Origin of the sequence: Streptomyces sp. col6 (assembly GCF_008042035.1) — a bacterium.
GTDB lineage: Bacteria > Actinomycetota > Actinomycetes > Streptomycetales > Streptomycetaceae > Streptomyces.
The window spans coordinates 1,218,399-1,275,602 of sequence record NZ_RDBL01000013.1 but is presented as its reverse complement, the minus strand read 5'-3'; the positions used below and the strand labels follow the sequence as shown (position 1 = coordinate 1,275,602).

The 57,204-nt window shown below is 71.0% G+C and carries 50 protein-coding genes and 1 pseudogene (1 of these 51 cut by a window edge); 15 read left to right on the top strand and 36 right to left on the bottom strand.

All coding sequences use genetic code 11. From position 1 onward, the window contains the following. Positions 1-647 carry the 3' portion of a fasciclin domain-containing protein gene (locus EAO73_RS22450; RefSeq protein ID WP_147973272.1) on the top strand. 1 nt of this gene lie to the left of the window's left edge, so only the last 647 of its 648 coding nucleotides appear in the window; only part of the start codon is in view: it crosses the left edge, with 2 bases visible at positions 1-2; the stop codon is at positions 645-647. Positions 648-827: 180 nt separating this feature from the next. Then, entirely contained in the window at positions 828-1,274 is a 447-nt protein-coding gene (locus EAO73_RS22445) for an SPW repeat protein (RefSeq protein WP_224756393.1), read from the top strand. A gap of 103 nt (positions 1,275-1,377) precedes the next feature. On the opposite strand, the gene EAO73_RS22440 is transcribed toward EAO73_RS22445, so the two are convergent. From EAO73_RS22440 to EAO73_RS22385, 12 genes are all read right to left on the bottom strand, one after another. Then, positions 1,378-4,212, bottom strand: coding sequence for a DEAD/DEAH box helicase (locus EAO73_RS22440; protein ID WP_147973596.1), 2,835 nt, complete (start codon positions 4,210-4,212; stop codon positions 1,378-1,380). Between the two features lie 44 nt (positions 4,213-4,256). Then, positions 4,257-5,177, bottom strand: coding sequence for a diacylglycerol kinase (locus tag EAO73_RS22435; protein ID WP_147973271.1), 921 nt, complete (start codon positions 5,175-5,177; stop codon positions 4,257-4,259). A 17-nt stretch (positions 5,178-5,194) separates the two neighbouring features. Next, positions 5,195-6,157: a twin-arginine translocase subunit TatC gene (gene tatC, locus EAO73_RS22430; RefSeq protein ID WP_147973270.1), complete on the bottom strand. Its 963-nt coding sequence runs from the start codon at positions 6,155-6,157 to the stop codon at positions 5,195-5,197. A 52-nt stretch (positions 6,158-6,209) separates the two neighbouring features. Then, positions 6,210-6,494, bottom strand: a complete 285-nt coding sequence (tatA, locus tag EAO73_RS22425) for a Sec-independent protein translocase subunit TatA (protein WP_147973269.1) — start codon at positions 6,492-6,494, stop codon at positions 6,210-6,212. 222 nt (positions 6,495-6,716) lie between these two features. Then, positions 6,717-6,914, bottom strand: a complete 198-nt coding sequence (locus tag EAO73_RS22420; RefSeq protein WP_147973268.1) for a hypothetical protein — start codon at positions 6,912-6,914, stop codon at positions 6,717-6,719. Between the two features lie 57 nt (positions 6,915-6,971). Beyond that, positions 6,972-7,250, bottom strand: a complete 279-nt coding sequence (locus tag EAO73_RS22415; protein ID WP_147973267.1) for a hypothetical protein — start codon at positions 7,248-7,250, stop codon at positions 6,972-6,974. Between the two features lie 18 nt (positions 7,251-7,268). Further along, positions 7,269-8,225: a helix-turn-helix transcriptional regulator gene (locus tag EAO73_RS22410; RefSeq protein ID WP_147973266.1), complete on the bottom strand. Its 957-nt coding sequence runs from the start codon at positions 8,223-8,225 to the stop codon at positions 7,269-7,271. 13 nt (positions 8,226-8,238) lie between these two features. Next, positions 8,239-9,192 carry a helix-turn-helix transcriptional regulator gene (locus EAO73_RS22405; protein WP_147973265.1) on the bottom strand — a complete coding sequence of 318 codons (954 nt, stop codon included), beginning with the start codon at positions 9,190-9,192 and terminating at the stop codon, positions 8,239-8,241. A 114-nt stretch (positions 9,193-9,306) separates the two neighbouring features. Continuing rightward, positions 9,307-9,681 (bottom strand): FKBP-type peptidyl-prolyl cis-trans isomerase, encoded by a 375-nt coding sequence (locus tag EAO73_RS22400; protein ID WP_147973264.1) that lies wholly within the window; start codon positions 9,679-9,681, stop codon positions 9,307-9,309. Positions 9,682-9,724: 43 nt separating this feature from the next. Beyond that, entirely contained in the window at positions 9,725-10,681 is a 957-nt protein-coding gene (locus EAO73_RS22395) for an FKBP-type peptidyl-prolyl cis-trans isomerase (RefSeq protein WP_147973263.1), read from the bottom strand. A 146-nt stretch (positions 10,682-10,827) separates the two neighbouring features. Then, positions 10,828-12,189 carry a Pup--protein ligase gene (gene pafA / locus EAO73_RS22390; protein WP_147973262.1) on the bottom strand — a complete coding sequence of 454 codons (1,362 nt, stop codon included), beginning with the start codon at positions 12,187-12,189 and terminating at the stop codon, positions 10,828-10,830. A 9-nt stretch (positions 12,190-12,198) separates the two neighbouring features. Further along, a complete protein-coding gene (locus tag EAO73_RS22385; RefSeq protein ID WP_147973261.1) occupies positions 12,199-13,458 on the bottom strand; it encodes an MFS transporter in 1,260 nt (419 codons plus the stop codon). 131 nt (positions 13,459-13,589) lie between these two features. Between EAO73_RS22385 and EAO73_RS22380 the strand changes: the two genes are divergently transcribed. Further along, positions 13,590-14,615, top strand: a complete 1,026-nt coding sequence (locus EAO73_RS22380) for a LacI family DNA-binding transcriptional regulator (protein ID WP_191134166.1) — start codon at positions 13,590-13,592, stop codon at positions 14,613-14,615. A 52-nt stretch (positions 14,616-14,667) separates the two neighbouring features. Here EAO73_RS22380 and prcA read toward each other — a convergent pair whose 3' ends face one another. From prcA to arc, 6 genes are all read right to left on the bottom strand, one after another. Next, the gene (gene prcA / locus EAO73_RS22375) at positions 14,668-15,495 is read right to left on the bottom strand and encodes a proteasome subunit alpha (protein WP_147973260.1); all 828 of its coding nucleotides are present in this window, start codon (positions 15,493-15,495) and stop codon (positions 14,668-14,670) included. 62 nt (positions 15,496-15,557) lie between these two features. Beyond that, positions 15,558-16,406 (bottom strand): proteasome subunit beta, encoded by an 849-nt coding sequence (gene prcB, locus EAO73_RS22370; RefSeq protein WP_147973259.1) that lies wholly within the window; start codon positions 16,404-16,406, stop codon positions 15,558-15,560. Beyond that, a complete protein-coding gene (locus EAO73_RS22365; protein WP_412074939.1) occupies positions 16,358-16,870 on the bottom strand; it encodes an endonuclease VII domain-containing protein in 513 nt (170 codons plus the stop codon). Before EAO73_RS22365 ends, prcB begins: the two co-directional genes overlap by 49 nt. Positions 16,871-16,957: 87 nt before the next feature. Then, entirely contained in the window at positions 16,958-17,176 is a 219-nt protein-coding gene (locus EAO73_RS22360) for a ubiquitin-like protein Pup (protein WP_147973257.1), read from the bottom strand. A gap of 130 nt (positions 17,177-17,306) precedes the next feature. Further along, positions 17,307-18,818 carry a depupylase/deamidase Dop gene (gene dop, locus EAO73_RS22355; protein WP_147973256.1) on the bottom strand — a complete coding sequence of 504 codons (1,512 nt, stop codon included), beginning with the start codon at positions 18,816-18,818 and terminating at the stop codon, positions 17,307-17,309. 238 nt (positions 18,819-19,056) lie between these two features. Beyond that, entirely contained in the window at positions 19,057-20,823 is a 1,767-nt protein-coding gene (arc, locus tag EAO73_RS22350; RefSeq protein WP_147973255.1) for a proteasome ATPase, read from the bottom strand. A 242-nt stretch (positions 20,824-21,065) separates the two neighbouring features. Here arc and EAO73_RS22345 point away from each other — a divergent pair, with 242 nt between their 5' ends. Continuing rightward, positions 21,066-21,377: a ferredoxin gene (locus EAO73_RS22345; RefSeq protein WP_147973254.1), complete on the top strand. Its 312-nt coding sequence runs from the start codon at positions 21,066-21,068 to the stop codon at positions 21,375-21,377. 25 nt (positions 21,378-21,402) lie between these two features. Here EAO73_RS22345 and EAO73_RS22340 read toward each other — a convergent pair whose 3' ends face one another. From EAO73_RS22340 to EAO73_RS22330, 3 genes are all read right to left on the bottom strand, one after another. Continuing rightward, positions 21,403-21,993, bottom strand: coding sequence for a hypothetical protein (locus EAO73_RS22340; protein ID WP_147973253.1), 591 nt, complete (start codon positions 21,991-21,993; stop codon positions 21,403-21,405). A 259-nt stretch (positions 21,994-22,252) separates the two neighbouring features. Next, positions 22,253-23,158 (bottom strand): tRNA (adenine-N1)-methyltransferase, encoded by a 906-nt coding sequence (locus EAO73_RS22335; RefSeq protein ID WP_147973252.1) that lies wholly within the window; start codon positions 23,156-23,158, stop codon positions 22,253-22,255. A gap of 74 nt (positions 23,159-23,232) precedes the next feature. Continuing rightward, positions 23,233-24,483 carry a site-2 protease family protein gene (locus EAO73_RS22330; RefSeq protein ID WP_147973251.1) on the bottom strand — a complete coding sequence of 417 codons (1,251 nt, stop codon included), beginning with the start codon at positions 24,481-24,483 and terminating at the stop codon, positions 23,233-23,235. Positions 24,484-24,667: 184 nt separating this feature from the next. Here EAO73_RS22330 and EAO73_RS22325 point away from each other — a divergent pair, with 184 nt between their 5' ends. Next, entirely contained in the window at positions 24,668-25,513 is an 846-nt protein-coding gene (locus EAO73_RS22325; RefSeq protein ID WP_318153280.1) for a RecB family exonuclease, read from the top strand. 9 nt (positions 25,514-25,522) lie between these two features. Further along, positions 25,523-26,194, top strand: a complete 672-nt coding sequence (locus tag EAO73_RS22320) for a response regulator (RefSeq protein WP_136315837.1) — start codon at positions 25,523-25,525, stop codon at positions 26,192-26,194. A 23-nt stretch (positions 26,195-26,217) separates the two neighbouring features. Here EAO73_RS22320 and EAO73_RS22315 read toward each other — a convergent pair whose 3' ends face one another. The 3 genes from EAO73_RS22315 to metH all read right to left on the bottom strand — a co-directional run bounded on the left by EAO73_RS22315 (position 26,218) and on the right by metH (position 32,297). Continuing rightward, positions 26,218-27,816, bottom strand: coding sequence for an ABC transporter substrate-binding protein (locus EAO73_RS22315; protein ID WP_147973249.1), 1,599 nt, complete (start codon positions 27,814-27,816; stop codon positions 26,218-26,220). A 156-nt stretch (positions 27,817-27,972) separates the two neighbouring features. Further along, complete coding sequence (locus EAO73_RS22310) at positions 27,973-28,665, bottom strand: HAD family hydrolase (protein ID WP_147973248.1); 693 nt, start codon at positions 28,663-28,665, stop codon at positions 27,973-27,975. A gap of 119 nt (positions 28,666-28,784) precedes the next feature. Beyond that, positions 28,785-32,297, bottom strand: coding sequence for a methionine synthase (gene metH / locus EAO73_RS22305; RefSeq protein WP_147973247.1), 3,513 nt, complete (start codon positions 32,295-32,297; stop codon positions 28,785-28,787). 238 nt (positions 32,298-32,535) lie between these two features. Between metH and EAO73_RS22300 the strand changes: the two genes are divergently transcribed. The 5 genes from EAO73_RS22300 to EAO73_RS22280 all read left to right on the top strand — a co-directional run bounded on the left by EAO73_RS22300 (position 32,536) and on the right by EAO73_RS22280 (position 38,342). Further along, positions 32,536-33,300: an IclR family transcriptional regulator gene (locus tag EAO73_RS22300; protein ID WP_191134165.1), complete on the top strand. Its 765-nt coding sequence runs from the start codon at positions 32,536-32,538 to the stop codon at positions 33,298-33,300. Between the two features lie 265 nt (positions 33,301-33,565). Further along, positions 33,566-34,357: an MIP/aquaporin family protein gene (locus EAO73_RS22295; RefSeq protein WP_147973246.1), complete on the top strand. Its 792-nt coding sequence runs from the start codon at positions 33,566-33,568 to the stop codon at positions 34,355-34,357. A 42-nt stretch (positions 34,358-34,399) separates the two neighbouring features. Continuing rightward, positions 34,400-35,941 carry a glycerol kinase GlpK gene (gene glpK, locus EAO73_RS22290; protein ID WP_147973245.1) on the top strand — a complete coding sequence of 514 codons (1,542 nt, stop codon included), beginning with the start codon at positions 34,400-34,402 and terminating at the stop codon, positions 35,939-35,941. 6 nt (positions 35,942-35,947) lie between these two features. Further along, positions 35,948-37,561 (top strand): glycerol-3-phosphate dehydrogenase/oxidase, encoded by a 1,614-nt coding sequence (locus EAO73_RS22285; protein ID WP_147973244.1) that lies wholly within the window; start codon positions 35,948-35,950, stop codon positions 37,559-37,561. 109 nt (positions 37,562-37,670) lie between these two features. After that, positions 37,671-38,342, top strand: a complete 672-nt coding sequence (locus tag EAO73_RS22280) for a FadR/GntR family transcriptional regulator (protein ID WP_147973243.1) — start codon at positions 37,671-37,673, stop codon at positions 38,340-38,342. Positions 38,343-38,427: 85 nt separating this feature from the next. Here the strand turns inward: EAO73_RS22280 and EAO73_RS22275 are convergent, their stop codons facing one another. The 5 genes from EAO73_RS22275 to EAO73_RS22255 form a co-directional block, all read right to left on the bottom strand. Continuing rightward, entirely contained in the window at positions 38,428-39,480 is a 1,053-nt protein-coding gene (locus EAO73_RS22275; RefSeq protein WP_147973242.1) for an ABC transporter permease, read from the bottom strand. After that, complete coding sequence (locus tag EAO73_RS22270; RefSeq protein ID WP_147973241.1) at positions 39,477-40,997, bottom strand: sugar ABC transporter ATP-binding protein; 1,521 nt, start codon at positions 40,995-40,997, stop codon at positions 39,477-39,479. The genes EAO73_RS22275 and EAO73_RS22270 overlap by 4 nt, the downstream gene beginning before the upstream one ends. 2 nt (positions 40,998-40,999) lie before the next feature. Continuing rightward, a complete protein-coding gene (locus EAO73_RS22265) occupies positions 41,000-42,040 on the bottom strand; it encodes a sugar ABC transporter substrate-binding protein (RefSeq protein WP_147973240.1) in 1,041 nt (346 codons plus the stop codon). A 62-nt stretch (positions 42,041-42,102) separates the two neighbouring features. Next, positions 42,103-42,882 (bottom strand): SDR family NAD(P)-dependent oxidoreductase, encoded by a 780-nt coding sequence (locus EAO73_RS22260; RefSeq protein ID WP_147973239.1) that lies wholly within the window; start codon positions 42,880-42,882, stop codon positions 42,103-42,105. Further along, positions 42,879-44,216, bottom strand: a complete 1,338-nt coding sequence (locus EAO73_RS22255) for an L-fuconate dehydratase (RefSeq protein ID WP_147973238.1) — start codon at positions 44,214-44,216, stop codon at positions 42,879-42,881. The genes EAO73_RS22260 and EAO73_RS22255 overlap by 4 nt, the downstream gene beginning before the upstream one ends. A gap of 257 nt (positions 44,217-44,473) precedes the next feature. Between EAO73_RS22255 and EAO73_RS22250 the strand changes: the two genes are divergently transcribed. Beyond that, the gene (locus EAO73_RS22250) at positions 44,474-45,670 is read left to right on the top strand and encodes a PAC2 family protein (RefSeq protein WP_147973237.1); all 1,197 of its coding nucleotides are present in this window, start codon (positions 44,474-44,476) and stop codon (positions 45,668-45,670) included. Positions 45,671-45,730: 60 nt separating this feature from the next. Here the strand turns inward: EAO73_RS22250 and EAO73_RS22245 are convergent, their stop codons facing one another. The 5 genes from EAO73_RS22245 to EAO73_RS22225 form a co-directional block, all read right to left on the bottom strand. Continuing rightward, positions 45,731-48,781 carry an NPCBM/NEW2 domain-containing protein gene (locus EAO73_RS22245; RefSeq protein WP_147973236.1) on the bottom strand — a complete coding sequence of 1,017 codons (3,051 nt, stop codon included), beginning with the start codon at positions 48,779-48,781 and terminating at the stop codon, positions 45,731-45,733. Positions 48,782-48,905: 124 nt separating this feature from the next. Then, positions 48,906-50,135: a cysteine--1-D-myo-inosityl 2-amino-2-deoxy-alpha-D-glucopyranoside ligase gene (gene mshC, locus EAO73_RS22240; protein WP_147973235.1), complete on the bottom strand. Its 1,230-nt coding sequence runs from the start codon at positions 50,133-50,135 to the stop codon at positions 48,906-48,908. A 130-nt stretch (positions 50,136-50,265) separates the two neighbouring features. Next, positions 50,266-51,105 (bottom strand): SCO1664 family protein, encoded by an 840-nt coding sequence (locus EAO73_RS22235; RefSeq protein ID WP_147973234.1) that lies wholly within the window; start codon positions 51,103-51,105, stop codon positions 50,266-50,268. Then, positions 51,069-51,659 carry a DUF3090 domain-containing protein gene (locus EAO73_RS22230; protein WP_019521000.1) on the bottom strand — a complete coding sequence of 197 codons (591 nt, stop codon included), beginning with the start codon at positions 51,657-51,659 and terminating at the stop codon, positions 51,069-51,071. The genes EAO73_RS22235 and EAO73_RS22230 overlap by 37 nt, the downstream gene beginning before the upstream one ends. Before the next feature lie 93 nt (positions 51,660-51,752). Then, positions 51,753-52,451 (bottom strand): histidine phosphatase family protein, encoded by a 699-nt coding sequence (locus EAO73_RS22225; protein ID WP_147973233.1) that lies wholly within the window; start codon positions 52,449-52,451, stop codon positions 51,753-51,755. 88 nt (positions 52,452-52,539) lie between these two features. On the opposite strand from EAO73_RS22225, the gene corA reads away from it, so the two are divergent. Further along, positions 52,540-53,535, top strand: coding sequence for a magnesium/cobalt transporter CorA (corA, locus tag EAO73_RS22220; RefSeq protein WP_147973232.1), 996 nt, complete (start codon positions 52,540-52,542; stop codon positions 53,533-53,535). 21 nt (positions 53,536-53,556) lie between these two features. Here corA and EAO73_RS22215 read toward each other — a convergent pair whose 3' ends face one another. Beyond that, positions 53,557-54,345 (bottom strand): ferritin-like domain-containing protein, encoded by a 789-nt coding sequence (locus tag EAO73_RS22215; protein ID WP_147973593.1) that lies wholly within the window; start codon positions 54,343-54,345, stop codon positions 53,557-53,559. A gap of 268 nt (positions 54,346-54,613) precedes the next feature. Next, entirely contained in the window at positions 54,614-55,663 is a 1,050-nt protein-coding gene (locus EAO73_RS22210; protein ID WP_147973231.1) for an LLM class F420-dependent oxidoreductase, read from the bottom strand. A gap of 141 nt (positions 55,664-55,804) precedes the next feature. On the opposite strand from EAO73_RS22210, the gene EAO73_RS22205 reads away from it, so the two are divergent. Together EAO73_RS22205 and EAO73_RS22200 are read left to right on the top strand one after the other, a co-directional pair. After that, a complete protein-coding gene (locus EAO73_RS22205) occupies positions 55,805-56,788 on the top strand; it encodes an aldo/keto reductase (RefSeq protein WP_147973230.1) in 984 nt (327 codons plus the stop codon). After that, a pseudogene (locus EAO73_RS22200) lies at positions 56,785-57,204 on the top strand (DNA helicase RecD); the annotation flags it as partial. The gene EAO73_RS22205 and the pseudogene EAO73_RS22200, both read left to right, overlap by 4 nt.

The window sequence follows — 57,204 nt, the reverse complement described above, 5'->3', positions numbered from 1 at the left end:
TGAAGGTCACCCACGCCCGCCGCGCCGCCCTCGCGCTGTCCGCCGCGCTCGTCCTGCCGCTGGCCCTGACGGCCTGCTCCAGCGACTCCAAGGACAGCGCGTCCGGATCGAGCGCCAGCTCCGCGAAGGCTCCGGCCTCGCCCTCCGCCGAGAAGTCCATGGACATGGACAAGCCCTTCGGCCCGGCCTGCGCGTCGGTCCCGAAGAGCGGCGCGGGCTCCTTCAGCGGCATGGCACAGGACCCGGTCGCCACGGCGGCCTCGCACAACCCGGCGCTGTCCACCCTGGTCACCGCGGTCAAGAAGGCCGGCCTGGTGGACACCCTGAACAACGCCCAGAACATCACCGTGTTCGCCCCGACCAACGACGCCTTCGCCAAGATCCCGAAGGCCGACCTCGACAAGCTGCTCGCCGACAAGGCCGCGCTCACCAAGGTCCTCACGTACCACGTGGTGGGACAGAAGCTGACGCCGAAGCAGCTGGAGAAGGGCTCCTTCGAGACGCTGGAGAAGGGTGAGCTGACGACGGCCGGTTCGGACATGACGTACACCGTGAACGACTCGTCGAAGGTCGTCTGCGGCAATGTCCCCACCGCCAACGCGACGGTCTACATCGTCGACACGGTGCTGATGCCGCCCGCCGCGTAGCGGTGTTCCTCGCGGTGGGCGCCACGCCCACCGCGAGGACTTCGGCCCGGTGCGCATCCTGCGGAGATCCGCCCGCCTTGAACCTACACATAAGCGACGGATAAGAGCAGAATGGGCATTGCGGGCCACTTCCCGCTGTGGCGGTGACCGGGTCCGCACGACCCGAAGGAGACGAAACTGATGTCAAACGTCTCGCATGCCGGCCACGACATGGCCGGACACCCCGATGTATCGGAAATGAGCGACCGCTACGCGCGCATGATGGGCGGCCGCGATGTGGCGCTCGTCGACGCGCCGGTCTTCCTGGTCGGCCTCTACTGCGCCGTGTCGCCGTGGGTCCTGCACTTCACGACGTCGCAGTCCGCGCTGGTGACGCACAACCTGGTCATGGGCATAGCCATCGCCGTGCTCGGACTCGGGTTCACCGCGATGCCGCAGCGGATGTACGGCCTGAGCTGGGCGATCTGCGCCATGGGTGCCTGGATGATCATCTCGCCCTGGGTGGTGGGGAGCAGTCCGGACACCGGAGTCGTACTGAACAACGTCATCATCGGCGGTCTCGCGGTCCTGCTGGGACTGGTCTGCGCGGGCGCGTCGATGAAGATGAGCCGGGGCGCCAAGTCCTGACCGGCCTCCCCGGGGAAGGGAACCCCGCACGCATGCCGGCCGGACGGCACGTCCGGCCGGCTTCCGTGTGCCGGGCCCCTCCCTGGTCACCGGGAGGCGTGTCTCAGCCGAGGGAGCTGTACGCCACAACTCCCCGCAGCACCTCGTCGACCGCCTTGCGGGCGTTCCGCGCCACCGTGCTGTTCTCGCGCGGCGCGGCGGCGGCCACCTGGCCCAGTACGTCGATGACCTGCTTGCACCACCGCACGAAGTCGCCCGCCGGCATGTCCGCCTCGCGCAGCACCTCGTCCAGCGAGCGGCCGGACGCCCACATGTACACCGCCCAGGCGAAGCCGAGGTCCGGCTCCCGCTGGCCGACGCCCTCCGCCTGGTTGATCTTGAAGTCCTCCTCCAGGGAGTCGAGCCGCCCCCAGATGCGGACCATCTCGCCCAGCGCGGCCTTCGCGGGCCCCGACGGCAGCTTCGGCGCCACCGCGTCGTCGGCCTGCCTCGCCTCGTACACCAGCGCGGAGACGCAGGCCGCCAGCTCGGCCGGGTTCAGCCCCTCCCAGACGCCCGCCCGCAGGCACTCGCTCGCCAGCAGGTCCAGCTCGCCGTAGAGCCGGGCGAGCCGCTTCCCGTGCTCGGTGACCTCGCTGCCGCGCAGGTAGTCCAGCTCGGTGAGCAGGGCCACGATGCGGTCGAAGGTGCGGGCGATCGTGTTGGTGCGCCCCTCGATGCGGCGCTCCAGCTGCCGGGTGTCGCGCTGCAGCCGGTGGAAACGCTCGGCCCAGCGGGCGTGGTCCTCGCGCTCGTCGCACCCGTGGCACGGGTGGGCGCGCAGCTCGGACCGCAGGCGCGCGATCTCGCGGTCGTCGGCGGCGGGGGCACGCCCCCGGCGGTGCCGGTCCGGGACGATGTGCCCGGCCTTGGTCCGCAGCGCGGAGGCCAGGTCCCGGCGCGACTGCGGGGAGCGCGGGTTGAACGACTTCGGCACCCGCATCCGCTCCACGGCCTCCACCGGCACCGGGAAGTCGATCGAGGCGAGCCGCTTCACCTGGCGCTCGGCCGTCAGCACCAGCGGGCGCGGCCCGTCGTGGTACTCCATGCCCCGGTGCCCGTGACCGTTGGTGCGGCCGGCCGGAAGCCCGGGGTCGAGGACGAGCGCGAGGCCGGCGAACTTGCCCGTCGGCACATGGATGACGTCGCCGGCCTTCAGCTTCTCCAGGGACGCGGCCGCGGCTGCCCGGCGCTGGGTCGCGCCCTGCTTGGCCAGCTCCGTCTCGCGGTCCTTGAGGTCGCGGCGCAGCCGCGCGTACTCCTCGAAGTCGCCGAGGTGGCAGGTCATGCCCTCGCGGTAGCCCTCCAGGCCCTCCTCGTTGCGCTGGACCTGGCGGGAGATCCCGACGACCGACCGGTCCGCCTGGAACTGCGCGAAGGAGGTTTCGAGCAGCTCGCGCGAGCGGTGCCGGCCGAACTGCTGCACCAGGTTGACGGCCATGTTGTACGACGGCCGGAAGCTGGAGCGCAGGGGGTAGGTGCGGGTGCCGGCGAGTCCGGCCAGCGCGCCGGGGTCCATGCCGCGCTGCCAGAGCACCACGGCGTGGCCCTCGACGTCGATCCCGCGCCGCCCGGCCCGGCCGGTCAGCTGGGTGTACTCGCCGGGGGTGATGTCGGCGTGCTGCTCGCCGTTCCACTTGACGAGCTTCTCCAGGACCACCGAGCGGGCGGGCATGTTGATGCCGAGCGCGAGCGTCTCCGTCGCGAAGACCGCCTTGACCAGGCCCCGGACGAACAGCTCCTCGACGATCTCCTTGAACCTGGGGAGCATCCCGGCGTGGTGCGCGGCGATGCCCCGCTCCAGGCCCTCCAGCCACTCGTAGTAGCCGAGGACGTGCAGGTCCTCGGTGGGGATGGACGCCGTCCGCTCCTCGACGATCTCCCGCACCAGCCGGCGCTTCTCGTCGTCGTTGAGCCGGAGTCCGGCGTGCAGGCACTGCTGGACGGCGGCCTCGCACGCGGCCCGGCTGAAGATGAACGTGATGGCGGGGAGCAGCCCCTCCGCGTCCAGCCGGTCGATGACCTCGGGACGCGACGGGGTCCAGATCCGGCTGCGCTGGCGCCGCTCGCGCTCGCGGTCCGCCTCGCGCACCATCTTGCCGCGACGGCGCTCGCGGGGGTTGTACCCGCGCTGGTTCTCCATGCGGGCGAGGCGCAGGAGGTCGGGGTTGACCTCACGGCGGCCGACACCCCGGCCGCCGTGGTCGCTCTCCTCCTCGAAGAGGTCGTACATCCGGCGGCCGGCCAGCACGTGCTGCCACAGCGGCACGGGGCGCTGCTCGGAGACGATCACCTCGGTGTCGCCGCGCACGGTGTCCAGCCAGTCGCCGAACTCCTCCGCGTTGGACACGGTCGCCGACAGGGAGACCAGGGTGACGGACTCGGGGAGGTGGATGATCACCTCTTCCCAGACGGCGCCCCGGAAGCGGTCGGAGAGGTAGTGCACCTCGTCCATCACCACGTGACCGAGGCCGTTCAGCGCCTGGGAGCCCGCGTAGAGCATGTTGCGCAGGACCTCGGTGGTCATGACGACGACCGGGGCGTCCGCGTTGACGCTGTTGTCCCCGGTGAGCAGGCCGACCTTGTCCGCGCCGTAGCGCCTGACCAGGTCGGCGAACTTCTGGTTCGACAGCGCCTTGATCGGGGTGGTGTAGAAGCACTTGCGGCCCTGCTCCAGGGCGAGGTGCACGGCGAATTCGCCGACGATCGTCTTGCCCGAGCCGGTCGGGGCGGCGACAAGCACGCCCTTCCCGGCCTCCAGCGCCTTGCACGCCTCGATCTGATACGGGTCGAGATCGAAGTCGTACATCTCGCGGAACGGCCCGAGAGCGGTCGCCTGCTCGGCCGCCCGGAGCCGGGAAGCCTGGTATCGCTCGGCTGGTGAGAGGTCCTCTGTCATCTTGTCCACGAGCCTACCCGCCGCCTCCGACAGTGACGCGATCTTTAATCGCCCATGGTCCGGGCCCGCGAACCGGCCCCCAGCACCCGCACGGCCTTCGGTACGCAGACGGCGGTCAGCGGGAGGGCGCCGAGGGGTTCGCCGTCCGCGTACGCGGTGACGCCGACGGATTCGAGGGTGACCGAGGAGGCCCGATGGACGGTGACGACGGGGTGGCTGAGGTGCGTCCCCTTGTACACCCGGGGGAAGACCTTGAGCAGGGTCGTACGGCTGCACTCGCCGACCACCGTGATGTCGAAGAGGCCGTCGTCCATGACCGCGTCGGCGCACATCCGCATGCCGCCGCCGTACGACGTGCCGTTGCCGACCGCCACGAGCGTCGCCTGTATCTCGCGCGCGGGCCCGTCGTCGAGGGTCATGCGGTACGTGACCGGCTTGAAGGCGGCGAGTTCGGCGAGGATCGCCAGGTCGTACTTGAACCGGCCGCCCACCCAGCGCATCCGGTTGCCCCGGTCGTTGACCCGGGAGTCGAAGCCGGAGGCGAGCACGGAGCCGAACCAGCGCTCCCCGGCCCGGCCGAGGTCGATCTCGCGCACGGGCGCCCGCCCCTTGAGCGCGTCGGCGGCGAGCCGTCCGGCGGCGGCCGGATCGCGTATCGGCAGCTCCAGCGCACGGGCGAAGTCGTTGCCGGTGCCCACCGCGACGACGCCGAGCGGGGTGAGCGTCCCGGCCACCGCCTGGAGCGCCAGGGACATCAGCCCGTCCCCGCCCACGGCGATCAGGGCCCCGGTCCCCTCCGCCACCGCGTCCCGCGCCCTGCGCAGCGCGTCGTCCGCGTCCTCGCCGAGGATCGTGCGTACGGAGAAGCCGGCGTCCCGCAACGCGGAAGCGGCCGGCTGCGCGGCTCGCGCGCCCCGGCCGCGTCCCGCGGTGGGATTGACGAAGAGGGTGATCTCGCTGGTCACCCGGGGACCCTACAAGGTCAGGTGATGTCGTCGTAACCGTCGCGCAGCGACGACCCTCCGCCGTCCCGTCCGCCGTCGGCCTGGCCGGGCACGGTGGGCGAGGCGGAGACGTGCTCCATGTCGCCGATGTCCTCGGGGGTGAGGTCGAGATCCGACGCCTCGTCGTCATCGAGGTCGGCGTCCGGATTGTTCCGCTTCCGGCGCCGGTCGTTGGCCATGCAGACGCCGAGGGCGAGGAAGTACAGCAGCACGATCGGCGCGGCCAGCGTGATCATCGTGAGCGGGTCGCCGGTGGGGGTCGCCACCGCGGCGAAGACCGTGATGCCCATGACCATGGCGCGCCACCAGGAGGCGAGCCGCTTGGCCGTGAGCACCCCGGTGAAGTTCAGCAGGACGAGCAGCAGCGGCAGCTCGAAGGCGAGACCGAACACGACCACCATGCGCGTGATGAAGTCGAGGTACTCGTCGATCGGCAGCAGGGGCTTCGCGTCGTCGGGGGTGAACTCCTGCAGCACGGACGCGGTCTGCGGCATCAGGATGTAGGCGAGGGCTGCGCCCGCCAGGAAGAGCGGCGCACCGACGCCCACGAAGGCGAGCGCGTACCGCTTCTCGTGCTTGTGCAGGCCGGGGGCGAGAAACGCCCACAGCTGGTACAGCCAGACCGGAGCGGAGAGCACCACACCGGCCATGAGGGAGACCTTGAGCGCGATGGAGAACGGGGCGACGATTCCGTTCACCGTCATCTCGGCACACGGCTTGCCGTTGAGCTGCTTCGCCTCGCCATGGGCGCAGCCGACCGACTCCAGGATCGGCTTGATCAGGAAGGTGATCAGGTCCTGGTAGAAGAAGGCCGTGACCGAGGTGATCACGAGGATCGCCACAACCGCGATCAGCAGTCGGTTACGCAACTCTCGCAGGTGATCAGCGAGAGGCATCCGCCCCTCGCTGTCCTTCTCCTGCTTGCGGGCAGACTTGAGCAACCCACTTCCCTCGTCTCGTGCGGCAGCTGACGGAGGAGTCCGTCAGCGCGGGTCAGCTCTGGGTGGTGGGCTTCGCTTCGCTCACCGGGCGGGAGCTCGTGACGTCACCGGGCGCGGCCTGGATCGTACGGGCGGCGGCCTGCTGGGCGGCCGGGTCGGCGGCGGCGTCCGGGGCGGCCGTCGGCTCGTCGTCCTTCTTCATGGCCTTGGCCTCGCTCTTGAGGATGCGGGCCGACTTGCCCAGCGAACGGGCCATGTCGGGAAGCTTCTTGGCGCCGAACAACAGCAGGATGACAGCGATGATCAGAACGATCTCGAGAGGCTTCAGATTGCCCATGGTGTGCTTCCTTCTCGCTGAGGCGGCTGGAGGTGGGCTCGCTGCCCTTGAGTGGTGGATACACATCCGACCAATTCACCGGCAGCGATCGTAACCCGCGGGAGTAAACGCGAGGCAATGCCCGTGCATACTTTCGATTGCGGCCCGCACCTCCCTGCCAGGGCCGTCTGCAGCAGCGTACCTCCCGGGCCCGGGAAACTGGAGGCCGCATGCACGGGGGTGCTACGGGAGGGTCTTCCCGGTGGAGGCGAGGCGGGTGGCCGCGTGCTCCAGGTCCTCGGCGGCCCGGTTGATGCGCTCCGTGGTGCGGGTCACCTGGTGGCCGAGGCGCTGGGCCTCGACGAACACCTTGATGGCCAGCACGCCGAGCACGGCGATCCCGAGGAACCCCAGGGCGATGGCGAGCATGGGCCAGAACATGCGCAGAGCCTCGATGTGTCTAGTGTCCGGAAGGCCCCCGGCGCGTCGCGGGACGCCTCAGGGACCGGTGTGCAGGCGCAGCGTCCGTACGCCGCCGTCGGTGAGCAGTTCCACTATCCGCTCCCCCGCCGGCTTGCGGACGCACGCGGCGCACTCGGGGCAGGTGAACGAGTAGAACGTGGTGCGGCTGGTGGCGCCGACCACAAGCCGGAACTCCGCCGCCGCCAGCTCGAACCGCGCGCGGCAGTCGGGGCAGGCGGCCTTGAAGCGCGCCGACTCCGGCACCGCGACGGTGGGCACGGCAGCCAGGCCCGGCAGCGCGGACAGGTTCCCCATGTCTCCTCCGCCGTCCCCTCAGGCCGCGCCGTCGTACGCGGCGAGCGCCGACCGCGCCGCGTGGCGCGCGCTCTCGGCCAGCTCCGGCGGAGAGACGATGCGCCCCTCCCCGCCGAGCCGCAGCGCGAGCCGGCGCAGCGACGCGGGATCGGGGGTGCGCAGGGTGATCCGCAGGCCGCCGTCGGGCAGTTCCTCGGCGCGGTCGTGCGGGTAGTACTCGGCGACCCAGCGCCCGCCGGGCCCGACCTCGATCACGACCTCCGGGTCCTCGGCGGCCGGCTGGACCAGCCCCTCGGACAGGTCCCGCAGCTCCAGCTCGGGCGGCGCGGCGGGCTCGTCGAGCAGCCGGATCGCGGCGACCCGGTCGAGGCGGAAGGTGCGCCGGTCCTCGGAGGACCGGCACCACGCCTCCATATAGGTGTGCCCGACGGCGAACAGCCGGATCGGGTCCACCTCGCGCTCGGTGAGCTCGTCGCGCGCGGGCGAGTAGTAGCGCAGCCACAGCCGGCGCCGCTCCGAGATCGCCCGGTCCACCTCGGCGAAGACGCCGCCCTCCGACTCGAAGGTGACCGAGAGCCGGGAGCTGGCGGCCCCCACCTCGCCGGCCGCGGCCTCCAGCTTGGCGGTGGCCCGCAGCAGTGCCTGGCGGTCGCTCTCGCGCAGGCCGGGCAGGGTCGCCACGGCGCGGGCGGCGACCAGCAGGGCCGTCGCCTCGTCGGCGGCGAGCCGCAGCGGTTCGGCGACGTCGTCCGCGTTGTGCCACCAGATGCGGTCACCGTCGGTGTCGATGTCGAGCAGGTCGCCGCCCCGGAAGCTGGTCCCGCACATGGGCAGCACGTCGAGGTCGGAGATCAGCTCGTCCTCGGTGATCCCGAAGGCGCGGGCGACGTCCTGGACGTGGGCGCCGGGGCGCTCGCGCAGATACGTCACCAGGGAGAGCATCCGGCGTGTCTGGTCGATGGCGTTCGTGGCCATGAATACGGTCCCCTCAGTCCTTGGCCACGGCGCGCAGCCGGTCCATCACGTCGGCCCGCAGGTCCTCGGGTCCGGTGACGACGACGTCGGGGCCGAACTCGACGAGCCAGGCGTCCAGGCCGTGTCCGTACGGGATCTCCAACTCCTCCCACCCGTCTCCGAGTTCCCGGACCGACAGGGCGCGGGCGCGCAGCGGGTAGCCGGAGTCGGCGCGCAGCCTGATCAGGGCGGTCCGGGTGGCCGTCTCGCCCGCCCAGCTCTCCACGGTCTCGCGGACGGTGACCACGTCGGGCACCTGGGCGGTGAAGGCGCCGGCCCGGGAGCGCACCTTGCCGGTGATCCGGGAGAGCCGGAAGACGCGCTCCGCGCCCCGCTCCCGGTCCCAGCCGGCCAGGTACCAGTGGCCGCGCCAGCACTCCAGGGTCCACGGCTCGACCTGGCGCTGCTCGGGCTGGGCGGCATTGGCCTTGCGGTAGTCGAAGGTCACCGGGCGGCGGTCGCGGCAGGCCAGCATCAGGGGTTCGAAGGCGGCCTCGTGGACGGGGATACGCGGTTCGAGGGCGCTGTGCACCTCGTAGGCGTCCGCGGTCTCGGGCATCCCGGCCGCCCGCAGCTTCTGCAGGGCGCCGCTGGCGGCGCCGGCCAGGCGGGCCTGCTGCCAGACCTTGGCGGCGAGGCCGAGCGCGGCGGCCTCCTCGGCGTCCAGCGTGATGGGGGGCAGCCGGTTGCTGTCGCGGCGGGCGAGGTAGCCGGTGTCGCCGTCCAGGTTCTCGACGGTCTCGATGACCAGGCCGAGTTCGCGCAGGTCGTCCTTGTCCCGTTCGAACATCCGGTTGAAGGCGTCGTCGGATGCCGCTTCGAGGTAGGCCTCGATGGAGCCACGCAGTTCGCGCTTGCTGAGCGGACGCCGGGTGCCCAGCAGACACAGCGCCAGGTTCATCAGCCGCTCGGCCTTGGCAATCGCCATCGACGCCCTTTCCCTCGTGCTCCGTGACGCTCGACCGTACCGCCCCGGGGTGTCGGGACAAAAGCGAGGGCCCGTGCCTGGTGGCACGGGCCCTCGGAGCGCGGGTGGCGCGGATCAGACGGCGACCAGGTCGCAGACGAAGATCAGCGTCTCGCCCGGAGCGATGCGGCCGCCGCCGGCGCCGCGGTCACCGTAGGCGAGGTGCGCGGGGATGGTCAGCTGGCGACGGCCGCCGACCTTCATGCCCTGCACGCCCTTGTCCCAGCCCTGGATGACCTGGCCGGCACCGAGCTGGAACTGCAGCGGGGTGCCGCGGTTCCACGAGGCGTCGAACTCCTCGCCGGTGGAGAAGGCGACCCCCACGTAGTGGACGGAGACGGTCTGGCCTGCCTTGGCCTCGGCGCCGTCGCCCTCCCAGATCTCCTTGATCTCCAGGTCGGCCGGCGGCTCGCCACCCGGGAAGTCGATCTCGGGCTTCTCGATGCTCACTGACTTGCTCCTCTTACTGATGAACTGGGCAACCGGGACAGTCTTACATCTTCGCCAGGATGTCCACGGCGAACACCAGCGTGGAGTTGGCGGGGATGCCCGACGACTCCTTGTCACCGAGGCCCTGGTCCGGCGGCACGACCAGCAGCACCCGGCTGCCGATCTTCTTGCCGATCAGACCGTCCTTCAGACCCTTGAGCGTGACCTGGGCCAGCGGGAAGGTGGCCGTCTTCCCCGTCTTGTAGGTGTTGTCGAACTCCTTGCCGTCCTTCCAGAGCTTGGCCACGTAGTTCACGACGACCGAGTCGGTCTCCTTGATGACGTCGCCCTTGGACTCCAGGACGTAGTTGGAGACCAGCTTCTTCGGCGGGGCGACCTTGCTGGGGACGGTCAGGCTCGGCGCCTTGCCGTCGGTGTTGGTGCCCACCTTCGGCAGGTCGACGTTGTCCTGGGCGACGGCGGTGCCCTTGGCGGAGGCCGGGATCTGCTTGGCCTTCAGGATGTCGACGACGAAGACCAGGGTGGCGTTGGGCTTGATGTCGCCCTGGCCCTGCTCGCCGTAACCGAGGGCCGGCGGGATGACCAGCTGGACCCTGCTGCCGACCTTCTGGCCGATCAGGCCCTTCTCCCAGCCCTGGATGACCATGCCGGCGCCGAGCGTCAGGTCGAACGGCTGCTTGCGGTCGAAGCTGTTGTCGAACGGCTTGGTGGAGTCGTACGCCTGGCCGAGGTAGTTGACCTGGGTCACGTCGCCGTTCTTGAGCTTCGCACCGTCACCCTCGCTGATGACCTTGGTCTTCAGCTCCTTGGGCGGCGTACCCGTGCCCTTGGCCAGGGTGGGCTTCTCGCCGAACTTCGCGCCCGCGGTGATGGCGGGGAAACCGCCCTTGGAGGGGGCGGACGCGGAGGCGGAAGCGGAGTCGGAGCCCTTGTCGTCGCTGCCGCAGGCCGCTGACAACAGCAGCAGGGGGACGACGAGAAGGCCGGCAAGTCGGCGCACTGGTTCCTCAGATCTCAGACGGCATGTGTGGGGGCAACGCCCCGGGGGTCCCGGGACCCCGCCACTCTAGGCCGTACGAAGGGCCCCGCACGAGGAACGTACGGGGCCCGAGTCGCACGGGGTGCCGGGGCGTGTCCTGCGCCCGCTCACATACCCGCGATGAGCTTCTCCACGCGGTCGTCCACGGAACGGAACGGGTCCTTGCACAGGACCGTGCGCTGCGCCTGGTCGTTGAGCTTGAGGTGGACCCAGTCGACGGTGAAGTCCCGCCGCTGCTCCTGGGCCCGCCGGATGAAGTCACCGCGCAGCCGCGCCCTGGTCGTCTGCGGGGGCACCGACTTGCCCTCGAAGATCTTCAGGTCGTTGCAGATGCGGGCGGCCTGTCCCTTGCGCTCCAGCAGGTAGTACAGCCCCCGCCGGCGGTGGATGTCGTGGTAGGCGAGGTCTATCTGGGCGACCCGCGGATTCGACATGGTCATGTTGTGCTTGGCCCGGTACCGCTCGATGAGCCTGTACTTCATGACCCAGTCGATCTCGGTCTCGATCCGGCCGAGGTCCTCCGCCTCGATCGCGTCGAGCGTGCGGCCCCACAGTTCGAGGACGCGCTCGACGTTGCCCGTGCGGATGCCGCGGCGGTCGACGAAGTCCACGGCCTTCTCGTAGTACTCGCGCTGCACCTCTATGGCCGAGGCCTCCCGGCCGCTGGCCAGGCGGACCTTGCGCTGCCCGGTGGTGTCGTGGCTGACCTCGCGGATCGCCCGGATCGGGTTCTCCAGGGTCAGGTCGCGCATCACCGTGCCCGCCTCGATCATGCGGAGCACCAGATCGGTCGCGCCGACCTTGAGCAGCATGGTCGTCTCGGACATGTTGGAGTCGCCGACGATGACGTGGAGGCGGCGGTAGCGCTCCGCGTCCGCGTGCGGTTCGTCGCGGGTGTTGATGATCGGGCGGGAGCGCGTCGTCGCGGAGCTGACGCCCTCCCAGATGTGCTCGGCACGCTGGCTGACGCAGTAGACCGCGCCCCGGGGGGTCTGCAGCACCTTGCCGGCACCGCAGATCAGCTGCCTGGTGACGAGGAAGGGAATGAGGATGTCCGCGAGACGGGAGAATTCTCCGTGCCGGGCCACGAGGTAGTTCTCATGGCATCCGTAGGAGTTTCCCGCAGAGTCGGTGTTGTTCTTGAAGAGATAGACGTCGCCGGCGATTCCCTCCTCGTGCAGGCGGCGTTCGGCGTCGACGAGCAGGCCTTCGAGAATACGCTCGCCGGCCTTGTCGTGGGTGACCAGTTCGGTCAGGTTGTCGCATTCGGGGGTTGCATATTCCGGATGCGATCCCACGTCGAGGTAGAGGCGGGCGCCGTTCCGCAGAAAGACATTGCTGCTGCGGCCCCATGACACAACACGGCGGAAGAGGTAGCGCGCCACTTCATCAGGAGACAGTCGGCGCTGTCCCCTGAACGTGCACGTGACGCCGTACTCGTTCTCCAGCCCGAAAATGCGGCGGTCCATGACTGAACATTACGCCTGATGGCCCGAGCTGAAACCGGGTTCGACGGCACCGTTTCGATCATTTTCCGATCCTCGCACCGCGACGGCGGTACGGGCGGGAGCCGAGAGCACCGGTCCGGTGGCCAGCAGGACCAGCAGCGCCGCCACTCCACCGGCCCCCGCGACGGCGAAGCTCCACGCCGTACCGCCCAGTTCGACGGCCGGACCGGCCACCGCCGTCCCCACGGCAGCGCCCACCCCGAAGGTCGTCACGAGCCACGAGAACGCCTCCGTCACCGTCCCGCGCGGGGCATGCCGGTCCACCACGATGAACGAGCACGCGACGGCCGGGGCGAGGAACACCCCGGAGACCGCCGCCAGCACGGTCATCGCCACCGGACCCGGCGTCAGCATCAGCGGCAGATAGCCCAGCGCGAGCAGCCCCACGATCACCCGCAGCCGCCGCTCCGGCGCCCCGGTCCACTGCCGCGCCCCGTACACCGTCCCGCCGATCAGGGCGCCGAGCCCGAAGGCCGCCATCAGCCAGCCGTAGACGGACTCCCGGCCGTGGTCGTCGGCGTACGCCATGCCCGCCACGGTGATGGACCCCAGCGCGAGCCCCACGAAGAAGAACGAGCCGAGCAGCGCCAGCAGTCCGGGCGAACGCAGGGCGCCCAGCCAGTGCGCCTCGCGGGGCGCGGAGCGCCAGGTGCGCGAGGGCTCGGACAGCACGACCGACAGCGCGCCGAGCACCCCGATCGCGTTGATGACGAGCAGAGCGGCGGCCGGCGACCAGAGGGCGACCAGCAGCGTCACGAGCAGCGGCCCGGCCGTGAACATGACCTCCTGCGCGACCGCGTCCATGGCGTACGCCCGGTGCACCCGGTCCTCGCCGCCCAGCACGCTCGGCCACAGCGCCCGCAGGCCGCCCTCCAGTGGGGGCGTGAACAGCCCGGCCACGGCCACCGCCGCGTAGGCGAGCGGCAGGAAGCCGCAGCCCGCCACGGCGAGCACGGCCATGCCCAGGGCGGAGACGACGGCCGCGGGCAGCTGGACACGCGGCTGCCCGTACAGGTCCACCGCGCGGCCGAGCAGCGGCTGCCCCACGGCCGTGGCCAGCCCGTACACCGCCGCGAGCGCGCCGGCGAGGGTGTAGCTGCCGCCCTCGGCCCGGACGAACAGCACGATCGCGATGTTCGCCGTGCCGTTCGGCAGCCGGCCCACCAGGGTGCCCGTCAGCAGCCGGGCGGCGTGCCGCGCCCGGAGGATGTCCAGATATCCCGCGGCCATGTCCCGCCCCTCTCCCTCGGGTGCCTGTGCGGGCCTGCGAGGTTTTACGTATAACGTCAAGGTTCATACGTACCATGAGCCCGTCCGCAGGTCCACCTCACGGGCCTGCCCCGACCGGCCCGGAGGCCCGCGTGACCAGCCCCGCATCACCCGGCCCGCCCCGGCCCACCAGCCGTGACGTGGCCAGGGCCGCCGGCGTCTCCCAGGCCACGGTCTCGCTCGTCCTGGGCGACAAGTGGCGGGGCCGGGTCTCCGAGTCCACTGCGGACCGGGTGCGCGACGCCGCCCGCGGGCTCGGCTACCGGCCGAATCTCGCCGCCCGCAATCTGCGCCTCGGCCGCACCAGGACGGCCCTGCTGGTCGTCCCCGCCCTCACCAACGAGTTCTTCGCCCGGGTCTACACCGGAGCGGCCGCGGTCGCCGCCGAGCACGGCTTCGGGGTCGTCCTGTACCCCTCCCCCGACGGCACCGGCCCGGCCCGCGATCCGTTTCCGTCGGCCCGTGCCGCGCTGGACGGGGTCATCGCCTCGTCCATGGCCGCCGACGCGCTCGACGCCCTGCACGGCGCGGACGTCCCCCTCGTCATGCTGGACAGCGACCCCTCGGCCCCCGGCCCCGCCGCCCGGGTCAACCTCGACATCGCCGACGGGATGCGCCAGGTGGCCCGCCACCTGCTCGCCCTCGGCCACCGGCGCTTCCTCCACCTCGCCTCGGCCGTCGACACCTGGACCTTCGGCTGCCGCGCGGACGCCCTGCACGAGGAGCTGCGCCGGGTCCCCGGCACCGAGGTGCGCACGGTGCGCGCGGCGCTGGACGTCCGCGCGGGACGGGACGCGGCGGAGCACGCGCTGGGCCTGTCCGGGCCCCGGCCGACCGCGGTCGTCTGCGACGACGACATCCTGGCGGCGGGCGCGTGCAAGGCCGCCCGCCGGTCCGGGCTGCGGGTGCCGGACGACCTCTCGGTCACCGGCTTCGACGACCTGGCCCTGGCGACGGCCGTGGAACCGGAGCTGACCACGGTCCGGCTGCCCGCCGAACAGGTCGGAGAGCGGGGCATGGCCGCACTGCTGGCGGTCCTGGACGGGCGGGCGGCCGAACCGGGCAGCCTGCCGGTGCGGCTGGTCGCGCGCGGCTCCACCGCCCCGCCTCCCGCATGACGAAGCCCCGGCCGCCTGAACAGCGGGCCGGGGCTCGGCATATCGGGGAGTGCTACTCCACGTCCCCGCCGGAGTCCGTCGTGTCGGTCGTGCCCTTCCGGTCCGTGGTGGCCGTGGGGGTCTCCGAGGACTCGCCGTCCTCGGCGTCGGACGGGGCGTCGGTCGGCGTGGAGGCCGCTGCCTCCGCCTCCAGGAGCCGGGCCAGCTGCCTGCCGACGATCCGCTTGAACTTGCGCTGCTGGGGCCGCGTACGGTCCAGGACCGCCACTTCCAGGCGGTCCGCGGGGATCTCCCGCTCGTTGCCGTTGGCCTCGCGGGACAGTGCCTGCACCGCCAGCTTCAGCGCCTCGGCGAGCGACATCCCGTCGCGGTGGCGCTGGTCGAGGAAGGTGCTGATCTGCTCCGCGTTGCCGCCGACCGCGACCGAGCCGTGCTCGTCCACGATCGAGCCGTCGTGCGGCAGCCGGTAGATCTGGTCGCCCTCGGGCTCGGTGCCCACCTCGGCGACCACGAGTTCCACCTCGTACGGCTTCTCGGCCGCACTGGAGAAAATGGTGCCGAGCGTCTGCGCGTAGACGTTCGCCAGTCCACGGGCCGTCACATCGTCGCGGTCATAGGTGTATCCGCGCAGATCCGCATAGCGCACACCGCCGATGCGAAGGTTCTCGTACTCGTTGTACTTGCCGGCGGCGGCGAAACCGATCCGGTCGTAGATCTCGCTGAACTTGTGCAGCGCACGGGACGGGTTCTCGCCGACGAACACAATTCCGTCGGCGTACTGCAGCACAACCAGGCTGCGACCACGGGCGATGCCCTTCCGGGCGTATTCCGCCCGGTCGGCCATGGCCTGCTGAGGTGAGACATAGAACGGCGTCGACACCGGCTATCCGTCCCTTTCTGTCAGTGGCGGGAGCATCGAAGAAGCTGGATACGGACGCGGGCTCAGAGCAGCGCGGCGCGCGGGCCGTCGGGCTGTTCCAGGCGGCGTTCCAGAATCGAGCGGGCGATCTCGGAGGATTCCGCGTCGGTCAGCTTCCGGAAGCCCTCGTCCGTGATGACGGTGACGATCGGATAGATACGGCGGCCCACGTCCGGGCCGCCCGTCGCCGAGTCGTCGTCCGCCGCGTCGTACAGCGCCTGCACGACCAGCGTGAGCGTCTCCGCCTCCGTCAGGTCCTCGCGGTAGAGCTTCTTCATCGAGCCCCGGGCGAAGATCGAGCCGGAACCGGTGGACGCGTAGCCGACGTGCTCCTCGGAACGCCCGCCGGTGACGTCGTAGCTGAAGATGCGTCCGCGCTCGCGGTCGACGTCGTAGCCGGCGAAGAGCGGGACGACGGCGAGGCCCTGCATGGCCATCGCCAGGTTGCTCCGGATCATCGTGGAGAGCCGGTTCGCCTTGCCCTCCAGGGAGAGCTGGGCGCCCTCCACCTTCTCGAAGTGCTCCAGCTCCAGCTGGAAGAGCTTGACCATCTCCACGGCGAGACCCGCCGTCCCGGCGATGCCCACCGCCGAGTACTCGTCGGCCGGGAAGACCTTCTCGATGTCGCGCTGCGCGATCATGTTGCCCATGGTCGCCCGCCGGTCACCGGCCAGGACGACACCGCCGGGGAAGGTCGCCGCCACGATCGTCGTGCCGTGGGGGGCCTCGATGGCCCCCTTCATGGGCGGCATCTGCCGGTTGCCCGGCAGCATCCCGGGCGCCTGGTCGGACAGGAAGTCCATGAAGGAGGACGATCCCGGCGTCAGGAAGGCAGCTGGTAGACGCCCGGTGCTACGAGTGTTGGCTTCCACGCGTTTCCCTCCACGTATGCGGCTGCACGCCTTATGGCATCCGGCCGGTCCTTGAGCTGCCCCAGGGCTGCGTTGCAGCTGAAGCACAGTACGCCCCGGACCCTACCCGTCTGATGACAGTGATCCACATGCTCCGCCGGAGCGGTTAAACAGATGCAGCACACGCCCTGCTGAGCGGCGATCAGTTCATCAACCTCAGCCGGACTCAGACCGTACTTGCGCTGAAAGTAGGCGGCCCGATTGCGCTCCGCGCGGCACGGACGACAGTAGCTCGCCCAGCCATCGGAGGACGACCTGTTCCGTTCCCACTGGTCGTGCGGCTTCACCTCACCGCACTGCGGGCAGCGCTTGTGCCCTCGGGGGACCGGCACCTTGACACGAACGGACTTGCCCCTGGCCTCCTGGCGCTGCCGGTAGTACTCGGCCGAGCACTCCCGGCAGTACGCCTGGAGGCCATCCCGCATCGCCCTGTTACTGGCGAAGGACTCTGTCGGCAGAGTCCTTCGCCAGCGGGAGCATTCTTTCCTCGCAGGAATATCGGACATTAAGTCCTATTCCCCGCCTTTCTGAACAAACGACCTCACGAAATCCTCGGCGTTGGACTCGAGCACGTCGTCGATCTCGTCGAGGACGTCGTCCACGTCGTCGCTGAGCTTCTCCTGGCGCTCCTTGAGGTCGTCGGATGCCTGCGCGTCCTGCGCCTGCTCCTCGACCTCCTCGGTGGAACGCGTCGCCTTCTGCTGTCCGCCGCCGGTGTCCTTGGTCGCCATCTAGCTCACCCCGCTCGGTTCGAAGCACTTGATCAGACCCTACCCATGGGGTCCGACATTGGCCCGGTACTTGTCTCAACGTCCGGAGGTCATCGGAATGATTCCCAGCCGGGAGCCCTTTCAGCCGCCTTCAGCGGCCCGAGAGGACCTCGACCAGCTCCTGCGCCGTGCGGCAGCGGTCCAGGAGCGATTTCACGTGCTCCCGGGTGCCCCGCAGCGGCTCCATGGTGGGCACCCGCTGCAGCGAGTCCTGGCCCGGCAGGTCGAAGATGACCGAGTCCCAGGAGGCCGCGGCGACGTCGTCCGCGTACTGTTCGAGGCAGCGGCCGCGGAAGTACGCCCTGGTGTCCTCCGGCGGCGCCGTACGGGCCCGCGCGACCTCCTGCTCGTCGAGGAGGCGTTTCATCCGGCCCCGGGCCACCAGGCGGTTGTACAGGCCCTTGTCGGGCCGCACGTCCGAGTACTGCAGGTCCACCAGGTGCAGCCGGGCCGCGTCCCAGTCCAGGCCGTCCCGGCGCCGGTAGCCCTCCATGAGCTGCCGCTTCGCCACCCAGTCCAGCTCACCGGCCAGGCTCATCGGATCGTTCTCCAGCCGGTTCAGGGTGTCCTCCCACCGGCTGAGGACGTCCTTGGTCTGTTCGTCGGCGTCCGCCCCGTACCGCTCCTCGACGTACTTGCGGCCCAGCTCGAAGTACTCCATCTGGAGCTGCACCGCGGTGAGTGTCCGGCCGCTGCGCAGCGTGATCAGCTGCTGGAGTCCGGGGTCGTGGGAGACCTGGTGCAGCGTGCGCACCGGCTGGTCGACGGCCAGGTCGACGTTGATGAAGCCGTCCTCGATCATGGACAGGACGAGCGAGGTGGTGCCCAGCTTCAGGTACGTCGAGATCTCGGAGAGGTTCGCGTCGCCGATGATCACATGGAGCCGGCGGTATTTCTCGGCGTCCGAGTGGGGCTCGTCGCGGGTGTTGATGATGGGGCGCTTGAGCGTGGTCTCCAGGCCGACCTCGACCTCGAAGTAGTCGGCGCGCTGGCTGAGCTGGAAACCGTGTTCCTGGCCGTCCTGGCCGATGCCGACCCGTCCGGCACCGGTGACCACCTGCCGCGAGACGAAGAACGGCGTCAGGTGCCGCACGATGTCCGAGAACGGGGTCTCCCGCTTCATCAGGTAGTTCTCGTGCGTCCCGTAGGAGGCGCCCTTGTTGTCGGTGTTGTTCTTGTAGAGGTGGATCGGCTGGGCGCCCGGGAGCTGCGCCGCGCGCTCGGCCGCCTCGGCCATGATGCGTTCGCCGGCCTTGTCCCACAGGACCGCGTCCCTGGGGTTGGTGATCTCCGGGGAGCTGTACTCGGGGTGCGCGTGGTCGACGTAGAGCCGGGCCCCGTTGGTGAGGATGACATTGGCGAGGCCGATGTCCTCGTCCGTGAGCTGGCTGGAGTCGGCGGTCTCGCGGGCGAGGTCGAAGCCTCGCGCGTCCCGCAGCGGGTTCTCCTCCTCGAAGTCCCAGCGGGCGCGGCGCGCCCGGTGCATCGCCGCCGCGTAGGCGTTGACGATCTGGGACGAGGTGAGCATGGCATTGGCGTTGGGGTGTCCGGGGACGGAGATCCCGTACTCCGTCTCGATGCCCATTACTCGCCGTACGGTCATGCGGCCCTCCTTGCCCGGCGGCGCTCCCTTCCGGGGCGGCGCTCAAGTACCGCTGCTTGTTCGGTGCGTGCGCGGTCTGCCCGTCCCGCGCTGCGTGAACGGGCGGTAGGCCAGAGCCTAGAACGCCTCCGTGCCGGTGGGGAGATCAATTGCGTCGTCATTGCCGCGGTGTCGCCGCGGCTGTCCGGAAAGCAACCGGCTGCGGATGCCCGGCGGGCATCCGCAGCCGGTCCGCGTCCTACAGGTACTGCCCGGTGTTGGCGACCGTGTCGATGGAACGGCCGGTGTCCGCGCCCTGCTTTCCGGTGACGAGCGTGCGGATGAAGACGATCCGCTCGCCCTTCTTGCCGGAGATACGGGCCCAGTCGTCCGGGTTGGTGGTGTTCGGAAGGTCCTCGTTCTCCTTGAACTCGTCCACGCAGGCCTGGAGGAGGTGGGAGACGCGAAGGCCCTTCTGGCCGTGGTCGAGGAAGGCCTTGATGGCCATCTTCTTGGCCCGGTCGACGATGTTCTGGATCATCGCGCCGGAGTTGAAGTCCTTGAAGTACAGGACCTCCTTGTCGCCGTTGGCGTACGTGACCTCGAGGAAGCGGTTCTCCTCGGACTCGGTGTACATCCGCTCGACGACCGACTGGATCATGGCGTGCGCGGCGGCTTCCTTCGAGCCGGTGTGCTCGGCCAGGTCGTCCGCGTGCAGCGGCAGCGAAGGCGTGAGGTACTTCGCGAAGATGTCCTTCGCGGCCTCCGCGTCGGGGCGCTCGATCTTGATCTTCACGTCGAGCCGGCCGGGGCGCAGGATGGCCGGGTCGATCATGTCCTCGCGGTTGGAGGCGCCGATGACGATGACGTTCTCCAGACCCTCGACACCGTCGATCTCGGCGAGCAGCTGGGGGACGATGGTGTTCTCCACGTCCGAGCTGACGCCCGATCCACGGGTGCGGAAGAGCGACTCCATCTCGTCGAAGAAGACGATGACGGGGGTGCCCTCGCTCGCCTTCTCGCGGGCACGCTGGAAGACCAGGCGGATGTGGCGCTCGGTCTCGCCGACGTACTTGTTGAGGAGTTCGGGGCCCTTGATATTGAGGAAGTAGCTCTTTCCGGCGGGCTGTCCGGTGACCTCGGCGACCTTCTTGGCGAGGGAGTTGGCGACGGCCTTGGCGATGAGCGTCTTGCCGCAGCCGGGCGGACCGTAGAGCAGGATGCCCTTCGGCGGGCGGAGCTCGTGCTCCTTGAAGAGGTCGGGGTGGAGATAGGGAAGCTCGACCGCGTCGCGGATCAGCTCGATCTGGTCGCCCAGGCCGCCGATCTTGTCGTAGTCGATGTCCGGTACTTCTTCGAGGACGAGTTCCTCGACCTCGCTCTTGGGCACGACTTCGTAGACGTAGCCGGACCTGGGTTCGAGCAGCAGGGCGTCGCCGGGGCGGATGGTGGTGTCCAGCAGCGGCTCGGCGAGCCTCACCACCCTTTCCTCGTCGGTGTGCCCGATGACCAGGGCGCGTTCGCCGTCCTCAAGGATCTCCTTGAGGGTGACGATGTCCCCGGCACGCTCGAATTCCATGGCGTCGACCACGTTGAGCGCTTCGTTGAGCATGACCTCCTGGCCGCGCCGGAGGTCCTCGAGTTCGACGCTGGGGCTGACGTTCACCCGGAGCTTGCGGCCCCCGGTGAAGATGTCGCAGGTGCCGTCCTCGTTGGCCTGCAGGAACACTCCGAAGCCGGCCGGCGGCTGTGCGAGCCGGTCGACCTCCTCCTTGAGGGCCACGATCTGGTCGCGGGCCTCACGCAGTGTTCCGGCGAGCCGCTCGTTCTGGGCGGACACGCCTGCGAGGTTGGTCTGCAACTCGACGATCCGCTCTTCGAGAATCCTCGTATGACGCGGAGAGTCGGCGAGCTTACGTCGCAGGACGGCGATTTCCTGCTCGAGATAGGCGACCTGGCCGGCTGGGTCGTCGGACCCCCGCGCGGGCCGGATGCCGCGGTTGATGTCGTCGTCGTGGGCTGCCACGGTCCTCACCTCCTCCAAGGGGAGCTGGACGCTTCCTGACCCTACCTGCGTGGGTGGTGATTGAAACCCCTAGATCACAAAGACTGTGGGGTGTGTCCGATCTTCACCCTTGCGCTCTCCCCGTACCCGGAGGGATACCCACCGTTCAACATCGGAAAGCGGCCGGTTGTATCGTCGAAGCGTTCAACACCCGTCAGGGCTGGCTCTTTCCCGGTCCGGATACGCAGGAAACGGCAGGCGACATGACCGCGCGGCAGGACGCTCCCACCGATGGCGAGGCGCAGGACCTTGAGGTCTGGATCGACCAGGACCTCTGCACGGGCGACGGCATCTGTGTGCAGTACGCGCCGGAGGTGTTCGAGCTGGACATCGACGGCCTGGCGTATGTGAAGAGCGAAGAGGACGAGCTGCTGCAGGACAAGGGGGCGACCACACCGGTGCCGCTGCCGCTGCTCCAGGACGTCGTCGACTCGGCCAAGGAGTGCCCCGGCGACTGCATTCACGTACGTCGGGTTTCGGACAGGGTCGAGGTCTACGGCCCCGAGGCGGCCTGACCGCTCCGGTGGTGCCGGGCGGCGCTCAGGCCCCCGTGGAGGCGGGCCCGTCCGTCCGGCCACTGCGGACGAAGGCGCCGTTCTGCCACTGCCAGGTGACCTTCTCCTGCTGGTCGGGGCAGCAGGAGGGCACCGAGGACGAGGAGTAGCCGAGGAGCGTGGCGGAGATGACTCCGTCACGGACCGCGAAGTCACCGATGCTCAGTTGCTGGGTGGGGTCCACCAGGGTCGCGACGATCCTGGGAGCGGCCCCGTCCGTCTGTGTGAGGACGTAGACGCCGCTGGGTGGGGTGCCCGATCCGGCCGCGCAGTGGACCACCGCGACGGTCTCGGGGCGGCCGTCGCCGTCGAGGTCGCCGGGGGCCTGTTTGGCGACGGTGTTGCCGACGTTTCCGCAGTCCAGGGGGAAGGCTGCCTTCGCCGGGTCGGGGGCGGTGGCCGCGTCCTCGTGCTGCTGGTGGGCCGCCGTGGTGCGGGGGGTGGAGGCCGAGGCGCTGGCGTCGGGCTGGAACAGGCCGGCTCCCGCGACGACGGCGGCCATGGCCGCCGCGGTGGCGAGCCAGTGCATCGGCTTGGTGTCGGTGTGCGCCAGGTCCGGGAGCGCGGAGGTCTGCACGCGGGCTGTCTCCTGTGGTTCCTGTGGTGCGGCCGTCGGCGTCGGCGGTGCGGGGGTGGCCAGCATCGTGCCACACCTCACACGGCAGCGGAACGGTGGGGTGCGCAAGGATCACGGCGCCCGTGCGCGCGACCGGGACCCGAGCGGCGTACGAGCGTTCCCCCAGCCGGCTACGAGCCGGATACGAGAAGGGCGCCGCCGCCGGGTCCCCGGGTCGGTCCGGGAACTCGGCGGCGGCGCCGGTGCGTTGCCGCGAGGATCAGTCGCGGGCGGAGCCGCTCCGGCCGCCCGGTCCGTCGTAGTCCTCGCCGTAGGCGCCCTTGGAGGGGCGGCGGCGCCGGGCCGGGGCCTCGACCCCGTCGGCAAGCCGGCGGGCGGTGACGAGGAAGCCGGTGTGGCCGATCATCCGGTGGTCCGGGCGCACGGCCAGGCCCTCGACGTGCCAGTTGCGGATCATCGACTCCCAGGGCTGCGGCTCGGCGAAGCAGCCGATCTCGCGGATGGACTCGACCGTCCGGGAGAGCTGGGTGGTGGTCGCGACGTACGCGCAGAGGATGCCGCCGGGGACGAGCGCCTTGGAGACGGCGTCCAGGCACTCCCAGGGAGCCAGCATGTCCAGCACGACGCGGTCCACGTCGGTGTCCGTGAGGTTGTCCTGGAGGTCGCCGACCGTGAGCTGCCAGGCGGGGTGCGGGCTGCCGAAGTAGCGCTCGACGTTCTGCTGGGCGATCTCGGCGAAGTCCTCGCGGCGCTCGTACGAGTGCAGCATGCCCTGCTCGCCGATGGCGCGGAGCAGGAAGGTGGAGAGCGCGCCCGAGCCGACGCCCGCTTCCACGACGCGCGCGCCGGGGAAGATGTCGCCGAAGGCGAGGATCTGTCCCGCGTCCTTCGGGTAGACCACGGCGGCGCCGCGGGGCATGGACAGGACGTAGTCGGGGAGCAGGGGGCGCAGCGCGAGGTAGGCGACGTTTCCCGTGGTACGGACCACACTGCCCTCGGGGGCACCGATCAGCTCGTCGTGCGGGAAAGAACCCTTGTGGGTGTGGAAGTTCTTTCCGGCTTCGAGCGTGAAGGTGTGGTGGCGTCCCTTGGGATCGGTGAGCTGGACCTGGTCCCCGACCTTGAAGGGCCCGCGTCGGCGGGCGGCACCGGTCGGTTCAGACATGTGACCAGCGTACCGGTGTTTCGGGGGCCTCCGACCGCCCGCCCGTACGGGCGTACGACCGTGCGGGGCGGGTGTCAGGCGGTGGGGCGGGCCATGGCGGCGACGAAGGCCCGCTCGACGTCGGCGGTGGAGAGGACCCCGTAGATCTCGCCGGTGTCCTCGACGACGAGGTACTCCGTGGCGGGGGTGGCCTTGAGGCGGTCCAGGAGGGCTTCGCCGGCGAGTTCGGCGGGGACCTTCATGCCGTCGGTGAGGTCCTGGGCGAGGCCGCTGACGGCGACCCAGGGGCGGCGGTGTTCGGGGACGGCGACGATGGCGGTCTCCCGGACGAGGGCCTTGGGCTCGCCGGTGCCGTCGACGACGACGAGGGCGCGGGCGCCGGCCTCGTTGGCCCGGCGCAGGGCTTCGGAGAGCGGGGTGGCGGCCTCGACGGGGACGGCCCGCCGGGTGAGGCTGCGGGCGCGCAGGCCGGGGAGGTGTTCGCGGAGCCGGGCCATGCGCAGGCTGTTTCCGGCGCCGGTCCAGATGATGGCGGCGAGGATCGCGGCGAGCAGGGCGTCGGTGACGGTGTCCATGCCGCTGATCTCACCGGCGTCGTTCCCCAGGGAGCCGCTGCGGGTGAGCAGGGGCAGGCCGACGAGGGTCCCGACGGCGAGGGCGCGGCCGACCCAGGCGGCGGCGACGGTGCCGCTCATCGGCTTGCCGGTGATCTTCCAGACGACGGCCCTGAGCATCCGGCCGCCGTCGAGCGGGAGGCCGGGCAGCAGGTTGAAGGCGGCGACGATGAGGTTGGAGATCATCAGCCCGCCGAGCAGGACGGCGGGGACGGTGCCGCGTTCGACGAAGCGCAGCGGCACGTAGAAAAGCCCGCCCAGGACCAGGGAGAGCAGCGGGCCGACGAAGGCGAGGACGAATTCGCGGCCGGGGGTCTCCGACTCCTTCTCGATCTCCGAGACGCCGCCGAAGAACTGGAGCTGGATGCGCCGTACGGGGAGCTTGTAGCGCAGGGCGGCGACCGTGTGCGCGAGCTCGTGGACCAGCACGGAGGCGTAGAAGGCGATCGCGAAGAAGAGGGCGACGAGGTAGCGGGCGGCGCCGAGGTCGGGCAGGACCCGGTCGAGCTGGCCGCCGAAGACCCAGGTGATCAGGGCCGCCACCAGGAACCAGCTGGGGGCGACGTAGACGGGCACGCCGAAGGGGCGGCCCATGAGGATGCCGCCTCCGGGCTCGTCCCTGCGCGGGGGCGCGCCCTTGCCGGGGCCGTCGCCGGGGCCCGTACCCGCCGGGTCGGACTGCGGCCGCCGGCTGTCGCCGCTCTCGTCCACGAGGTCCCTTCGGTTCGGTGCCTTTCGGCACGATGATGCAGTGTTCGAGGGTCTGTGGTCGATGGTATGCCGGTTGGTGTCGGTGGCGGGTCGTAGGGTCTTCGTCATGACCTCCGTTCCGCCGCCGTCCTCGCCGGTGCCGCAGCCGCCCTCGTCGCTCTCGCCGTCACGGGCGAGCGACTTCATGCAGTGCCCGCTGCTGTACCGCTTCCGGGTCATCGACAAGCTGCCGCAGAAGCCCAGCGAGGCGGCTACCCGGGGGACGCTGGTTCATGCGGTCCTTGAGCGGCTGTTCGACAACCCTGCGGCGGACCGCACGCCCGGCCGGGCGACGGCCCTGATCCCGGGCCAGTGGGACCGCCTGCTGGAGTCGAAGCCGGAGCTGGGCGAGCTCTTCGCGGAGGACCCGGAGGGCGAGCGGCTGGCGCAGTGGCTGGGGCAGGCGGAGCGGCTCGTGGAGCGCTGGTTCTCGCTGGAGGACCCGACGCGGCTGGAGCCGGCGGAGCGCGAGCTGTTCGTCGAGACGGAGCTGGATTCGGGGCTGCGGCTGCGCGGGGTGATCGACCGGATCGATGTGGCGCCGACGGGCGAGGTCCGGATCGTCGACTACAAGACCGGGAAGGCGCCGCGTCCGGAGTACGCGGAGGGGGCGCTGTTCCAGATGAAGTTCTACGCCCTGGTGATCTGGCGGCTCAAGGGTGTGGTGCCGCGCCGGCTCCAGCTGGTCTACCTCGGCAGCGGCGACGTGATGACGTACGACCCGGTCGTGGCGGACCTGGAGCGGGTGGAGCGCAAGCTGCTGGCGCTGTGGGAGGCGATCTCGCTGGCGACGCGGACGGGCGAGTGGCGGCCGCGACCGACGAAGCTGTGCGGCTGGTGCGACCACCAGGCGCTCTGTCCGGAATTCGGCGGGACTCCCCCGGTCTATCCGCTCACCGTCCGCCCGGCCGGTCCGGCGGAGGATGACCAGGGCAGAATGGAGCAGGTCCGGGCCGGGGCCGACCGGCCCGCGGCCCTCGACGGGCATTGAGGAGATCTGGTGGCTATCCGCGTCCTTCTGGTCGACGACCAACCGCTGCTGCGCACCGGCTTCCGGATGATTCTGGAGGCCGAGGGCGATCTGGCGGTGGTGGGCGAGGCCGGTGACGGCCTCCAGGCCATCGACCAGGTGCGCGCGCTGCAGCCCGATGTGGTGCTGATGGACATCCGGATGCCGCGGATGGACGGGGTCGAGGCGACGCGGCAGATCACCGGACCGGGCCGGGACGGTCCGGCGAAGGTGCTGGTGCTGACGACGTTCGATCTCGACGAGTACGTGGTGGAGGCGCTGCGGGCCGGAGCGAGCGGCTTCCTGCTGAAGGACGCCCCGGCCGATGAGCTGGTGCAGGCGATCCGGGTGGTGGCGGGCGGCGAGGCGATGCTCGCCCCGAGCGTCACGCGCCGGCTGCTCGACAAGTACGCGGACCACCTGCCCTCCGGCGAGGAGCCGGTTCCGGACACGCTGCACACGCTGACGGACCGCGAGGTCGAGGTGCTGAAGCTGGTGGCGCGCGGCCTGTCGAACGCGGAGATCGCCGCGGACCTGTTCGTCAGCGAGACAACGGTGAAGACGCATGTGGGCCATGTGCTGACGAAGCTGGGCCTGCGCGACCGGGTGCAGGCCGCGGTGTACGCGTACGAGAGCGGTCTGGTGCGCCCCGGCGCGCAGTGACACCGGGGCGCGGGCGGGAGCCGCTATTGGGTGCCCCGGCCGAGTTCCCACAGGTGGAGGTCGGCGCTGGAGTCGACCGCCCATTCGACGCCGCTGAGGTCCTCCCGGGAGGCGACGTACTGCTTGCCCTGCCAGATCGGGAGGACGGGTACGTCCCGGGCCACGATGTCCTGGAGCCGTTCGAAGGCGGGCTCGACGGTGCTGCGGTCCGCCCGGCGGCGTGAGTCCGCGATCAGGGTGCGGGCCTCGGCGGAGGCGTAGGGCGAGCCGAGGAAGTTGTTCCGGCCGAGGAAGGGCGCCGTGTAGTTGTCGGGGTCGGGGAAGTCGGGGAACCAGCCCATGCCGTAGACGGCGTAGTCGCCGCGGAGTTCGGCGGGCCGGTACCGGGCCCAGGGGGTGCCCTCGACGGTGACGTCGAAGAGCCCGGTGTCGTTGAGCTGCTTCTTCAGCGCCTCGTACTCGGTGGCGGTGTCCCGTCCGTAGTGGTCGTTGGTGTAGTGCAGGGTGAAGCGCACGGGGGTGCGGATCTTGGCCTTCTTGAGCAGGTCGGCGGCCTTGGTGGCGCTGGGTTCGCCGTAGGTGCCGTAGAACGCGTTGGCGTGTGCGGTGATCCCGGTCGGGATCAGCGAGTACAGCGGTTCGACGGTGGTTCCGTAGACCTCGCTCGCGATCCTGCCCCGGTCGACGATCTGGGCGATGGCCTGCCGGACGGCCTTGTTCCCGACGGCGGGGTCCTCGGTGTCGAAGCCGAGGTAGCTGATGGCGAGTCCGGGCATCTCGGTGAGCCGGACGCCGTCCTCGGGCTTCGCGAGCATCTGCCGGGCCCGCTCGGACGACATGGTGCGGGCCATCATGTCGATCTTCTTCTCGTCGAGCGCCCTGCCCATGGCGGCGGCGTCGGGAAAGAGATCGAGTTCGGCCCCGTCGTTCCGCACCTCGTAGCTCCCCCGGTAATGGGGATTCCTGGTGAAGGATATTTTCACGACCCGGCCGGATTTCACTTCCGGTTTCATGGTGTACGGCCCCGAGCCGTCGACCTGGAATCCGCTTCTGGCGGAATTCGCGGGGTAGTGGTCGCGCGGGACGATTCCGGCGGCCGGGGTGGCGAGCTTGTACGGGAAGGTGGCGTCGGGGGTCCGCAGGTGGAAGACGACCTCGCGGGCGCCGGCGGGCTCGACGGTGTCGATGTTGTCGAGGAGGGCGGCGGGCCCGTTGGCGGACTTGATGCGCAGGACGCGGTCGATGGAGTACTTCACGTCGTCGGCGGTGAGCGGGCTGCCGTCGGCGAAGGTGAGCCCGGCCCGCAGCCGGCAGCGGTAGCTCTCGCTCTCGCGGTCCGTGAAGGCGCAGCTCTCGGCCGCTTCCGGGACCGGGCGGCCGCCGCCGCGCGGGGTGGCCATCAGGGTCTGCACGGTCTGCCCCAGGACGTTCCAGACGCCCGCCTCGTAGCCGACGGCCGGGTCGAGGGGCGCGGGGGCGTTCGCCGAGGCGGCGATCCGGTCCGTGGTGCCGACGACGATGGCGCCGGTACCGGTGCTGCCGGCGTCCGCCGCGCCGCAGCCGGCCAGCACGGGCGCCAGGAGGCCCGCGACGGCCGGCAGCACCAGGGTCTTGCGTTTCATGGTGGCCGTTCTCCCTCATAGGTTTAGGGAGAAAGACATTAGCGGGCGCGTTCCGGAAAACCGGACGGGGGTCGTGCGCGGAATTCTTTCGCACGGCCACCGCGAGAGCTTTTCCTTTCATTCACAGGAATACTCTCGGTGCCCACCCCGGCGCATTCAGTTGATGAGACCCCGGAGGAATGTGAGATTCACTTCTTCCAGCGAGCCCACGACCACCCGGCCCTCGGCGGCCGCGATCGGGGACACCGAGGGCACGGCGACCACCCGGCATCCGGCGGCCTCGGCCGCGGCCACCCCGGTCGCGGTGTCCTCGACGACGGCGCAGAGCCGGGGGTCGGCGCCGAAGCCGCGCGCGGCGGTGAGGTAGGGCTCGGGGTGCGGCTTCGTACGGGTGACCTCGTCGCCCGCGACGGTGAGCGCGAAGTGGTGGCTGCCCACCGACTCCAGGACCCGGTCGATGATGCGGCGGTGCGAGGCGGAGACAAGGGCGGTGGGGATCTTGTGCCGGTGCAGTTCGGCGAGGAGGCGTGCCGCGCCGGGCATCAGCGGCACGCCGTTGCTGATGCGCTTCTCGAACCGGTCGTTGAGCAGTACGGCGGCCTCGTCGAGGGTGATGTCCGCGCCGGTCGCCTCGATGAGGTAGCCGGTGCTGCGCGACATGGGCCCGCCGACGACCACGTCCCGCCACGCCTCGTCGAGCCGGTGGCCGAGACCGGCGAAGACCTCTACCTCGACGTCCCACCAGAAGCCCTCGGTGTCGACCAGGGTGCCGTCCATGTCGAGGAAGACGGCCTGGAGGGCAGCGCCCTGGGCCGTGCGGGTCAGGGACACGGGAACCGTACTGGTCATCCGGCACACCTTCCATGAGGGACGAGAAGGCCGGCCACCCGTCCCGGAGGATGGGCGACCGGCCTGCGCTGGACCGACCAGTGTACGACGTGATCGGCTACGACGCGTCGAACGGGGTCCTACCGCGCGTTGAAGTACTTCGCCTCGGGGTGGTGGATGACGATCGCGTCGGTGGACTGCTCGGGGTGCAGCTGGAACTCCTCGGAGAGGTGGACCCCGATCCGCTCCGGCTTGAGCAGGTCCGCGATCTTGGCGCGGTCCTCCAGGTCCGGGCAGGCGCCGTAGCCCAGCGAGAAGCGCGCGCCCCGGTACTTCAGGGCGAACATGTCCTCGACCTCCGCGGGGTCCTCCCCCGCGAAGCCCAGCTCCGAGCGGACCCGGGCGTGCCAGTACTCGGCCAGGGCCTCGGCCAGCTGGACGGAGAGCCCGTGCAGCTCCAGGTAGTCGCGGTAGGCGTTGGCCTCGAAGAGCTTGGCGGTCTCGGTGCCGATCCTGGAGCCGACGGTGACGACCTGGAGGCCGACGACGTCCGTCTCCCCGGACTCCTCCGGGCGGAAGAAGTCCGCCAGGCACAGGCGCCGGCCGCGGCGCTGGCGCGGGAAGGTGAAGCGGGTGCGCTCCGAGCCGTCCTCGTGGAGCAGGATCAGGTCGTCGCCCTTGGACACGCAGGGGTAGTAGCCGTACACGACGGCCGCTTCCAGCAGGTTCTCCGTCTGGAGCTTGTCGAGCAGGCCGCGCAGGCGCGGGCGGCCCTCGCTCTCGGCCAGCTCCTCGTACGTGGGTCCGTCGCCGGCCCTGGTCTGCTTGAGGCCCCACTGGCCCTTGAACAGGGCGCCCTCGTCCAGCCAGGAGGCGTACTCCTTGAGCTGGATGCCCTTGACGACCCGGCTGTCCCAGAACGGCGGCGTGGGCACCGGGTTGGTGACGGAGACGTCGGAGCGGACGCCCTCCTCCGGCTCGTTCACCTCCAGGACGGCGGTGTCGCGCTTGGGGACGCGGCGCTGCTTCAGCTCGGGCAGGGTGGCGCCGGGGACGCCGCGCTTGACGGCGATGAGCGCGTCCATGAGGCGCAGCCCCTCGAAGGCGTCGCGGGCGTAGCGGACCTCGCCCTCGTAGATCTCGTGGAGATCCTGCTCGACGTAGGCGCGGGTCAGGGCGGCGCCGCCGAGGATCACCGGGTAGTCGGCGGCCAGCTTGCGCTGGTTCAGCTCCTCCAGGTTCTCCTTCATGATCACGGTGGACTTGACCAGGAGGCCGGACATCCCGATGACGTCCGCCTTGTGCTCCTCGGCGGCCTCCAGGATCGCGGAGACGGGCTGCTTGATGCCGATGTTGACGACGTTGAAGCCGTTGTTGGACAGGATGATGTCGACGAGGTTCTTGCCGATGTCATGGACGTCGCCGCGGACGGTGGCGAGGACGATGGTGCCCTTGCCCTCGGCGTCCGACTTCTCCATGTGCGGTTCCAGGTAGGCCACCGCGGTCTTCATGACCTCGGCCGACTGGAGCACGAACGGCAGCTGCATCTGGCCGGAGCCGAACAGCTCGCCGACGACCTTCATGCCCTCCAGGAGGGTGTTGTTGACGATGTCGAGGGCGGGCGTGTCCTTCAGCGCCTCGGCGAGGTCGTTCTCCAGACCGTTCTTCTCGCCGTCGATGATGCGGCGCTGGAGGCGCTCGTCGAGCGGCAGGGCGAGCAGTTCCTCGGCCTTGCCCTCCTTCATCGACTTCATGTTGACGCCCTCGAAGAGCTCCATGAGCTTCTGCAGGGGGTCGTAGCCCTCGGCGCGGCGGTCGTAGACGAGGTCGAGCGCGACCTTGACCTGCTCCTCCTCCAGCCGGGCGATCGGCAGGATCTTCGAGGCGTGCACGATGGCGGAGTCGAGTCCCGCCTTGACGCACTCGTCCAGGAAGACGGAGTTCAGCACGACGCGGGCGGCCGGGTTGAGGCCGAAGGAGATGTTGGAGAGGCCGAGCGTGGTCTGCACCTCGGGGTGGCGCTTCTTCAGCTCGCGGATGGCCTCGATGGTGGCGACGCCGTCCTTGCGGGACTCCTCCTGACCGGTACAGATGGTGAAGGTCAGGGTGTCGATCAGGATGTCCGACTCCTGGATGCCCCAGTTGCCGGTCAGGTCCGCGATGAGCCGTTCGGCGACGGCGACCTTGTGCTCGGCGGTGCGGGCCTGGCCCTCCTCGTCGATGGTCAGGGCGATCAGCGCGGCGCCGTGCTCGGCGGCGAGCCGGGTGACCTGGACGAAGCGGGACTCGGGGCCGTCGCCGTCCTCGTAGTTGACGGAGTTGAGGACCGCGCGCCCGCCCAGCTTCTCCAGGCCCGCCCGCAGGACGGGCAGCTCCGTGGAGTCCAGCACGATCGGCAGGGTGGAGGCGGTCGCGAACCGGCCGGCCAGCTCCTCCATGTCCGCGACGCCGTCACGGCCCACGTAGTCCACGCACAGGTCGAGCATGTGCGCGCCCTCGCGGATCTGGTCGCGGGCCATCTCCACGCAGTCGTCCCAGCGGGCCTCCAGCATGGCCTCGCGGAACTTCTTGGACCCGTTGGCGTTCGTGCGCTCGCCGATCGCCAGGTACGAGGTGTCCTGGCGGAAGGGGATGGTCTGGTAGAGGGAGGCGGCGCCGGGCTCGGGGCGCGGATCGCGGGCGCCGGGGACCGTGCCGCGTACGCGCTCGACGACCTGGCGCAGGTGCTCCGGGGTCGTGCCGCAGCAGCCGCCGACCAGCGAGAGGCCGTACTCCTGGACGAATGTCTCCTGCGCGTCGGCCAGGCCCTCGGCGTCGAGCGGGAAGTGCGCGCCGTCCTTGGTGAGGACCGGCAGCCCGGCGTTCGGCATGCAGAGCAGCGGGATGCGGGAGTGGCGGGTGAGGTAGCGCAGGTGCTCGCTCATCTCGGCCGGACCGGTCGAGCAGTTCAGGCCGATCATGTCGATGCCGAGGGGTTCCAGGGCGGTCAGGGCCGCGCCGATCTCGGAGCCCAGGAGCATGGTGCCGGTGGTCTCGAAGGCCAGCGAGCACAGCAGCGGCAGGTCGCTGCCCAGGGCGTCCAGGGCGCGGCGGGCACCGAGGATCGCGGCCTTGGTCTGCAGGAGGTCCTGGGTGGTCTCGACGATCAGCGCGTCGGCGCCGCCGGAGATCAGGCCCTCGGCGTTGGCCTGGAAGCCGTCGCGGATGGTGGCGTACGGGACGTGGCCGAGGGTCGGCAACTTGGTGCCGGGGCCGATGGAGCCGAGCACCCAGCGCTGCTCGCCGGTGGAGGCGGTGAACTCGTCGGCGACCTCGCGGGCGATGCGCGCGCCGGACTCGGACAGCTCGTGCACGCGCTCGGGGATGTCGTACTCACCGAGGGCCGCCGTGTTGGCGCCGAAGGTGTTGGTCTCGACGCAGTCGACGCCGACGGCGAAGTACGCCTCGTGCACGGAGCGCACGATGTCCGGCCGAGTGAGGTTGAGGATCTCGTTGCAGCCTTCGAGGTTCTCGAAGTCCGCGAGCGTGGGGTCCTGTGCCTGGAGCATGGTGCCCATGGCACCGTCGGCCACCACCACACGGGTGGCGAGCGCCTCACGGAGGGCTGCGGCTCGGGTCCGGCTGTCGGCGGAAGGGGTCGGCGACGAGGCCATGGATGTACTCCCTGGAATGCGACGGCTGTCGGCTTTGCGTCTTCGGCGGAAGGCGCACCCGGCCAGGGTAGCCGGGCCGCGCTCCGGGCCGTCACTCTGTCCCACGAGCCGGACTGCATGCTGTTCACGGGGGGTGTCCGGCGTTGCGGAGTACCGCGGACTTCCGCCGCGGCCGAGCACGGGTCGGCATCGACCGATAGTGTTCAGCATTGTCGAACGAGTGGAGGAGTACGGCGCGATGGCCAAGAACATCCAGTCGCTGGAGCGGGCGGCCGCGATGCTGCGCCTGCTGGCAGGCGGCGAGCGGCGGCTGGGGCTGTCCGACATCGCCTCCTCACTGGGCCTGGCCAAGGGCACCGCACACGGCATCCTGCGCACGCTCCAGCACGAGGGCTTCGTCGAGCAGGACTCCGCCTCCGGCCGCTACCAGCTGGGCGCGGAGCTGCTGCGCCTGGGCAACAGCTACCTCGACGTCCACGAGCTGCGCGCCCGCGCCCTGGTCTGGACGGACGACCTGGCCCGGTCCAGCGGCGAGAGCGTCCATCTGGGCGTACTCCACCAGCAGGGCGTCCTGATCGTCCACCACGTCTTCCGCCCCGACGACAGCCGCCAGGTGCTGGAGGTGGGGGCCATGCAGCCGCTGCACTCCACGGCCCTGGGCAAGGTGCTGGCCGCGTACGACCCGGTGGCGCACACGGAGGCACTGGAGGCCGAGCGGCAGTCGTTCACACCCCGGACGGTCACGGACCCGGAGGAGTTCGAGACGGTGCTCGACATGGTCCGGGCCCGGGGCTGGGGGTCCGACGTGGAGGAGACCTGGGAAGGGGTGGCCGCGGTGGCCGCCCCGATCCACGACCGGCGCCGGATGCCGGTGGGCGCCATCGCCATCACCGGTGCGGTGGAACGGGTCTGCAAGGACGGGGAGCTGCGCCCGGAACTGGTGGCGGCGGTGCGCGACTGCGCCCGCGCGGTCTCCCGGGACCTGGGCGCCCGGCGCTTCTGAGCCGCCCGGCCGCGGACGGCCCGGCCGGCCGTGTATCCGGCCGGCCGCCCCTCGTAACGATCGATTCGTACGTCACATCCCTCTTGACGCTGGCTTCACCCGGGAGAAACACTGCCGTTCACCGGTCGGCATTGTCGAACACTTAACGGAAATTCGCGTTAGGGTGTGAGCGTGCCTGGGACCGGCCAAGCCCTCACACGAGGGCGCGGACCACCGGAGGGACCCGGGGTTCGGCTTCCCTGGACGAAGGACAAAGGAGTCGCGGGTGTCCAGCTCCGACATCTTCATCGGCGAGACCATCGGTACCGCCGTACTCATCCTGCTCGGCGGCGGTGTCTGTGCCGCCGTCACGCTCAAGCACTCGAAGGCGCAGAACGCCGGCTGGCTGGCCATCACCTTCGGGTGGGGCTTCGCGGTACTGACCGGCGCCTATCTCGCCGGTGGCGTGTCGGGGGCGCACCTCAACCCGGCCGTCACCATCGGCCTGGCGATCGAGGGCGGAACGAAGTGGAGCGACGTACCGCTCTATCTCGCTTCCCAGCTCCTCGGCGCGATGATCGGCGCGGTGCTGGTCTGGCTCACCTACTACGGACAGTTCCGGGCGCACCTCACCGATCAGGAGATCCTGCGGGACCACTCGGGTGAGGAGGGCATGGTCGACAAGGCCGCGGCCCCCAAGGCGGGCCCTGTGCTCGGTGTCTTCTCGACGGGCCCCGAGATCCGCAACGCCGTGCAGAACGTCCTCACCGAGGTCATCGCCACGGTCGTGCTGGTGCTCGCCATCCTCACGCAGGGCCTCAACAACGACGGCAACGGGCTCGGCACGCTGGGCGCGCTGATCACCGCCCTGGTCGTGGTCGGCATCGGCCTGTCGCTCGGCGGCCCGACGGGGTACGCGATCAACCCGGTACGCGACCTCGGTCCGCGTATCGTGCACGCGCTGCTTCCGCTGCCGAACAAGGGCGGCTCCGACTGGGGCTACGCATGGGTCCCCGTCGTCGGCCCGCTGATCGGCGGCGCACTCGCGGGCGGGCTCTACAACCTCGCCTTCGCCTGACCCGTACCCACCCCACACCGCACAGACCTCCGGGAGCACACCGTGACCGACGCACACACCACCGGCAGCCACGGCACCGGGCCGTTCATCGCGGCCATCGACCAAGGCACGACCTCCAGCCGCTGCATCGTCTTCGACAAGGACGGACGGATCGTCTCCGTCGACCAGAAGGAGCACGAGCAGATCTTCCCCAAGCCGGGCTGGGTCGAACATGACGCGTCCGAGATCTGGGAGAACGTCCAGGAAGTCGTCGCCGGAGCGATCGTGAAGGCGGGCATCACCGCCGCCGACGTCAAGGCGATCGGCATCACCAACCAGCGCGAGACCACCCTGCTCTGGGACAAGCACACCGGTGAGCCCGTCCACAACGCGCTCGTCTGGCAGGACACCCGTACGGACGGGCTCTGCAAGGAGCTCGGCCGCAACGTCGGCCAGGACCGCTTCCGCCGCGAGACCGGGCTGCCGCTCGCCTCGTACTTCGCCGGGCCCAAGGTCCGCTGGCTGCTCGACAACGTCGAGGGGCTGCGCGAGCGGGCCGAGCGCGGCGACATCCTCTTCGGCACCATGGACTCCTGGGTCATCTGGAACCTGACCGGCGGCACCGACGGCGGCGTCCACGTCACCGACGTCACCAACGCCTCGCGCACCCTCCTGATGAACCTGCACACCATGGCGTGGGACGACAAGATCCTCTCCTCCATGGGTATCCCGGCGGCCGTGCTGCCCGAGATCCGCTCCTCGGCCGAGGTCTACGGCAACGCGAAGGGCGGCGTCCTCGACGGCGTGCCGGTGGCCTCCGCGCTGGGCGACCAGCAGGCGGCGCTGTTCGGCCAGACGTGTTTCGCCGAGGGCGAGGCCAAGTCCACGTACGGCACCGGCACCTTCATGCTGATGAACACCGGTGGCACCCCGGTCAACTCGTACAACGGACTGCTCACCACCGTCGGCTACCAGATCGGCGACAAGCCCCCGGTGTACGCGCTGGAGGGGTCGATCGCCGTCACCGGTTCGCTGGTGCAGTGGATGCGCGACCAGATGGGACTCATCCAGTCGGCCGCCGAGATCGAGACGCTGGCCTCCTCGGTGGAGGACAACGGCGGCGCGTACTTCGTGCCCGCGTTCTCCGGCCTGTTCGCCCCGTACTGGCGTCCCGACGCCCGCGGTGTCATCGCCGGTCTCACCCGCTACGTCACCAAGGCGCACATCGCCCGTGCCGTACTGGAGGCCACCGCCTGGCAGACGCGTGAGATCAGCGACGCCATGACCAAGGACTCCGGCGTCGAGCTGACCGCGCTCAAGGTCGACGGCGGCATGACCTCCAACAACCTGCTGATGCAGACGCTCGCCGACTTCCTGGACGCGCCCGTGGTGCGGCCGATGGTCGCCGAGACGACCTGCCTCGGCGCCGCCTACGCCGCCGGCCTGGCCGTCGGCTTCTGGCCGGACACCGACGCGCTGCGCGCGAACTGGCGCCGCGCCGCCGAGTGGACCCCCCGCATGGACGCGGACACCCGCGCCCGCGAGTACAAGAGCTGGCTCAAGGCCGTGGAACGCACCATGGGCTGGCTGGACGACGAGGAGTAGACAACCATGACCACCCTGCAGAGCGTCCCCGCCCTCGGGACGCATCCGGCCTCCGGCTCCCTCCCGAGCCGCGCCGAGACCCGGGAGCAGCTCTCCAAGGCGACGTACGACCTCCTGGTGATCGGCGGCGGCATTCTGGGCATCTCCACCGCCTGGCACGCCGCGCAGTCCGGGCTGCGGGTGGCTCTGGTGGACGCCGGCGACTTCGCCGGCGCCACCTCCTCCGCCTCCTCCAAGCTGCTCCACGGCGGTCTGCGCTACCTGCAGACCGGCGCGGTGAAGCTGGTGGCGGAGAACCACTTCGAGCGCCGTGCGGTCTCGCGCCAGGTGGCCCCGCACCTGGCCAACCCGCTCACCTTCTACCTGCCGGTGTACAAGGGCGGGCCGCACGGCGCGGCGAAGCTCGGCGCGGGCGTGTTCGCGTACTCGGCGCTGTCCGCCTTCGGCGACGGCGTCGGCCATGTGATCAGCCCGTCCCGGGCGGCGCGCGATGTGCCGGAGCTGCGTACGGAGAACCTCAAGGCCGTCGCGGTCTACGGGGACGACCAGATGAACGACGCGCGGATGGCGCTGATGACGGTCCGCGCGGCCGTCGACGCGGGCGCGGTGGTCCTCAACCACGCGGCCGTGACCGGGCTGCGGTTCACCCGGGGCCGGGTGACGGGCGCCGAGCTGCGGGACTCCATGGACGGTACGGAGTTCGGCGTGACCGCCCGGCTGGTGCTCAACGCGACCGGGCCGTGGGTGGACCACCTGCGGAAGATGGAGGACCCGAACGCCGCGCCCTCCATACGCCTGTCCAAGGGCGCCCACCTGGTGCTCAAGCGGACCCGGCCGTGGAAGGCCGCGCTGGCCACGCCGATCGACAAGTACCGCATCACGTTCGCCCTGCCCTGGGAGGACATGCTGCTCCTCGGCACGACGGACGAGGAGTACGAGGGCGACCCGGCGGATGTCGCGGTGACCGAGAAGGACACCGCGCAGATCCTGGACGAGGCGGCGTTCTCGGTGCGCGACCAGCAGTTGTCGCGGGACCTGATCACGTACTCCTTCGCCGGGCTGCGGGTGCTGCCGGGCGGGCCGGGCGACACCTCGAAGGCCAAGCGCGAGACGGTCGTGACGGAGGGCCGGGGCGGCATGCTCTCGGTGGCCGGCGGCAAGTGGACGACGTTCCGGCACATCGGCCGTACGGTGATGAACAAGCTCGCCGCGCTGCCGGGGCACCCGCTGGCGGAGGACATGGAGCCGATGGCCCGGCTGCCGAGGAAGCTGCCGCTGCCCGGGATCGCCAACCCGAACGCGGTGGCGCACCGGCTGCTGGTGGACGGCGGGACGCCCGGTCCCCGGATGGGCGCCGACACCGCGCGGCACCTGGCCACGCACTACGGTTCGCTCGCCTTCGACATCGCGCGGCTGGCCAACGAGAACCCGGCGCTGGGCGAGCGGGTCCACCCGGACGCGCCGGAGATCTGGGCGCAGGTCGCCTATGCCCGGGACCACGAGTGGGCCGAGACGGCCGACGACGTGCTGCGGCGGCGGACCACGCTGACGATCCGGGGCCTGGCGACGGACGAGGTCCGGGCCGGTGTGGAGAAGGTGCTCGGCGAGCGGCGCGGCTGAGCGGGGACGGGCCGGTACGGCCGGCGGGCCACAAGTTGGTCCGACGGTCGTACCGGCCCTTTTTCCGGCCGCATAATAGGGCGATACATCGGATGTCTGGAGGTCGCCCATGGCTGTCACCGACGAGGCCATCGAGAAGATCAAGGGAATGATCGTCTCGGGTGCGCTACGACCCGGCGATCGTCTCCCCAAGGAGAGCGAACTCGCCTCGGAGCTGGGGCTTTCCCGCAACTCGCTGCGGGAGGCGGTGCGCGCCCTGTCGCTGATCCGCATTCTCGACGTCCGCCAGGGCGACGGTACCTATGTGACGAGCCTCGACCCGCAGTTGCTGCTGGAGGCGCTGAGCTTCGTGGTGGACTTCCACCGCGACGACACCGTGCTGGAGTTCCTGGCGGTGCGCCGGATCCTGGAGCCCGCCGCGACGGCGATGGCGGCGAGCCGGATCAGCGAGGAGCAGCTGGACGCGCTGGGCGCGCAGCTCGAAGCGCTGGGCGAGCGGCCGTCGGTGGAGGAGCTGGTCGCCTGCGACCTGGACTTCCACCGGGGCATCGTCCAGTCGTCGGGCAACTCCGTGCTCTGCTCGCTGCTGGACGGCCTCTCGGGGCCGACGACGCGGGCGCGGGTGTGGCGCGGGCTGACCCAGGAGGACGCGGTGAGCCGGACGCTGCATGAGCACCGGGCGATTCTGGCGGCGCTGCGGGATCGCGATGCGGAGGCTGCGCGGGCGTGGGCGACGGTGCATGTGGCGAGCGTGGAGCAGTGGTTGCGGTCCACGTTGTGAGCGTTTCGGGGCTCTGCCCCGGGCCCCGCTCCTCAAGCGCCGGACGGGCTGAGAGAGCCCGTCCGGCGTTTGAGGACCGAGTGGTTCAGTCCTGCTTCTCGCCGCTCGCGTAGCGGGAGATGACCAGGGCGACGATGATGATGGCGCCGTTGAGGAACTGGTTCCACAGGGCCGGGACGCCGCCGAGGGTCATGACGTTGACGACCAGTTGGAGCGTCAGTACGCCGGTCAGGGCGCCGAACAGCGTGCCCCGGCCGCCCTTGAGGCTGATGCCGCCGATCACCGCGGCGGCGAACACCTGGAAGATCCAGCCGTCGCCCTGGGTGGCGGCGACCGCCCCGTAGTGGCCGGTGTAGAGGATGCCGGCGAAGGCCGCGAGCAGGCCGCCGACGGCGAGGACGATCCAGGTGACCCGGTCGACGCGGATACCGGCCGCGCGGGCCGCTTCCGGGTTGCCGCCGATCGCGTACAGCGCGCGTCCGTGGCGCAGCCAGGCCAGCGCGGCGCCGCCGGTCCCGAAGAGGACCAGGCAGATCCAGACGGCGGCCGGGACCCCGAACCACTCGCTCTTGCCGAGGTAGCGGAAGGACTCCGGGACGTCGGTGATGGACTTGCCCTCGGTGATGCCGATGTGGAGGCCGCGCAGCATCGTGAGCATGCCGAGCGTGGCGATGAAGCCGTTGACCCGGAGCTTGAGCATCAGGAAGCCGTTGACGGCACCGATCGCGAGGCCGACCAGCAGGCAGAGCGGGATCGCGGACCAGGCGGGGAGCAGCCCGAGGCCGGCGAAACGGCCGCCGTCGGTGGGCAGCACCAGCCACATCGCGACGACGGGCGCGATGCCGATCGTGGACTCCAGCGAGAGGTCCATCCGGCCGCAGATGAGGATCAGGGCCTGGCCGAGGACCAGCAGGCTCAGTTCGGAGGACTGCTGGACGACGCTGATCAGGTTGTCGGAGGTGAGGAAGACCGGCGAGACGATGAAGCCGATCAGCATCAGGACCAGAATCACCGGCACCAGGGAGAAGTCGCTCCACCGGATCAGTCTGAGCCTGCTCAGCGGGGTGTTCCCGCCCGGGGAGCCTTTCAGCGCCGTGTCGAAGTCGTCGGCCGTGGACGGCCGTACCGTGCCGGTCATTCCCTCTCCCCCACACCTTCCATGGCGGCGACGAGTTCCCCGTCGGTCCACCCGCTGTCGAACGTTGCGACGACCCGCCCGTGGAACAGGGCGAGGACCCGGTCGCAGACCCGCAGATCGTCCAGTTCGTCCGAGACGACGACGGCGGCGTTGCCCGCGTCGGCGACCCGGCGTACGACTCCGAGGAGCGAGTCCTTGGACTTGACGTCCACGCCCGCGGTGGGCCGGACCGCCACAAGCACGCTGGGGTCGCGGGCCAGGGCGCGGGCGACCACGACCTTCTGCTGGTTGCCGCCGGAGAGCCCGGAGACGGGCTGCTCGGGGCCCTGGGTCTTGATGTCGAGCGAGGCGATCATCCCCCGGGCGAACTCCCTGGTACGCGAGGGCAGGACGGTCCCCCACGGGCCGAGCTGGTCGGCCACCGTGAGGGTGGCGTTCTCTGCGACGCTGCGCTCCGGGACGAGGCCCTGGTCGTGCCGGTCCTCCGGGATGTAGCCGATCCCGGCGGCCAGCGCGTCCGGCACGCTGCCCGCCCGTACGGCCCTGCCCCGCACCCGGACCGTGCCGCCGCCCGCCTTGCGCATTCCGGCCAGCACCTCGCCGACGGCGGTGTTGCCGCTGGCCGCCGCTCCGGCGAGGCCCAGCACCTCGCCGGGGCGGACCTGAAGGTCCAGGGGCTCGAACCGGCCCGGGAGGCTGAGCTGTTCGGTGCTCAGGACGGGCTCGGCGGACGAGTCGGGCGCCGTCCCGCCCGCCGCGTGCCAGGCGGTCGCGCCGGCGGCCTTCTCCCCGGTCATGGCCGCGACCAGGTCCTCCTTGGCGACCTCGGCGACGGGGGCGGTCAGGACGTGCCGGGCGTCGCGGTAGACGGTGACCGCGGTGCACAGCTCGTACACCTCCTGGAGGTGGTGCGAGATGAAGAGGAACGCCACGCCCCGGCTCTGCAGTTCGCGGAGCTTGTCGAAGAGGCGGGCGATGCCCCGGGCGTCGAGCTGGGCGGTCGGCTCGTCCAGGACGATCAGCCGGGCGCCGAAGGACAGCGCGCGGGCGATCTCCACGAACTGCCGCTGCTCGACCGCGAGATCGCGTGCCCGGGTGTTCGGGTCGACCTGGACGCCGTACACGGCGAGCAGCTGCTCGGCGCGCTTGCGCAGCCTTCCCCAGCTGATCCAGCGGGTGTTCTCGTCGAAGCGGTTGAGGAAGAGGTTCTCGGCGACGGTCAGATCGGGGACCACCATGGACTTCTGGTAGACGCAGGCGACCCTGGACTGCCAGGCCGTGGTGTCGCCGAAGGCGGGCGCGGGCTCGCCGCCGAAGGTGACCGTGCCCGCGTCCGCCTTGTGCAGCCCGGTCAGGACGCCGACCAGCGTGGACTTGCCGGCGCCGTTGCGGCCGACGAGCGCGTGCGACTCGCCGGGCCGTACGGTCAGCTTCACCCCGTCGAGCGCCACGGTAGGCCCGAAGCGTTTGACGACGCCTTCCGCCTGTACGGCGGGTGGTGGTGCCTGAGCGTCCATGGCTAGTTCTTCTTCTCCAGCTGGTTGGCCCACAGCTTCGGGTCGTCGACGTTCTCCTTGGTGACCAGGGGTGCGGGAAGCTGGTCCTCGTAGCCGTTCGGGATCTTGATGATGGTGGAGTCGTGGTCGGTGGGGCCCGCCTCGAAGGTCTTGCCGTCCAGCGCCGCCTTCGCGTAGTACAGCGCGTACTTCGCGTACAGGTCGGCGGGCTGGGAGATCGTCGCGTCGATCTTCCCGGCCCTGATGGCGTCGAACTCCTCGGGGATGCCGTCGTTGGAGATGATGGTGATGTGGCCGTCCGAACCGGCGGGCTTCAGCAGCTTCTTCTGTTCCAGGAGCGCGAGGGTCGGCTGCAGGAAGACGCCGCCGGCCTGCATGTAGATGCCGTTGATGTCCGGGTGTGCGGCCAGCGTCGACTGGAGCTTCGCGGAGGCGACGTCGCCCTTCCAGTCGGTGGCCAGCTCGAACACCTTGATGCCGGGGAAGTCCTTGTCCATGCACGCCTTGAACGCCTCGGAGCGGTCGCGGCCGTTGATGGAGGACAGGTCGCCCTGGAACTCGACGACCTTGCCCTTGCCTTTCAGCTGCTCGCCGAGGTACTTGCAGGCGTTGGTGCCGTACGCCTTGTTGTCGGCGCGCACCACCATGTAGATGTCGCCCTTGTCGGGGCGGGTGTCGACACTGACGACGGGGATCTTCCTGTCGTTGAGGCTGTTGAGCGACTCGGCTATCGCGCCGGTGTCCTGCGGGGCCATCACCACGGCCTTGGCGCCCTGGTCGGTGAACGTCTGCACGTTGGCGACGAGCTTGCCGATGTCGTTCTGCGAGTTGGTCAGCGGGAGGGCGGAGACCTCGCCGTCCTTGACGCCCTTCTTGATGTAGTTCTGGTACGAGTTCCAGAAGTCGCTGTCGCTGCGCGGCAGGTCGATGCCGACCTTGCCGCCGCCCGCGCCGCTGTCCGACGATTCGCGGTTGCAGCCCGCGAGGGCGGTGACGGCCAGCAGTACGGCACAGGCTGCCGCACTCGTCGTACGCACTCTCATTGGTGTCCCGTTCCTTTGTGGGTCGCGGCTCGGAGCCCGGTTGGCATGGCGGCGGTGCGGGTTCAGCGGTCGGCGGGGCGCAGGCGCAGGCCCTGCATCCCGCCGTCGACGGCGAGGGCGGTTCCCGTCACGGAGGCCGCGGCGGGGCTCGCGAGGTAGACGACCGCGGCGGCCACCTCGCCGGCGGAGACCAGCCGGCCCAGCGGCTGCCGGGCGTCGAGGGCGGCGCGTTCGGCGGCCGGGTCGTCGGCCTGCTCCAGGAGCCGGCCGATCCAGGGCGTGTCGGCGGTGCCCGGGTTGACGCAGTTGACGCGGACGCCCTCGCGGACGTGGTCGGCGGCCATGGCGAGGGTGAGCGAGAGGACGGCGCCCTTGCTCGCGCTGTACAGGGCGCGCTGGGGCAGCCCGGCGGTCGCGGCGATGGAGCAGGTGTGGGTGATGGATACGGCGCCGGGGCGCTCGGCTGCGGCCCGGCGCAGGTGCGGCAGGGCGTGCCGGGCGGCGCGGACCATGCCGAGGACGTTGATGTCGAGGACCCGGGCCCACTCGGCGTCGTCGTTGTCCTCGACGGTGCCGATGGCGCCGATGCCCGCGTTGGAGACCAGGGTGTGCAGGGAGCCGAGTTCGGCGGCGGCCCGGTCCACTCCGGCGCGCACGGCCGCGTCGTCGGTGACGTCGGCCTCGACGGCGAGGGCGCCGTCGGGGGCGCCCGTGATGTCCCGGTCGAGGACGGCGACGCGGGCCCCGCGTTCCAGGAGCAGGGTGGTGACGGCGGCCCCTATCCCGGAGGCGCCGCCCGTCACCAGGGCGTTCATGCCCTCGAAGTCGCGTGTGCCGGTCATCGGGCGTTCTCCTTCTCGGTGCGGCGGGCCTGCCAGACGGGGCCCTGCGGGTAGCGGTGGGCGGCGATCGACTCGGGGCGCATCCTGGCCGAGAAGCCGGGCGACGCGGGGGCCGTGTAGTGCCCGTTCTCGATGACGGCGGGGTCGACGAAGTGCTCGTGGAGGTGGTCGACGTACTCGATGACCCGGTCCTCGCGGGTGCCGGAGACGGCCACGTAGTCGAACATCGAGAGGTGCTGGACGAGTTCGCACAGGCCGACGCCGCCGGCGTGCGGGCAGACCGGGACGCCGTACTTGGCGGCCAGCAGCAGGATCGCGAGGTTCTCGTTGACGCCGGCGACCCGTGCGGCGTCGATCTGGACGAAGTCGACGGCGCCGGCCTGGAGCAGCTGCTTGAAGACGACCCGGTTGGCGACGTGCTCCCCGGTGGCGACCTTGACCGGCTGCCCGGCGCGCACGGCGGCGTGGCCGAGTACGTCGTCGGGACTGGTCGGCTCCTCGATCCAGTGCGGGTCGTACGGGGCCAGCGCGGTCATCCACGCGACGGCGTCGGCGACGTCCCAGCGCTGGTTGGCGTCGACGGCGATACGGACGCCGGGGCCGACGGCCTTGCGGGCGAGCGCCATCCGGCGGACGTCGTCGTCGACCCGGCCGCCGACCTTGAGCTTGATCTGGGTGAAGCCGTCGGCGACGGCCTGCTCGGCGAGCCGGACGAGCTTGTCGTCGGAGTAGCCGAGCCAGCCGGGCGAGGTGGTGTACGCGGGGTAGCCCTCGGCGCGCAGCCGGGCGGTGCGTTCGGCGCGGCCCGGTCCGGCGGCGCGCAGGATCGCCAGTGCCTCGTCGGGGGTGAGGGCGTCGGTGAGGTAGCGGAAGTCGACGAGGGAGACCAGCTCCTCGGGTGTCATCTCCGCCAGGAACTGCCAGACGGGTCTGCCCGCCAGCTTGGCGGCCAGGTCCCAGGCGGCGTTGACCACCGCACCGGCCGCCATGTGCATCACACCCTTCTCGGGCCCCAGCCAGCGGAGTTGGGAGTCATGGGTCAGCTCCCGGTACAGGGCGCCGAGGTCCGCCGCCGTACGCGGTGCGGAACGCCCGGTCAGATAGGGCCGCAGCGCCTCGATGGCGGCGGCCATGACCTCGTTGCCCCGGCCGATGGTGAAGCAGAAGCCGTGGCCCTCGACCGGGTCGCCGTCCGCACCGGCGGCGTCGGTCCGCAGGACCACGTAGGCCGCCGAGTAGTCGGGGTCGGGGTTCATGGCGTCCGAACCGTCCAGTTGTTCCGAGGTCGGAAATCGGATGTCGTGGACCTCGAAATCCGTGACGGTCTGGCTCATGCGCGCCCCCAGGGGAATTAACATCGGACCTCTGTGCCGGTCATCCGATGTATAGCCGCCTCCGAGGCGGCAAGTCCAGAGCGATGCGCGAATTTTTGGCCGACAGCTCGGATGTATCGAGAGTACGTTGCCCCACTGAGGGGGGTTCCGCACCCCGATACACCCTCTTCACCCGGCCGTGCACGGGGGCTGCGGTCCGGGAGGCCACAAGCCGTAAGGTTGGTCCGTACGCAAGGGAACTTCGGAAGGAGGCCTGGGTGATCGAGCTCGAGGGGGTTCCCGAGCTGATCGACCCGGTCATGGTGGCCGCGTTCGAGGGGTGGAACGACGCAGGTGACGCCGCCTCCACGGCGGTCGCGCATCTGGACCGGGAGTGGAAGGGCGAGGTGTTCGCAGCGCTGGACGCCGAGGACTACTACGACTTCCAGGTCAACCGCCCGACCGTCTTTCTGGACGGCGGGGTGCGCAAGATCACCTGGCCGACGACCCGGCTCTCCGTGGTCCGCGTCGGCGGGGACAAGCCACGCGACCTCGTGCTGGTCCGGGGCATCGAACCGTCCATGCGCTGGCGCTCGTTCTGCAACGAGATCCTGGGCTTCGCGCACGAACTGGGCGTCGAGATGGTGGTGGTGCTCGGTGCGCTGCTCGGCGACACCCCGCACACCCGCCCGGTCCCGGTCAGCGGGGTGACGTCCGACCCCGATCTGGCGCGCACCATGGACCTGGAGGAGACCAGGTACGAGGGCCCGACCGGCATCGTCGGCATCCTCCAGGAGGCGTGCACGCACGCGGGCGTGCCCGCGGTGAGCCTGTGGGCGGCGGTGCCGCACTACGTGTCGCAGCCGCCCAACCCCAAGGCCACACTGGCTCTGCTGAACCGTCTGGAGGACCTGCTCGGGCTGCGCATCCCGCTCGGCGAACTGCCCGAGGACGCCCGCGCCTGGCAGGTCGGGGTCGACCAACTGGCCGCCGAGGACAGCGAGGTGGCCGAGTACGTGCAGACGCTGGAGGAGGCCCGGGACACCGCGGAGCTGCCCGAGGCGAGCGGTGAGGCGATCGCCCGGGAGTTCGAGCGCTATCTGCGGCGCCGCGACCCGGGCCCCGCGCAGCCGCCCGGCGGGCATGCCACGGAGAGCGGGGACGCGACGTACCTCCGGGACACGTCGAGCGGCCGGACGAGACCGCCGAAGCCGGGGCCCGGCCAGCCGGGAGGTCCCGCCCAGCCCGAGGGTCCCGGCCGGTCGGCGACCGGCCGGCCACCGGCCGACGGGCCCGGCGACCGGGCCACGGGCACGGAGGGCGGCCCGGCGCAGACCCCCGGCGACGAACAGCCGGACGGCGACGGCCCGGACGTCTCCGGTGCGGACGACGACCGCACGGGCGGTGGCGGGCCGGCCGAGGACCGTCCGGACGGCGGCGAGCCGGACGACGACGGCCCCGGCTCGCGGGGCTGAGAGCGGCACGGAGCCGGGCGGGTACGCACCCGCCCGGCTCCTTCGCTGTGCGACCGGCATTCAGGAACAGCTGAAGCGCGCCGCGGCCCAGTCCCCGTGGTCACCGGTCTTGGACCCGTTGGTGTCCGTGACCTTGAGACGCACATGGCGCGCTCCGTCGAGCGCCACGTCGACCGGTACGGCCTCCGAAGCGCCGGTCACCTTCGGCGAGGTCCACAGCACCTTGCCGTCCGCCTCGACGGAGAACGCGACCTCGCCGTACCCATTGATCTCGTCGTCGATGCCCGCGTCCGCGGTGAAACGGGAGCACCGGCCGCCGAGGTAGACCTCGATGTCGGAGTCGGCGTGGGTGCCGATCCCCTTTTCGTACGTCTTCCCGGCCAGTGCGAGCGGGTGCCCGTCGGCAGCGCCCGACTCGCCGTTGCTGCGGTCGCGTTCGGCGGGGCCGTAGCCGTTGACCGCGTTCAGCCACTCCATGTCGCTCGCCCAGGTCTCACCGGTGGGCGGCGCCGGCATGACGGAGACCGCCAGCCGCTCCGTGGCGGTGCGGGACTCGCCCGCCGACCGGTAGCGCGCGAGGGCGGTCAGCCGCGCCTCGCCCGCCTTGGCGTCCTTCGCCGGGGTGACCTCGACCGCGACGCGGCGGGTGGTGCCCGCCGGTATCCGCCCGACGGGCGCGGCGGGGGTGGCTTGCCAGCCCTTCGGGACGTCGAGCGTGACGGACGCGTCCGTCACATCGGCCCTGCCCGCCGTGACGTCCACGGCGACGGTGCTCGGGGCGCCCGCACCGGCCTCCTGGCCGCGCGGGGCGGAGACGGCGGCGGTGGCGGCGGCGCTCCGGCCGCCGACCGCACTGGTGTGCTTCAGCTCGACGGAGAACTTGCGGTCCGTGGAGAGCGGTGCGGTCTTGATCCTGACCACCCCGCCCCGGTCGTCCCGGTCGTAGAACCAGCCCTGCTTCGCCTTCGCGTACGCGGCGGCCGAGGTGAGCCGGGGCAGCGTGCCGTTCAGCCGGACCGCGCTCGGCTCGGAGCCGGTGTGCACGGTGAACTCGTAGGGGCGGCTGCGCTGCTTGCCGTCGAACCTCCCCTTGCTCGCCCCGATGTCCACGGTGACGTCGCCGGAGCCCCGGGAGGGTGCGCGGACGTCGGCGGTCTGCGTGGCGTACGCACCGTCGCGGTGCTCACGGGTGACGCCGTCGTCCTCGTACAGCGTGAACGAGGAGCGGCCCTGCGGGTAGATGTCCCAGGCCAGCGGGGAGGAGGCGGTGCGGTCGGTGTACGAGCGGATGCCCGGCCACATCGGCACGCTCGCCCCGGCCTTCACGAACAGCGGCAGGGTGTCGAGCGGGGCGCTGTAGTCGTCGAGGGTGACGGGGCCCTGGTAGGTGCGCCCGCTCCAGTAGTCGGTCCAGGTGCCCTTCGGCAGGTAGATGCCGTCGCGCTCGGTGCTGTCCTCGTAGACCGGGGCGACGAGGAAGTCCTCGCCCGACATGAACTCGTACTTCGCGGTGTCGGTCGCGGCCTTCGGGTCGTCCGGGTACTCCAGGGCCAGCGGCCGGACCATGCCGACACCGGTCTTCGTCGCCTCGTGGGCGTAGGAGTACTGGTAGGGCAGCAGCGACTCCTTGAGCTTGAGGTAGTCGCGGTTGATGGAGGTGTACGGCTCGCCGTAGCGGAAGGGCTGCTTGTCGCTGGCCGCCCAGCCGTCCATGGTCATCGTGGTCCCCAGGAACATCTTCCACTGGAGGTCACGGGTGTACGTCTTGGCGCTGCCGCCGAAGATGCCGTCGACGTCGCCCGTGGTGTAGGCGAGGCCGGACATCGTGGCGCCCGCGTAGGTCGGGATCTGCCAGCGGATGTAGTCCCAGGTGCCGTACTGGTCGCCGGACCACTGGACGCCGCAGCGCTGCGCGCCGGACCAGCTCTCGGGGGCGTACGTGAAGCCGCGGGCGTCGCTGTTGGCCTCGATGCCCTTGTAGGCGTCCTTGCAGCCGTCCAGGGCGAACTTGTAGCCCGCGCCGACCCAGGCCACGTCCAGCTTGGCGACGCGCTGGCCGGCCTTGACCTGGTCGCCGAGCTTGTCGATGCCGTCCTCGGTCCACAGACCGGCCTGCATGCCGCGGTCCTGGAGGCCCTTCGCGGTCTCGGCGAGGTTCTCGTAGCCGCAGCCGTAGCCGTCGTTGACAAGCATCCAGCCGTTGGGCATGTCGTTGTCGAGGTAGCCGTCGGCGACCTTCAGCGCGTCCAGGGTGTGACGCTCACCGCGGTTGGCGTTGTGCAGGTAGCAGTCGGCGTCGCCGATCTCCATGCCGTAGACGGGCGGCAGGAAGGGCTTGCCGGTGAGCTGCGTGTACTGGCCGATGACGTCCTTGGCGCTGTCGCCCGCGAAGTAGTACGCGTCGAAGCGCTGCTCCTTCTCGCTGGTGGTCACCGGGTCGTTGAACGCGTAGGTGCCGGGGGCGAAGGTGTTGCGGAAGACGCCGTAGCCGGCCGAGGAGAGGTAGAACGGCACCGAGTTGGGGTGGCCGCCGTCGTCCCAGTTGTAGTCGACACCCACCTCGACGGTCTTGCCGCGGTGCGAGGTGTTGCCCCGGCCGTTCTGCATGCCGGCGCCGTAGAACTGCTCGTTCGCGCCCCGGGCGAGGGTCTGGGTGGTCTGGTCGGCGTCCCAGCTCAGCCCCTTCGCCTCGGACCAGACCTGGCTGCCGTCGGCCCGGTACAGAGCGAACCGCAGAGGCGACTTGTAGACACGGAGGGTGACGCTGCGGGTGGAGAGCTCGTAGCGGTCGCCGCGCTCCTTCCAGCGGGTGCGGGGCGGTGTGCCCTGCGGCAGGACGATGGCGTCGCCGGCCGGGTCCTGGAAGGTGCCGTCCGGGGCGAGTTCGATACGGAAGGTCTCCTCGGAGACGAAGCTGACGCGGGCCTTGGCCGCCCCCGCCGTCAGGCGGTACACGGCCCCGTCGGCCGCGAAACCGGTGAGGTCACCGACCGTCGTGCCGACGGGCTCCGCCGTGTCGTCGGCACGGGCGGCGCCCGGCCCGGTGAGTACGGCGAGCAGTCCCAGCAGCGCTGCAACTACCGCCGATCTGATGCGCGTTGATGATTGCATAGAGCGCTTTTAGCGCAGCACCGAGCATTTGACCATGGACAAAACGGAACCGGCCCCGAACTTCATCAAGAAGTCCGGGGCCGGCGAAGTCGGCTGTTACGACGGAGAGTTACGAAGAAGGCGGCTAGAGCGCGACACCGAGCAGGGCGTCGACGGCGCGGGAGACAAGGCCGGGCGCCCCCTCGTCCGTACCGCCCTCGGCGGTCTGCCGCTCGGCCCAGCGGTCCACGGCGGCCAGCGCGGCCGGGGCGTCCAGGTCGTCGGCGAGGGCCGCGCGGACCTCCTCGACCAGGGCGTCGGCGGACAGCCCGTCGGGGCGGGAGACGGCGGCGCGCCAGCGGTCGAGCCGGGCCACCGCGTCGGCGAGCACCTGGTCGGTCCACTCCCAGTCGGAGCGGTAGTGGTGGGCGAGCAGGGCCAGGCGGATCGCCGCCGGGTCCACGCCGTCGCGGCGCAGGGCCGAGACGAAGACGAGGTTGCCCCTGGACTTGGACATCTTCTCGCCGTCCAGAGCGACCATCCCGGCGTGCACGTACGCCTGGGCGAAGGGGTGCTCGCCGGTGAGCACCTGGGCGTGCGACGCGCCCATCTCGTGGTGCGGGAAGGCCAGGTCGGAGCCGCCGCCCTGGACGTCGAAGCCCATGCCGAGGTGGTCGAGGGCGATGGCCACGCACTCGATGTGCCAGCCGGGGCGTCCGGCGCCGAGGGAGCCGCCGTCCCAGCTGGGCTCGCCCTCGCGGGCGGCCATCCAGAGCATGGGGTCGAGCGGGTTCTTCTTGCCGGGGCGCTCCGGGTCGCCGCCGCGTTCGGCGGAGAGCAGGCGCATCGCCTCGGCGTCGAGGTGGGACACCTCGCCGAAGTGCGGGTCGGTGTCGACGGAGAAGTAGACGTCCCCGTCGAGTTCGTAGGCGGCGCCCGCGTCGCGGAGCCGTTCGACGAGCGGCACGATGCCGGGTATCGCCTCGACGGCTCCGATGTAGTGGCGCGGCGGGAGCATGCGCAGCGCGGTCATGTCCTCCCGGAACAGGGCCGTCTCGCGCTCGGCGAGTTCGGTCCAGTCCTGTCCGTCGCGCACGGCCCGCTCCAGCAGCGGGTCGTCCACGTCCGTCACGTTCTGGACATAGTGAACCTGCCGCTTGGTGTCGAGCCACACGCGCTGCACGAGGTCGAACGCGTTGTAGGTCGCCGCATGACCCATATGGGTCGCGTCGTACGGCGTGATGCCGCAGACGTAGATGCGGGCGACGGGACCGGGGTCAAGGGTGATCCGTCCGCCGGTCGCGGTGTCGTGGATCCGAAGGTCGCGGCCCTTGCCGGGCAGGGCGGGGACCTCAGAAGCGGGCCAGGCATGCATGTCACGAGCGTAACCGGATGCGGCTTCCGGATACGAACCGGAGGGGCGATCCTGACCGAAGAGGCACTCTTGCGCCCCGGCCCCGGACATGCATCCGGGAGCGCCGGCCGACGGCCGGCCGGCGCGGGCGTCAGACCGGCGGCCAGGGGATGGCGGGCCACTCGCCGCTCGGCTCCCGGTGCACCCCGCTCGTCCGCAGGCCGCCCACGCGGACCCGCAGGGCCTCGATCTCGGCCGCCGTGATGAGTTCGGCCAGCCGGGTGACGAGTGCGGCCCCGGGCTCCAGTTCCGCGGCCAGCCGGTCGAGGACCTCGACGGCCTCCGCGGTCAGGGGTTCGCCCGCCCAGCCCCAGAGCAGGGTGCGCAGCTTGTCGTCGGCGTTGAAGGTCACGCCGTGGTCGATGCCGTAGAGCCGGCCGCCGGGCGCGGGCAGCAGGTGGCCGCCCTTGCGGTCGCCGTTGTTGATCACCGCGTCCAGTACCGCCAGCCGCCGCAGCCGGGGATCGTCCGCGTGCACCAGCAGGGCGGTCTTCCCCTCCCCCACCTCGGCGAACGCCACGGCCTTCCAGCCCTCGCCGGGCTCCTCGTCCTCCACGAGCGCGAGCAGCCCCGGCTCGTCCCCGCCCGGCTCCTCGGCCTCGATCCAGAGCTGGCACATGCCCTGTCCGTACGGGCCGTCCCGCAGCACGGTGGGCGGTACCAGGCCCCAGCCCGTGGCCTCGGAGACCGCGTAGGCGGCCACCTCGCGCTGGGCGAGGGTGCCGTCGGGGAAGTCCCACAGGGGCTGCTCCCCGGCGACCGGCTTGTACACGCAGTACGCCTCCTCGCCCTCGTGGGCGACGGAGCAGTACAGCACCGCGTTGGACGCCCCGCGGACCTGCCCGAGGACGGTGAGCGTGCCCTCGGCCAGCAGGGCGACCTGCTCCGCGTCGGTCAGGCGCCCCGGCGGTATCCGTTCTGGCGCGGGCATACGTGTCCTTCCGGGTCGAGCGGCAGGCTGCACAGCGGGCACGGCGGACGGCCCGCGTTGACCACGTCCAGGGCGCGCTTGGCGAACGCGCGGGCCTGGGCGCCGGTGAGCCGGACACGGAGCATCGGCGGGCCGTTCTCCTCGTCCTGGAGCAGCCGCTCCTCGGCCTCGGCCAGGTCCTCGACGGAGTCGGCGTCCAGCTCGACCAGGGCCTGGGCCTCGACGATCATGCGCTGTTCCTCGCCGTCCCAGGCGAGCGCCATGGTGCCGACGCGGAACTCCTCCTCGACGGGGTTGTCGAGCGGGGCGGTGTCGGTGACGTCCGTGGGAGCGACGGCGGGCACCGGGGAGTTGCCGCCGGTGCGCCGCACCACCTCGTCGAGCAGTTCGTCCACGCGCTCGGCGAGGGCGGCGACCTGGGTCTTCTCCAGGGCCACGCTGGTGACACGTCCGCCTGAGGATGCCTGCAGGAAGAACGTACGGCGTCCAGGCAGCCCGACCGTGCCGGCCACGAAGCGGTCCGGGGGGTCGTAGAGGAACACCTGACGGGACACGTCCTGTCTCCCTTGAGAGTCGACGGCGGATGAGGGTGGGGCCGGAGCCTCGGAAAGCGTTCTACGGCGCGTCCACCCTACTGCGCGCGGCGATCACGGCGCCCCAGCGCCGCCCCCTACCGCCGCGTCCTGTGCGGCGCCGGTGTCCGGGCCCGGTTCGCGGGGCGCGAGTCCGGCGAGGTCGCCCGTGTCGCCGAGGCGCAGCAGATAGGGGCGCAGCCGGGTGTAGCGGATCGCGGTGACCGAGCACGGGTCGGCCTGGACGCGCTGGAAGAGGTCCAGATGCATGCCGAGCGCGTCGGCGACCACGGACTTGATGATGTCGCCGTGCGAGCACATGACGTAGACCGCGTGCTCGCCGTGCTCCGCCTCGATCCGCGCGTTCCACTCCCGTACGGCGTCGACGGCGCGGGCCTGCATCGCGCGCATCGACTCGCCGCCGGGGAAGGCGGCGGCGGAGGGGTGCTGCTGGACCACGGTCATCAGCGGTTCGTCGGTGAGTTCGGCGAGTTTGCGGCCCGACCAGTCGCCGTAGTCGCACTCGCTGATCCGGTCCTCGATGTGCAGCGGCAGGTCCGGGCGGGCGTCCAGCAGGGGCGCCAGGGTCTCCCGGCACCGTTGCAGGGGGCTGCTGACGGCGGCGGCCAGCGGCAGCGCGGCCAGCCTTCCGGGGAGCGCTGCGGCCTGTCCGGCACCGCGCTCGTCGAGGGCGACACCGGGGGTCCGGCCCGCGAGCACTCCGGCCGTGTTGGCGGTCGAGCGTCCGTGGCGTACGAGGATCAGGGTGGGCATGCGTTCCAGCGTACGGGCCCGCCCCGGCACCCCGGGGGCCGCGCGGCCTCATGGCCAAAGGTGCATACCGGGCCGGAAGCAGGGAAGAATGCGCGCCGTGATTGTCGACTGCGCCATCTACCGCGACGGACGCCGGACCGAGGGCCCCGCCGACTTCTCCGATGCCCTCGCCGAGGCACGGGCCTCCGGCGACGCGTTCCTCTGGATCGGCCTGCACGAGCCGACGGAGAAGGAGTTCGACCTCGTCAGCCACGAGTTCGGACTGCACCCGCTGGCCGTGGAGGACGCGCTCTCCGCCCACCAGCGGCCGAAGCTGGAGGTGTACGACGACTCCCTGTTCGCGGTGGTCAAACCGGTCCTGTACGACCACGACAGCGACCAGGTGACCACCCATGAGCTGATGGTGTTCATGGGCGACTCGTTCGTGGTGACGGTCCGGCACGGCGAGGGGGCGCCGCTGGCCGCCGTACGCCGCCGTCTGGAGGCCGACCCGGAGGTGCTGAAGCACGGGCCGACGGCGGTCCTGTACGCGGTCAGCGACGCGATCGTGGACCACTACATAGACGTGGCGGGCGAGCTCCAGGTCGACCTGGAGGAGCTGGAGACGCAGGTCTTCGCGCCGAGCGGTACGGACGACTCCAAGAACACCGCGGCGCGCATCTACACCTTCAAGCGCCAGGTGCTGGAGTTCCGCCGGGCGACGGTCCCGCTGAGCGCGCCGATGGCCCGCCTCGCGAGCGCCGGGGTGCCGTTCGTCCAGGAGCACGCGCAGCCGTTCTTCCGGGACGTCCAGGATCATCTGACCCGCGCCAACGAGCAGGTGGAGGGCCTGGACCGGCTGCTGTCCGACATCCTGTCCGCGCATCTCGCGCAGATGGGAGTGCGGCAGAACGACGACATGCGCAAGATCTCCGCCTGGGCGGCGATGGCCGCGGTACCGACCATGGTCGCGGGGATCTACGGGATGAACTTCGACCACATGCCGGAGCTGCGCTGGGTCGGGTCGTACCCGGTGGTGCTGCTGCTGATGGCGGGGGCGGTCGTGGGCCTGTACCGCCAGTTCAAGCGCCGCGGCTGGCTCTGATGCCTCGGGGGCCCGCGGCCCCTACGCGTACTCGGGCGCCGGCGTGGCGGGTCCGCCCAGGGCGTCGAGCCGGGCGGGCGGCGCCAGGCTGACCATGCGCCGCCAGCCGCCGAGGCGCTCGTACGCGTACAGGGCGTGGATGCCCGCGGCGAGCACGGCGGCCTTCGCGCGGGACCAGCCGAGCACCCGGCCCATGTGGTCCATGACGGCGAGGCTGACGTCGCGGTAGACGCGGATCTCGGCGAGCGCGCACTCACGCAGGATGTGCTGGATCGTGCGGCCGTGCCCGGCCCGCGCGAAGCGCAGCAGCTCCTCGTGGCAGTACGCCAGGTGGTTGTCCTCGTCGTTCGAGATCATCCGGACCGCGCGGCCGAGCTCGGGGTGGTCGGCGAAGTGCTTGTTCAGCAGCCGCATCTGCTCGGAGGCGCGCTGCTCGGTCACCCGGCTGTGGGCCAGATAGGTGATGATGTCGCGCTCGGTCAGGGGCTCCTCGCGGCCGAGCTGCTCGTGCGCGAGGCCGATGCCGTGCCGTTCGAGGAGCATCGTGTAGTCGGTGTCCGGCGGGACGGGAGCGGGGGCCAGGCCGCGCTTCCTGAGCAGTGCGTTGAAGATCCTGCCGTGCTTGTCCTCGTCGGCACCGTGCCGGGCGATCTTGGGAGCCAGCGGGCGCTGGCTCGCGGGAACGAGGGCCGCGATCCGGCCGTTCTCCCAGCCGCCCTGGGACTCGCCGCTGGCCGCGATGGAGCAGAACAGCCGGAACGAGTCGTCGTTGTCGAGGATCTCCTGGAACAGGTTCTTTGCCGAGAGCATCACTGCCACCTCCGTGCCGGCGTCGCCGAGCGCCAGTCAAATGCGCCCCGCCGGGGCGGGCAACAGGAGAGGGCGGCGACTGGGCCGAACGGGGGACCGCCGCGGAGCGGGGGCGCGGCCCCGAGAGGTCCGTCCGTGGGACGGAACCCCGGCGGACGAACCGTTTTTGCAGGGCCCCGTAACCCCGTGGTCCCGCCCGCGTTGTTCCACGTGACGGCCGTGGCGGGGAGGCCCCCGAGCCCCCACCACGGCCGTAGGTGTGCCGGCGCTACGCGAGCCCGGCGCGCTCCAGCGCGTCGGTGCCGGCCCGCAGCGCGGCGATCCGCTCGTCGAGCGTGAAACCGGCCGGCGCCAGGGTCAGCGTCGTGACCCCCACCTCCGCGTAGGCCTGCATGCGCTCGGCGATGCGGTCCACGGAACCGAGCAGCGTGGTCTGGTCGATCAGCTGGTGCGGGACGGCGGCCGCCGCGCCGCTCTTGTCGCCGGCGAGGTACTTCTCCTGGATCTCGGCGGCCTCCTTCTCGTACCCCATGCGCTGCGCCAGCCGGTTGTAGAAGTTCTGCTTGGCACTGCCCATGCCGCCGACGTACAGCGCGGTGTACGGACGGAACATGTCCGCGAGGCCGGGGATGTCGTCGCCGACGGCGAGCGGGACGGTCGGGCAGACGTCGAAGCCCTCCATCGTCTTCCCCGCCTTCTCCCGGCCGGCCCGCAGATGGCTGACCGCGGTCTCCTCCAAGTGCTCGGCGGACGGGAAGATCAGCAGGGCGCCGTCGGCGATCTCACCGGTCTGCTCCAGGTTCTTCGGGCCGATCGCGGCGATGTACAGCGGGATGTGCTCGCGCTGCGGGTGCACGGTGAGCTTGAGCGGCTTGCCCGGACCGTCCGGCAGCGGGAGCGTCCAGTGCTCCCCCTCGTACGAGAGCCGCTCGCGGGTCATCGCCTTGCGGACGATCTCCACGTACTCCCGGGTGCGGGCCAGCGGCTTGTCGAACTTGACGCCGTACCAGCCCTCGGAGACCTGCGGGCCGGAGACACCGAGGCCGAGGCGGAACCGGCCGCCGGACAGCGAGTCGAGCGTGGCCGCGGTCATGGCCGTCATCGCGGGCTGGCGCGCCGGGATCTGGAGGATCGCCGAGCCGACGTCGATGGACTCGGTCTGCGCGGCCACCCAGGCCAGGACGGTCGGTGCGTCGGAGCCGTACGCCTCGGCCGCCCAGCAGACGTCGTAGCCGAGCCGGTCGGCCTCCTGCGCGACGGCGAGGTTGTCGCCGTCCATCCCCGCGCCCCAGTAACCGAGATTGATGCCGAGCCGCATAGCCGAACCCCTTACTGATCAGTAACGTCCCTGAGCTCCGGACTCTAGCGCGCGGGAGTGGGATCCGGCAGGGGGCCGCCCCCACGCCGGTTGTCCACAGCCCTGCGACGCGTGCGGCCCCGGCCAGTAATCTCAGCGCCCATGGAGCAGAGGCATCTGGGCCGTACCGGCCTTCGAGTGTCCCGAATCGGGCTCGGCACCCTCACCTGGGGCCGGGACACCGACGAGCACGACGCCGCCGAGCAGCTGAAGGCGTTCTGGGAAGCGGGCGGCACCCTGGTCGACACGGCCGACGTGTACGGCGGCGGCGAGGCCGAGTATCTGCTCGGGCGGCTCGTGGACGGCCTGGTGCCCCGGCGCGACCTGGTCATCGCCACCAAGGCGGGCAGCGTCGCCGACCCGTACCGCAGGGTCGACGGCTCGCGCGGGCACCTGCTGGCGGCCCTCGACGCCTCGCTGGGACGGCTCGGCACGGATTACGTGGATCTGTGGCAGCTCCACGCGTTCGACCCGGAGACCCCGCTGGAGGAGACGCTCCAGGCCCTGGACCTCGCGGTGTCCTCCGGGCGCGCCCGGTACGCCGGGGTGTCCGGCTTCTCCGGCTGGCAGCTGGCGAAGGCCGCGACCTGGCAGCTGGCGGCCGCCGGGACGCGGACCCGGCTGGCCGCGACGCAGATGGAGTACTCGCTGCTCCAGCGCGGCGTGGAGCGCGAGGTGCTGCCCGCCGCGCTCGACCTGGGCGTGGGGCTGCTGTCCTCCTCGCCGCTGGGCCGGGGCGTGCTGACGGGCAAGTACCGCACGGGGACACCGGCCGACTCGCGCGGCGCGTCCGAGCTGCTGGCCCCCTTCGTCGAGCCGTACCTCGACGACGCGGCGAGCCGCATCGTGGACGCCGTGGCGACCGCGGCGGAGGGGCTGGCCACGTCCGCCGCCCAGGTCGCCCTGGCCTGGGTCCGGGACCGGCCCGGGGTGGCGGCGCCGATCGTCGGCGCGCGCAACGCGCAGCAGCTGACGGAGGCGTTGTCAGTGGAGACGCTTAGTCTTCCTGACGAGATCCGCCAGGCGCTCGACGACGTGTCGGCGCCCGTGCACCGCTATCCCGACCAGGACTGGAGCACCCTGTGACCGCGCTTCCCCGGGGGGAATCCCCCGGCACCCCGGCCACCGGTGACGACACCGCCGCCACCCCGGACGACCCCGCCACCGGCCCCGCGCCCACGGCCGATACCGCCCCCGCCGACGGGCCAGGGGCGGCAGCCGACGGCGACGCGGTGGACGACGCGCAGGCGGGCGGTCCGGGCGACGACGGCGCCGGGGACGGCGACCGGGGCGATGCGCAGGGCGGCACCGAAGGCGCCCCCGTGCTCTCCGAGGCCGAGGCCGAGCTCGCCGCGCAGCGTGAACTGCGCGAGCGGATCGAGCAGCGCAAGGCCGAGAAGGACGGCCCGATCGACGCCGGGGCCAAGCTGAGCGGCACGGCGGCCGACCTGCTGGCGGCCGCCGKGCCGCTCAGCTTGGCCCCGGCGTCGATCGGGCCGTCC

Bases quoted from the DNA above. Each gene is read 5' to 3' on its own strand.
- EAO73_RS22445 (WP_224756393.1), top strand. From the start codon at position 828: ATGTCAAACGTCTCGCATGCCGGCCACGACATGGCCGGACACCCCGAT.
- EAO73_RS22440 (WP_147973596.1), bottom strand. From the start codon at position 4,212: ATGACAGAGGACCTCTCACCAGCCGAGCGATACCAGGCTTCCCGGCTC.
- tatA (WP_147973269.1), bottom strand. From the start codon at position 6,494: ATGGGCAATCTGAAGCCTCTCGAGATCGTTCTGATCATCGCTGTCATC.
- EAO73_RS22420 (WP_147973268.1), bottom strand. From the start codon at position 6,914: ATGTTCTGGCCCATGCTCGCCATCGCCCTGGGGTTCCTCGGGATCGCC.
- EAO73_RS22415 (WP_147973267.1), bottom strand. From the start codon at position 7,250: ATGGGGAACCTGTCCGCGCTGCCGGGCCTGGCTGCCGTGCCCACCGTC.
- EAO73_RS22410 (WP_147973266.1), bottom strand. From the start codon at position 8,225: ATGGCCACGAACGCCATCGACCAGACACGCCGGATGCTCTCCCTGGTG.
- EAO73_RS22405 (WP_147973265.1), bottom strand. From the start codon at position 9,192: ATGGCGATTGCCAAGGCCGAGCGGCTGATGAACCTGGCGCTGTGTCTG.
- pafA (WP_147973262.1), bottom strand. From the start codon at position 12,189: ATGGACCGCCGCATTTTCGGGCTGGAGAACGAGTACGGCGTCACGTGC.
- EAO73_RS22385 (WP_147973261.1), bottom strand. From the start codon at position 13,458: ATGGCCGCGGGATATCTGGACATCCTCCGGGCGCGGCACGCCGCCCGG.
- EAO73_RS22365 (WP_412074939.1), bottom strand. From the start codon at position 16,870: ATGCGGGATGGCCTCCAGGCGTACTGCCGGGAGTGCTCGGCCGAGTAC.
- EAO73_RS22360 (WP_147973257.1), bottom strand. From the start codon at position 17,176: ATGGCGACCAAGGACACCGGCGGCGGACAGCAGAAGGCGACGCGTTCC.
- dop (WP_147973256.1), bottom strand. From the start codon at position 18,818: ATGACCGTACGGCGAGTAATGGGCATCGAGACGGAGTACGGGATCTCC.
- EAO73_RS22345 (WP_147973254.1), top strand. From the start codon at position 21,066: ATGACCGCGCGGCAGGACGCTCCCACCGATGGCGAGGCGCAGGACCTT.
- EAO73_RS22335 (WP_147973252.1), bottom strand. From the start codon at position 23,158: ATGTCTGAACCGACCGGTGCCGCCCGCCGACGCGGGCCCTTCAAGGTC.
- EAO73_RS22325 (WP_318153280.1), top strand. From the start codon at position 24,668: ATGCAGTGCCCGCTGCTGTACCGCTTCCGGGTCATCGACAAGCTGCCG.
- EAO73_RS22315 (WP_147973249.1), bottom strand. From the start codon at position 27,816: ATGAAACGCAAGACCCTGGTGCTGCCGGCCGTCGCGGGCCTCCTGGCG.
- EAO73_RS22310 (WP_147973248.1), bottom strand. From the start codon at position 28,665: ATGACCAGTACGGTTCCCGTGTCCCTGACCCGCACGGCCCAGGGCGCT.
- metH (WP_147973247.1), bottom strand. From the start codon at position 32,297: ATGGCCTCGTCGCCGACCCCTTCCGCCGACAGCCGGACCCGAGCCGCA.
- EAO73_RS22300 (WP_191134165.1), top strand. From the start codon at position 32,536: ATGGCCAAGAACATCCAGTCGCTGGAGCGGGCGGCCGCGATGCTGCGC.
- EAO73_RS22285 (WP_147973244.1), top strand. From the start codon at position 35,948: ATGACCACCCTGCAGAGCGTCCCCGCCCTCGGGACGCATCCGGCCTCC.
- EAO73_RS22280 (WP_147973243.1), top strand. From the start codon at position 37,671: ATGGCTGTCACCGACGAGGCCATCGAGAAGATCAAGGGAATGATCGTC.
- EAO73_RS22275 (WP_147973242.1), bottom strand. From the start codon at position 39,480: ATGACCGGCACGGTACGGCCGTCCACGGCCGACGACTTCGACACGGCG.
- EAO73_RS22270 (WP_147973241.1), bottom strand. From the start codon at position 40,997: ATGGACGCTCAGGCACCACCACCCGCCGTACAGGCGGAAGGCGTCGTC.
- EAO73_RS22265 (WP_147973240.1), bottom strand. From the start codon at position 42,040: ATGAGAGTGCGTACGACGAGTGCGGCAGCCTGTGCCGTACTGCTGGCC.
- EAO73_RS22260 (WP_147973239.1), bottom strand. From the start codon at position 42,882: ATGACCGGCACACGCGACTTCGAGGGCATGAACGCCCTGGTGACGGGC.
- EAO73_RS22255 (WP_147973238.1), bottom strand. From the start codon at position 44,216: ATGAGCCAGACCGTCACGGATTTCGAGGTCCACGACATCCGATTTCCG.
- EAO73_RS22245 (WP_147973236.1), bottom strand. From the start codon at position 48,781: ATGCAATCATCAACGCGCATCAGATCGGCGGTAGTTGCAGCGCTGCTG.
- mshC (WP_147973235.1), bottom strand. From the start codon at position 50,135: ATGCATGCCTGGCCCGCTTCTGAGGTCCCCGCCCTGCCCGGCAAGGGC.
- EAO73_RS22235 (WP_147973234.1), bottom strand. From the start codon at position 51,105: ATGCCCGCGCCAGAACGGATACCGCCGGGGCGCCTGACCGACGCGGAG.
- EAO73_RS22225 (WP_147973233.1), bottom strand. From the start codon at position 52,451: ATGCCCACCCTGATCCTCGTACGCCACGGACGCTCGACCGCCAACACG.
- corA (WP_147973232.1), top strand. From the start codon at position 52,540: ATGCGCGCCGTGATTGTCGACTGCGCCATCTACCGCGACGGACGCCGG.
- EAO73_RS22215 (WP_147973593.1), bottom strand. From the start codon at position 54,345: ATGCTCTCGGCAAAGAACCTGTTCCAGGAGATCCTCGACAACGACGAC.
- EAO73_RS22210 (WP_147973231.1), bottom strand. From the start codon at position 55,663: ATGCGGCTCGGCATCAATCTCGGTTACTGGGGCGCGGGGATGGACGGC.
- EAO73_RS22205 (WP_147973230.1), top strand. From the start codon at position 55,805: ATGGAGCAGAGGCATCTGGGCCGTACCGGCCTTCGAGTGTCCCGAATC.